The sequence below is a fragment of the Isoptericola croceus genome (assembly GCF_029382255.1).
Lineage (GTDB): Bacteria > Actinomycetota > Actinomycetes > Actinomycetales > Cellulomonadaceae > Isoptericola > Isoptericola croceus.
Window position 1 is genome coordinate 229,329 of record NZ_JARLLG010000006.1, and the last position, 47,674, is coordinate 277,002.

A 47,674-nucleotide genomic window follows, 5' to 3' on the forward strand; every position below is an offset into this window, starting at 1 on the left:
ACCCCCGCCCGCACCCCGACCTCGACCGCGTCCTCGGCGACTTCACCGCCACCGAGCTGCTCGCCGTCGACACCAGCACCCCGGCCACGCCCGTCGAACGCGGCCGCCAGCTGCAGTCCCGGCTCCTGGAGGACCTGGCGCACCGCACCTTCAGCGGCTCGGCGGTGCAGACCGAGCACAGCCGCGACGACGGCAACCCCGAGCTGTTCCCGGTCGTCTTCACCTCCACCGTCGACCAGCACCTCGCGCCCACGGCAGGTCAGGTCACCTACGCCCGGACCCAGTCGCCCCAGGTCTGGCTCGACTGCCAGGTCATGCGCGACGGCGACGGCCTGCTGCTGTCCTGGGACGTGCGGGACGGCGTCCTGCCCGACGGCGTCACCCACGACATGTTCGACGCCTGGGTCGACCTGGTCGAACGGCTCGTCGACGACGAGTCCACGTGGTCCGACGCTGACCCCGTCCGGCTGCCCGCCACGCACCGCGCACAGCGGGAGGCCGCCAACGCCACCGACGCCCCGGTGCCCGGCGGCCTGCTGCACGACGACGTCCTGGCCGCGGCGCGCACGGCCCCGGACCGGACCGCGGTCGTGGCGGCCGACGGCACGCTGACGTACGGCGAGCTCGTGGGGCGTGCCTGCGGTGTGGCGCACGCCCTGGTCGAGCTCGGCGTCGGCCACCAGGACCGGGTCGCGATCGTCATGGACAAGGGCGCGGACCAGGTCGTCGCCGCCCTGGGCGTGCTGCTGCACGGGGCGGTCTACGTACCGGTCGAGACCACCTCGCCGGCGCCGCGACGGTCCGCGATCATCGCCGACGCCGGGGCCACCGCCGTCCTCACCGTCTCCATGCTGCGCGCCGCCGCCTCCCGCGGTGTGGACGTGCCCGTGGTCGCGGTCGACGAGGTGCCCGCCCGCGACCAGGTCCCGGAGCCGACCGCGACGCCCGAGGACCTCGCCTACGTCATCTACACCTCCGGCTCCACCGGCACGCCGAAGGGCGTGATGATCGCCCACCGCGCCGCCCGCAACACCTGCGTCGACATCGACGAACGGTTCGCCGTCGGCCCCGACGACGCCGTCCTCGGCCTCGCCGGGCTCGGTTTCGACCTGTCGGTGTGGGACCTGTTCGGGGTGCTCGGAGCCGGTGCGCGCCTCGTGCTGCCGGCGCCGGACCGGCGCGGCGACGCCGCGCACTGGGCCGAGCTGGTCGAGCAGCACCGGGTCACGCTGTGGAACACCGTGCCCGGGCAGCTCCAGATGCTGTCCGACTACGCCCGCTCGGCCGGTGCCCACCAGCTCCGCACGCTCCGGCTCGCCCTGCTCTCCGGGGACTGGATCCCGGTGACCCTGCCCGACCAGGTCCGTGACCAGGTCCCCGGGCTCGAGGTCGTCAGCCTGGGTGGTGCCACGGAGGGCGCCATCTGGTCGATCTGGCACCCGGTCGGGACCGTGGACCGGGAGCGCCCGAGCATCCCCTACGGCACCCCGCTGCGCAACCAGCGGTTCGCGGTCCGTGACCGCCGGGGGCGCGAGGCACCGACCTGGGTCCCCGGCGAGCTGGAGATCATCGGCACCGGGGTCGCCGAGGGGTACCTCGGCGACCCCGAGCGCACCGCCGAACGGTTCGGCGTCGACCCCGACGGGCGCCGCACCTACCGCACCGGCGACATCGGCCGGTGGGTCGGCGACGGGACCCTGGAGTTCCTCGGCCGCGAGGACTCGCAGGTCAAGATCCGTGGCTACCGGATCGAGCTCGCCGAGGTCGAGGCGGCGGTGCTGGACCACCCCGGCGTCGGGCAGGCCGCCGTCGTCGTCGACGACGAGCGACGCCACCTTCTCGCCGCCGTCGAACCGGCCACCTGCCCCCCACCGGACCCCTCCGGCGAACCCGTGGTCGCGTCGCTCCGGGCACGCCTGGCCGCACCACGGCTCGACGAGGCGGCGGTCGTCGCCTCGGTGGCGGCCGCCGACGAGGTGGGGCTCGACATCATGGTCGCCACGCTCGCGAGCGCCGGGCTCTCCGACGTCGAGCGGCTGACCACCGACGAGATCTGCTCCGCGCTGCACGTCGCCCCCGCGATGCGGCCCGTCGTGCGCCGGTGGCTGCGCACCCTGGTGCGGCACGGCCTGGTGGAGAGCGAGGGGCAGCGGTACCGGCTCGCGGCCACGGCGGCCGCCCGCCCCGCGGCACAGCACGCCGAGGAGCTCGAGGCCCGGGCCGCAGCCGCCGGGTGGGGCACCGCCCTGCCGGGGCTCCTGGCCCGCTGCGCCCAGGAGATGCCCGCGCTGCTGAGCGGCGAGAGGGACATCCGCACGCTCCTCGTCAAGGCCGACGGCGCATCCGGTCCGGGCGAGGCGGTGATGGCCGCGGCCTACCGCCGCAACATCGCCGTCGCCGAGCTCACCGACGCCGTCGCCGACGCGTTGCGGGAGCAGTCCTCGGCCGCCGACGGCACGACCGTCCTCGAGATCGGTGCCGGCGCCGGCGACACGACCGACGCCGTCGTCGCCGCGACCGCGGACCACGACGTGACCTACGTGGCCACCGACGCCTCGCCGCTGGCGGTGGCCCGGCTCACCGAGCAGTTCGACGGGACACCGGGCGTGCGCTGCGAACGGTTCGACCCCGACGTCGACCTGCTCGCGCAGGGCCGCGAGCCCTGCTCCGTCGACGTCGTGATCGCCGCCAACAGCCTGCACACCTGCCGTGACGTCCCGGCGGCGCTCGCCCGGCTCACCGAGCTGCTCCGCCCCGGGGGATGGCTGGTCGTCCTGGACAACGTCCGCGACGACAACCCGGCGCTCGCCGTGTCCATGGAGCTGCTGGAGCTGACGCACGGTCCGTTCGACGACGTGCGCTCCGGGTCCGACCAGCTCTTCCTGTCCGCCGCGCAGCTCCACGACGCGCTGACCGCGGCGGGTGCTGTCCCCGTCGTCTCCGGTCCCGCGCCGGAGCAGCCGCTGGCGGCGGCCGGCCAGCACCTGGTCCTCGCCCGTGCCAAGCCCGACCGCGTGCCGGTGCGCGCCGAGGACCTGGAGCGGTCGGCGCGGCAGCGGCTGCCCGAGTACATGGTGCCGACGCGGTGGCGCGTCCTCGACCGGCTGCCCACCACGTCCAACGGGAAGGTCGACCGCAACGCCCTGCTCGCCCTGGCGAGCCCGCGACCGGAGACCGTGGCCGGCGCCGACGAGCCGATGTCCGTCATGGAGCGGCAGATCGCCGGGCTGTGGGGCGAGCTCCTCGGGCTGGACCGGGTGGGTCGCGACGACGACTTCTTCGCCCTCGGTGGCGACTCGCTGCTGGTGGCGCGGTTCGTCGGCATGCTGCGCGAACGGGTCCCGGACGTGATCGCGGTGCAGTGGGAGGTCGTGCTGCGGCACATGCTCCGCCAGCCGACGGTCGCGCACCTGGCCCGGTACCTCGCCGAGGTGTCGCGTGCGCAGGACCCCGACGTCGCGAGCCCGACGGCGGTCCGGACCAGTCCGCTGGTGCCGCTGCACGGCTCCGGCGACGGCCCGACGACGGTGCTGGTCCACGCCGGCACGGGCACGGCGATGCCGTACCGCGCGCTGGTCACCGACATCCGCCGCCGCTCGGCGGGGGCGGCCTCCGTCGCGGCCCTGGAGATCTGCGACCTCGCGGCGTTCCAGGACGACGACCCGGACGGCCTCATCGAACGTATCGCCGCGGAATACGCCGACGCCCTGCTCGCCTCCGAGCCGGGTGAGATCCACCTGGTCGGGTACTGCCTCGGCGGCCTGATCGCCACCGAGGTCGCCCGGCACCTCGCCGACCGCGGGCACGACGTGCTCTCCTTGACGGTGGTGTCGAGCCACAGCCCGGCGTTCCGGCTCGACGACGAGGTCCTCGCCGAGTACTCGTTCTCCGTGATGATGGGGATCGACCCGGCCGACCTCGGCTACCCCGGCGACGAGCTCCGGGTGGCGCAGGCCACCGACGAGGTGCTGCGCCGTTCCCCGGGGGTCATCCCCGACGGCGGGCTCGCCGCGCTCGACGGCGACTTCGCCGACGTCGGTGCCGCCTTCAGCGCGCTCGCGGAGCTGACCGCGGAGCAGCGTGTCGAGCGCATGTGCGAGTCCGTGCCGGCCGACGCCGGCATGTACTCGCCCGAGCACATGATGCGGTTGCTGCGCACGTTCCGGCAGTCCGTCTTCGCCATCTCGCGCTACCGGCCCGACCCGTACCTCGGCGACGTCACCTTCTGCCGGCACAGCGGCACCTACCCGTTCCCGGGCAGCAAGGAGGCCGTGACCGCCCAGTGGGAGCAGGTGGTCCTGGGCGACCTCGACATCCTGGACGTCGCCGGCGACCACTTCACGTGCCTGACGTCGGAGAACTCCGCCGGGATCGTCGACATCCTGCAGCGCACGACCGACGGTGCGGTGCTGCGATGAGCGCCGGACCACGCGGGGGAGCGACCCCGACCGTCGCCGTCGTCGGGGCGAGCGGGTCCATCGGCGGTGAGCTCGTGCGGCTGCTCGCCACCCTGAGCGGCTCGGTGCCGCTGCGGCTCCGGCTCGGTGGACGCCGGGCGCACGCCCTGCTCGCCACGGCCGAGGCGCTGCGCGGCACGACGGCGGGGCGGGCGCTCGACGTCGAGACGCAGGTGTGCGACGTCTGGGACGACACCTCGCTCGCCACCTTCTGCGCCGGAGCCGACGTCGTGGTGTCCGTCGCCGGGCCGACCTACCGGATCGGCGGGAGGATCGCGCTGGCCGCCGTCGCCGCCGGTGCCGGGTACGTCGACGTCGGGGGCGACGACCCGCTGCTCGAGGCGCTGGCCCGGCACGCGTCGGGTCACGGGTCGCCGGTCGTGGCGTCGGCCGGCGCCCTGCCCGGCGCGTCCGCGCTGCTCCCGCGGTACCTGGCCGCGCTGCTGCCGCAGGGCGACGCCCTCACCGCGCACGTCGGCGGGATGGAGGCCTGCTCCACGACGGTCGCGGAGGACATGCTGCTCTCGCTGAGCCGCGGCGGGCCGGACGGCACCCCGTTCGGCACCCCCCTGGCGGCGTGGGTGGCGGGGGAGGTCCGGCAGCGTGCGCTCGAGGTCGCCCCGGCGCACCACCTGCCGGGTGCCCGCGGACCGGTGGTCGGCCAACCGTTCCTCAGCGCCGAGACCGCCCGCCTCGCCGCCGCCCTGGGACTCCGCTCGGCGTCCTGGTGGAACCTGTGGACCGACGGGCACGCCTGGTCGGTGCTGTCGACCCTGCCGGTCCTCCTGCAGGACCCGACGACGTCGACCCGCGACATCGTCGGGCACCTCTGCCGGGCGGCCGAGCTCGACGTCCTGGGCCGCCGCCCCTGGTACCTGATGAGGTTCCGCCTCGCGCACACCGGCTCCGGGCAGGAGGTCGTCGCCGAGCTGCGCACCGACTCCTCGTCGCTGGTCACCGCGCTCGTCGCCACCACGGCGGTGCGCACCGTGCTGACCACGCCGGGGCTCGGCACCGGGTTCGCCGCGGACCTGCTCGACCCCGCCGAGGTCGTCGTCGACCTCGAGAGCCACCCCCGGATCGACCTGCAGGTCACCGGCACCGCCGACGCCCTCACCCGCGACCCGGTCACCACCTCCGGCGTGCCGCACGCGGCGGTCGAGGAGGGGGCGCTGTGAGCGCGACGCCGCAACCACGGTCGGTGGTCGTGTGCGGCAGCCGGTTCGGCCGCTTCTACGCCGCGGCGGTCGACCGCCACCCCGCGCTGCGCCTGGTCGCGATCCTCGGCCGCGGGTCCGTCGCGTCCCGGGAGCTCGCCGCCCGGTACGACGTGCCGCTGGTCGGCTCCGTGGCCGACTGCCCACCCACGGACCTGGCCTGCGTCGCCGTCGGGTCGACCATCCAGGGCGGCGCGGGCAGCGAGATCGCCACCGCGTGGATGGAACGGGGCGTGTCCGTGGTGCAGGAGCACCCGGTGCACCCCCGCGAGCTCGCGGACCTGCTGCGCACGGCGCGCCGGACCGGGACGTCCTACCGGATGAACCTGCACTACCGGTGGGTGGACCCCGCGCCGGAGTTCCTGGCCGCCACCGCGAGGCTGCGCGCACGCCAGGAACCCGTCTTCGCCGACGTCGTCACCCCCGTGCACCTGCTGCTGCCCGTCCTCGACCTGCTCGCCGGGGCGATCGGCGCCGCCCGGCCCGCCACGGCCGGTGACGTGCTGCCGGAGCGCGGCGGCTCCCCGTTCACCGTCATGACGCTCACGCTCGGTGGCGTCCCGGTGACGCTGCGGGTCCAGAACCAGCTGTGCCCCACCGACCGGGACAACCACACGGTGTGCTGGCCGCGGATCGCCGTCGGGTTCCCGGCCGGCGTCCTGACCCTGGCGGACCTGCACGGCCCGGTCGAGTGGGCGCCGCGCTGGCAGCTCGGCGGCGGCACCGGCCCGCAGACGGCGACGGACGAGCCGACGGTCTCGACGACCGGCGCACCGGGCACGTTCGACGAGGTCTTCGCCGACCGGTGGCCCACGGCGCTGTCGCGGGTGCTCGACGAGTTCTGCGACGACGTCGACGCCGGGCGCGACCCGCTGCGGGCGGCGTCCTGGACGATGTCCGTGGTCCAGCTGTGGCACCAGGTGGCCGAGTCGATGGGGCCGCCGCAGGTCGTCGAGGCCCGGCCGGCGGAGCTGCTGGGCACGGCCGCCGTCCTCGGCACCGAACCGCCGTCCACCGGTCCGTCGGCGCAGGAACCCGCACCCGACGGTGGCGCCGGGGCGGGGTGGGAGCCGTACGTCGACGAGGCCGAGTTCTTCGACCTCGCGGCGTCCGGCCACGTCGACCCGGTCAGCGCTCCGCTCGTCGTCGAGGCACTGGCCGGCGCGCCCGTCGGGCCTGATCGCCCGGTGGTCGAGATCGGCGCGGGGACAGGCCTGCTGACCGTCCCCGCGGCGTCGGCCCTGCCCGACGACGTGCCGTGGTGGGCCGCCGAGCCGGCGGCCCCGATGCGTGCCGTGCTCATGGCGCGGGTCCTCGACCACGGACTGCAGCGGCGCGTCACCGTGCTGCCCGACGACGCCGCCTCGGTGGCGCTGCCCGCCCACGCCGGAGCGGTCCTGCTCTGCGGCGTCCTCGGGCACCTCGACGACGCCGGGCACGACCGGTTGTGGGCCCGCCTGCGCGACCACCTCGCCCCCGGGGCGCCCGTGGTGGTCGAGCTGATGAACCTCACCTCGCCGCAGCAGATCGACGAGGCCGAGCTGGCCACGCAGCGCGTCGGGACGAACACCTACCGGTGGCGGTGGTCCGCCCGGCCGGACGGCGCCCACCACGTGCAGATGTCGAGCCGCTGGCAGGTGCACACCGCGGACGGTCTCGACCGCGAGAGCACGGTCACCCACCGGTGGCGCACCTGCTCCGTGCCCGACGTCGCCGCCGTCGCCGAGCGCCACGGCTTCCGTCTCGACGCCGACCTGTCGCACCCCGCGTCCACACCGATGGCCGTGTTCCGGCTCACGCCCCAGGAGAACCATGTCTGAGTCCCTCACCCGTCCCGTCGCCGAGGAGCCGCGCACGACGAGCGGCCCCGACGAGCGGCTGCCGTTCCCGATGCCGCGCACGTGCCCCTTCGCGCCGCCGGACGACTACGCGCGCCTGCGCGAGCAGGACCCCGCGCCGCACGTCGAGATCCCCGGTGGACGCCCCGCCCGGCTACTGACCCGGTACGACGACGTCCGCCGGTTCCTCGCCGACCGGACCACCAGCGCCGACGCGCGCGACGAGGCGCTGCCCGCCCTCGGGGTCGGTGAGCGGGAGGCGGCCGCCAAGTCGCGGCCGTTCATCCGCACCGACCCGCCGGACCACACCCGGCAGCGCCGGATCCTCCAGGCGCAGTTCACCGTGCGGCGCGTGGCACGCATGGCCGACGGGATCCGGGGACGCGCCGACCGGCTGGTCGCCGAGATGCGTCCGCGCGGCCGCGCCGACGTCGTGACCGACTACGCCAACATCGTGTCCACCTCGACCGTCCTGGGCCTGATGGGGCTCCCCGACGACGACCCCGACTTCTTCCGGGAGATCACCCGCATCTCCGGCGGGCGGCACAGCACCGAGGCCGAGGTGACGGCCGCGCTGGGCACCCTGTTCGCCACACTCGACGAGCACATCACCCTGCGCTCGCAGGAGCCGGGGGACGACCTGCTGTCCGCGCTCGTGCAGAACCACCTGCTCACCGGCGAGGTGACCCGCCACGAGCTGCTCTCCACGCTCGGGATCACGATCATCGCGGGCCGGGAGACGACGACGTCGATGATCGCGCTGAGCACGTGGAAGCTCCTGCAGGACCCCGCCGCCCGGGCCGTCGCCGAGGCCGGTGACGACCGGATGAAGGGCCTGGTCGAGGAGCTCCTGCGGCTCCTGAGCGTCGCCGACTCCATCCCGATCCGGGTCGCCGGCGCCGACCACGACGTCGACGGCGCCACCGCGCCGATCCGCGAGGGTGACGGCGTCATCGCGCTGCTGGCGGCGGCGAACCACGACCCGGCCACGTTCAGCGACCCCGACCGCCTGATCCCGGACCGCACGCCGAACCACCACCTGGCGTTCGGGTTCGGCATCCACCAGTGCATCGGCCAGCACCTGGCCCGCCTCGAGCTGCAGATCGCCCTGCACTCGCTGTTCTCCGGGCTGCCCGGCCTGACGCTCGCGAGCGACGACGTCGCGCTCAACAACGACGCCGCGACGTTCGGCATCGAGGAGCTGCCGGTCCGATGGTGAACACCGCCCCCCGCCCCTCCGTGCGCCGCTGGGTGCCTCGGCCCTCCGCCCCCGTGCGGCTGGTCTGCTTCCCCCACGCCGGCGGGGGCGCCACCGCCTACCGCGACTGGGCCGCCACGCTCCCGGACACGATCGAGGTGCTGTCGGTCCAGTACCCGGGCCGCGAGGACCGCGCCGCCGACCCCCTACCCGACTCGATGCCCGAGCTGGTCGCCGCCCTGGCGGCCGACCTGCGCCCGTTCTGGAACCGGACCACCCTCGTGTTCGGCCACAGCATGGGCGCCGCGGTGGCCTACGAGACGGTCCGTGCGCTGCGCGCGCAGGGCCTGCCCGAGCCCGACCACCTGCTCGTCTCCGGGCGGCGCGCACCCGACCGCTTCCTCGGCGGCGACGTCCACCGGTCCGGGGAGGCCGGCCTGCGTGCCGAGCTCGAACGGCTCGGAGGAACCCCGCCGGAGGTCCTCGCGGACCCGGACCTCTCCGCGTTCGTCCTGCGGTACGTCCACCACGACTACCGCCTGATCGAGAACCACCGGCCGGAACCCGCACCACCGCTCGGGTGCCCGCTGACGGTCGTCCTGGCCGACGACGACCCGTTGCTCCGGGCCGAGCACGTCGCGGACTGGCACCGCCTCACCACCGGGGCCACCGACGTCGTCGAGCTGCCCGGCGACCACTTCTACCTCGTCCCCCACCGCGCCGCGCTGCTGCAGGTCGTCCTGGACCGCCTGGACCCGGCGCTGACCACCACCGGAGGCGGCCCGTGAGCTACGACCAGATCGCCGAGTTCTACGATCTCGTCGCCGCCCGCCAGTCGCGCAGCACCGGCCCCGCGCTGGCCGACGTGCTGCGCGGCCTGCCGGTCTCGCAGGCTCCGCTGGTCGAGATCGGGGCGGGCACCGGGCGCGTCACCCGGACGATCGCCGCGGCGCTCGCCGACGTCGACATCATCGCCGTCGAACCGTCGCCCTCGATGCGTGCCGTGCTCACCTCCCGCGTGTGGGCCGACCCGACGCTCCGGGCACGCGTCACCGTCAGCTCGGGGTGGGCACCGGACCTCGACCTGCCGGACTCGATCCTCGGCGCCGTCGTCTTCGGCGTCGCCGGGCACCTGGAAGAACCTCAGCGCACCGAGCTGTGGCGGCGACTGGCGGAGCGTCTTGTGCCCGGCGGGTGCCTCGTCGTCGAGCTCATGGGGTCGGACCGGCCCATGCCCCCGACCCGCACGGTGCACGAGACGGTCGGACGCCTGACCTACGAGTGGTGGGTCTCGGCCGAACCTGTGCGCGACGGCGTCGTCCGGCACGTCAACTGGTGGCGCGTCCTCGACGGGGACAGGGTGTGCCGCGAGGTCGGTGACGAGCACGTGTGGCACGTCATCAGCCCGGAGCAGCTCGCGGCGGAGAGCGGCCTGCGGGCCCGCCCGGCCGGGAGCGACCTGGTGGTGCTGGAGGCCTGAGGGCCCGGCGCCCCCTCAGGGCCGGCTCAGGGCCGGTTCAGGGCTCGGCGATCTCGGTGGTGCGGTGGGCCCAGCGGTCCACCTCGTGGCGGTCGTGCGTGATCACCATGACGGCGGTGCCGTCCGCGCGCAGCGCGTCGACCGCCTCGAGGACGGACGTCGCCGTGGCCTCGTCCAGCGCGGACGTGATCTCGTCGCAGATCAGGACGGCCGGCCGGCAGGCCAGCGCGCGCGCCACGGCGACGCGCTGACGCTCACCGCCGGAGAGCTCCGCGGCTCGCCGCGGCAGCATGCTCGGGTCCAGGCGGACCGCCCCGAGCAGCTCCGCGGTCTCGTCGGCCGCGCCGGCCCGCCCGCCGGCGACGAGGGCGCGGCGCAGCGTCCGTCGCACGGTCTCGGCAGGGTTGAGCGAACCGGTCGCGTCCTGGGGGACGAGCTGGACCGCACGGCGCTGGGCACCGCTGCGAGCGCCGAGCGCCGCGGGCAGCGGGCGGCCGTCCAGCTCGAGCGAGCCGCCCCGCCGGGGGTGCAGGCCGACCAGCACGCGGGCCAGCGTGCTCTTGCCGGACCCGGACGGTCCGACGACGGCCGCCGTCGCGCCGGCGGTCAGGCGCAGGTCGACCGGGGCCAGCGCCGGACGCCCGCGGTGGGTGGCCGTCAGTCCCCGGGCCACCAGCACGTCACGTGCCTGCCCGGCGTCGGCCCGCGGCGCGGACCTCGCGCGGTCGACGATCCCGGTCTCGCGGACGGTTCCTGCCTCGACGTGCAGGACGCGGTCCGCGAGTCGCGCGAGGGCGGAGTGGTCGTGGGTGATCAGGAGCACCGAGCAGTCGCGGCCGCGGTCGGCGACGAGCTCACCGAGGAGCTCGGCGCTGGCGGCGTCGAGCCCTGACGTCGGTTCGTCGAGCACGAGGAGGCGGGGGCGGTGGACGACGGCGAGGGCGAACGCCGCCCGGCGCACCTGCCCCCCGGAGAGCTGGTGGGGGTGGCGCCGCGCAGCACCGGCCGAGAGCCCCAGCCGGTGCAGGAGCTCGTCGACGTCCGCGCGCGCCAGCCGCTGCCCACGCTGGCGCGCGCGCTCGCGGAGCTGCGCCCCGATGCGCCACGCCGGGTCGAGCTCGACGGACGGGTCCTGCCCCAGGTAGGACACGACGTCGGTACGCAGCACGCGCTGCTCGCTGAGGTCGAACGGGTCACGGCCGGCGACCCGCACCGTCCCCGCCACCCGCTGCACGCCGGGCCGCAGGTGGCCGAGCAGCGTGGACGCCAGCGTGGTCTTGCCCGCGCCGCTGGCACCGACGAGGCCGACCACCTCACCGTCGGCGACCCGCATCGACGCGCCGTCGAGGATCCGCCGACCGCCGGCGGTCACCGTCAGTCCGTCGACGGTCACCAGCCCGGCAGGGTCGTGTCCGGTGGTGGTCATGAGCGCTCCCTTCCCAGCCGGGTGGCGACCTGGTCCGCGACGACCGTCACGCCGACGATGAGCAGGACGAGCAGCAGCGAGGGGACGACGACGGCCCACGGGTTCAGGGCGATCCCCGGGAGGTTCTCCTGGACCATCAGGCCCCAGTCGGGCCAGGGCGCACCGCGGCCCAGGCCGAGGAACCCGGCGGTGGCGCTCAGGTGCAGCGCCGTGGTGAACCGCAGCCCGGTCTCGGCGGCGACCGGGCGCGCCAGGTTGGGAAGGATGTCGTGCAGCAGGACGGTCCACCACCGGTCGCCGCGGGCCCGGGCGACCTCGACGTAGCCCGCGCCCGCGATCTCGCGGGCGGCGGCCCGCAGCACCCTGGCGGAGTACGGGACGCTGACGACGGCGACCCCCACCATCAGCATGAGGTCGTCCCCGGGGAAGGCCGCGGCCAGCAGGAGCAGCACGAGCAGGCCGGGCATCACGCCGAACGCGTCGACGACCCGCATGACGGCACCGCTCGCCCGGGGGAAGAGCAGCGCCGGCACGACCCCGAGCAGGATCGCGGCCACGATGCCGAACACCGTGGCTCCCGCCGCCACCAGCACCAGACGGGCACCGCCGTGCAGCACCCGCAGGGCGACGTCACGGCCGATGCCGTCGGTGCCGAGGAGGCCCACGCCGTCCGTGCCGGGGGCGGTGTAGGGCAGGCCGGCCTGCGCGGTCGCCGACCCCGGCCACAGCGGGCCGAGGACGGCGATCACCATCACCCCGACGAGCACGCCCAGGCCCAGGGCCCGCAGCGCGGCCCATGCCCGGTGCTCGCGGGGGGTCCGCGCCGGGATGCGCACGGGGGCCACCCACCGCCGACCGCGCATCATCCTCGTTCCCGGGGGTCGACGAGGCCGGCCACGAGGTCGCCGACCACCAGGCTCACCAGGGCCAGCCCGGCGAGGACCAGCGCGATGCCCTGCACCATCACCAGGTCCTGCCTCCCGACCGCCTGCTGCAGCTCCAGGCCGATCCCGGGATAGTTGAAGACCAGCTCGACCACGACGGACCCGCCGATCAGCCCGCCGAACAGCACGGCGATCACCTGGATCGCGGGCTGCACCGCGTTGGGCAGCACGTGGCGTACGGCCAGCGCACGGCCGGTTACCCCGCGGAGGCGCGCGGCCTCGACGTAGCGGCTCGAGGCGATGCCGGCCGCCGTCGAGCGCATCATGCGCGCCGTCAGGGCGAAGCCCAGCGGCACCAGGCTCAGCACCGGGAGCACCATCGCGGCAGGGGCGTCCCACGGCCGCCCCCCGAGCGGCGCCGTCGTGACCTGCGGGAACCACCCGAGCAGCGTCGAGAGCACGACGACGAGCAGCACGGTCATGACGAACTCGGGGATCGCGGCGACCACGACGCTGGTGCCGGTCACGGCCCGGTCCGTGGGCCGCCCCGACCGCATGCCGGCCGCGAGCCCCGCCGCGACGCCGAGCGGGGCCGCGAGGACGAGCGCGACCCCGGCGAGCACGACGGAGTTCGGCAGGCGTTCGGCGACGACCTCGGCCACGGGACGTCCGGAGATGGCGCTGACCCCCAGGTCGCCTCGCACGGCACCGCCCAGCCACTCCAGGTATCGCTGGGTGGCGGAGCGGTCCAGTCCGAGGTCCGCCCGCAGCCGGGCGACGTCGGCGGGGGCGGCGTCAGGGCCCGCCAGCCGGGCCGCGGCGTCACCCGGCAGCACGTCCGTCACGGTGAAGATCACCGCGGAGAGCAGCAGCAGGGTCGCCGCGGCCAGCAGCAGGCGGCCGAGCACCCAGCGGACCCGGCCGGACAGGACGTCAGGAGTCATGCGAGGAGGTGGACGGTCAGGACAGGGACGCCTCGGAGAAGTTCGGCCAGGACTGCAGCTCCACTCCCGAGACCGAGGCGGCACGAGCGCTGACCGACGGCAGGAAGACCGGCGTGATGCCGTTGCCCTCGTCCCAGATCAGCTGCTGCGCCTCGCGGGCCTTGGCGGCACGCTCCTCGCCGTCGGCGGTGCTGCGCGCAGCGAAGACCAGCTCGTCGATGTCCGGCCGGTCGAAGCCGAAGGTGCTCGGCGCTCCGGCGACCCGGGTCGAGGTGTACCCCGACAGCAGCGGGGTGGCCGGGGTGTAGCCCACGACGAAGTCCGAGGAGAAGTACGCCTCCATGTCGGAGTACAGCTGGCCCTGCGGGAGGGAGTCCAGCTCGACCTCGACGCCGATCTCGGCGAGGTGCTGGGCCACCACGGTGGACACCTCGTTCATGCCCTCGATCTCCGAGCCCGTGGTGAGCGTGACCTTCATGCCCTCGGCGCCGGCCTGGCGCAGCAGGTCCCGGGCGGCCTCGGGGTCGTACTCGCGCTGGGGGAGGTCCGCCGCGTAGTCGGGGAAGCCCTTGGCCGGCAGGTCGTTGCCGACCTCGCCGCGGCCGTACAGGACGGTGTCGACGATGGCCTGCCGGTCGATCGCCAGCTTGAAGGCGCGGCGCACGTCGGCGTCGTCGAACGGTTCGTGGTTCACGTTCATCGAGAAGTTCAGGGCCGTCAGGTACGGCGCCTCGGTCGACTCGACGACCACGTCGTCGTTGCCGTCGAGGGTCTGGGCCCGCACGGGCCCGATGTCGCCGGCGAAGTCGATGTCGCCGGCCTGCAGCGCCGCGACCCGGGCGTCGGTCCCCGGGATCGCACGGAGCTCGAGCCCGTCCAGCAGCGTGCCCCCGCCGTAGTAGTCGTCGAACCGGGTCAGCGCCGTTCCCTCCCCGGGGACGAACTCCGCGATCTGGAACGGGCCGCAGCTCGGGGACGCGGGGGTGAACTCCTCGGTGCCCTCGGGGACGATGAAGCTGTTCTGGCAGAGCAGCAGCGCACCGTCGGCGATCGGCTGGAGCGTGGGGAGCTCGATCGTCAGGTCGTCGAGGACGCGCGCGGAGTCGAGGTCGAAGTTCTGCCCGACGGTCTGCAGGTAGGGCAGCGCCGGCAGCACCATCGGCAGCTGGAGGGAGTGCAGGACGTCGGCTGCCGTCAGCACGCTCCCGTCGGTGAACCTCACCCCGGAGCGCAGCGTGATCGTGTAGCTCGACAGGTCGTCGGCGGCGGTGATCTGCTCCGCGACACCGAGCCGCACGCCGTCCTGGCCGCTCGGGTCGATGGCACCGAGCTGACCGTGCACCGCCCGCATCCGCACGGAGTCGAGCGCGGTCGGGCCGAGGAGGATGTTCAGGCTCTCCTGGGCGCCTGCGCCGACGAACGCCGCGCGCAGCGTCCCGCCGGCGCTTCCCCCGCCCGCCGCCGTCGGGGAGGGCGCGGGGGAGGACGGGGAGCCGGGCGAGGCGCAGGCGGTCAGGCCCGCCGCCAGTCCGAGCCCACCGGCGAGCAGCAGCCCGCGTCGAGACAGCATCGCGTCGTTCATGGTGGATCGTGGTCCCATCTAGGTCGCTTGAGCAGAGCTCGCAGGCGTGGTGACGAGACGAAGCGCTCCGGCAGGGCACCGCCCGACCGCCTCGGCGGCGGCGGCAGCGTCCTGTCTGGTCAGCTCACGGTGTGCGGCCGGCAGCAGAGACACCATGCCCAGCGTGTCGTCCTGGTCGAACAGTGCTGCCGCGACCAGCACGCAGTTCCCCGAACCGATGCACCTGGTCCGGTCGACCGCGACTCTCGCTCCCACGGATGCTAATGATAATCATCCTCATCATTAAATACCAGGTTCTTCGGGAAAGTCCCGCACTCCGAGACGACCTCCGGCGACCGGCGCTGCCAGCACGGTGACGACGTGCCGGCCCACCACCGCCCAGCGACCGGACAACCGGGTGCGGCCGTCCGGGAGCGGGCGGGCCAGGTCGGCCACGACCGCGCCGTCGGCCGACACCGCGACGTCGACCTGGTCGGGATCGAGCCAGCCGTCCGTCGACGGGCTGAAGATCTTGAACGCCGACTCCTTGGCGCTGAAGACGATCGTCTCGGCGGGTCCTCGTGATCGCCGCCAGGTGGCGAGCCGGCGCCGCTCCGCCGAGGACAGGACCAGCTCGACGACGTCGTCGGGCAGCGGGACCGCCGGTTCGGCGTCGACCCCCACACCCAGGCAGGCGTCCGACGGCGCCACCACCGCCGCGGCGAGGCCCGCGCAGTGCGTCAGCGATCCGACGACGCCGGCCGGCCAGCGAGGACGCCGCCGCCCGTCGTGGAGGATCGGCACCGCGGGACGGCCGAGGTCCTCCAGCGCAGCGCGGGCGCACCGCCGGGCGGAGGCGAACTGTGCGCGGCGGCCGGGCACGGCCCCCGCGACGAGGGCGGGCTCCGGTGGCAGCAGGCCGTCCTCGACGATCCGGTCCGTCAACCACCCGTGGACGGCGCCGGCGTCCCCGTGGGGGAGCAGCGCGCGGTCGAGCGGCCTCATCCCCCGACGACGGCGTCGGCGAACCTGTCGGGCCGGAAGGCGTCGACCGGCATCGTGGTGTACCCGTCGACGAGCCACTCGGCGACGGCGTCGCCGATCCCCGCGGAGTGCTTGAACCCGTGCGCGTTGCAGCCGCCCGCCACCCAGACGAGCCGCTCATGGTCGACGGGCCCGATCACGAACTGCCCGTCACGGGTGCGGTCGTAGCGGCACATCGTGCCGGACACCGGCTCGGCGCGGACGCCGGGGAAGGTCAGCGGCCCCTGCTCGAGCACGGGCGCCCAGTCGTGCGACGTCAGGTCAGGCACGCCGCTGCCCGGCGGCACCGGCGTCGCTGCCTCGACGCCCAGCTTGACGACCGACGGGTCCGCGCCGGGGAGCACGCCGTGGCCCCACACCACACGACCGTCCTCCAGCTCGCGCATGAAGACCGGCAGGTCGCCGATGCTCAGGCCGTCCGGGTCGCCGACCCGCAGGAACGTCATCGGCATGGCCACGGTGCGCCAGCCCGCGGCCTCCACGAGCTCGGGCGCCAGCGGCGCCAGGAGGCCGGCGTTCCCCACCCCGGCGGCGAGCACCAGCACGTCGGCCTCCAGCACCCCCGTCGCGCTGGATTCCTGCCCGACCCACTCGACCCGTACCCCGCCGCCGGCCCGGCGTTCCACCGCCTGCACGCCCGCACCGGTGAGGAGCCGGGCCCCGGCGGCTCGCGCCTGCTCCAGGGCACCGCTGATCACCTGGTCGACGTCGAGCAGGGCGGCCTCGGGCTCGAAGACCGCCAGGTGGTCCTCGGGGAGGGTGGCGTGGCCCCGGAACCGGCGTCGCGTCGCGGCGGCGTCGAGCACCTCGACGGGCAGGCCGTGCCGCTGGGCGGCCTGCCGCGCCCCGGTCACGACCGGGCCGTCCGCCGGTCCCAGCAGCATCCCCCCGCTGGACACCCGCAGCCGGCGACCCGACCGGTCGGCCAGCTCGCGCCACAGCTCGTCGGAGCGCCGCGCCACCTGGACGAGGTCGGGGTGCTCCAGGCACGCCGTCCGGAACATCCTGGTCGCCCCTCCGGAGGACCCGAAGCCGTGCGGAGGGGCGTGGCGATCGAGCCCGACGACGTCGGCCCCGCGCCGCGCGAGCCGCCACGCGATGTGGGCGCCCCAGGCCCCGAGCCCGACGACGATCACCCGCACCGAGCCGCTCCTCGTCACGCCGGGCCGGTGAGGGCCGGGTCGGCCTCGGCGGCCGTCGGCATGGCGACGTCCAGGCGCGGGGCGACCTCCTCGACGAGCAGGTCGAGCGCTCGCTGGGCCTTGGTCGCCCCGATCAGGCCGGGGTTGAGGTGCAGGCTGACCGTGAGGTCCTCGCCGTACCACTCCCGGACGTGCGCGAGCTGGTCGGCGACGTCCTGCGCGGTCCCGGCCAGCACGGTGTCGTTGCCGAGGGCGCGGTCGAAGTCGTACCCGCGGATCTTGTCCACGAGCTGCTCGTACCCGGCGTAGTCCGCGCTGCGGCGCGTCGCCCAGGACGAGACCGCGGTGGCCATGTGCTCGATGTAGTTGGCCTCCCACCGCCGGCCGTCGGCGTGGGCGACGGCGCGATCGTCGGCCAGGTAGCAGGTGTACTTGATCTGGATCCGCCCGGGGCCGTGACCGGCCGTCGCGCGCGCCTCGCGGTAGGCGGCGAGCATCTCCTGCAGCTGCGGACGCGGCGTGACCGTCGGCACGACCTGGAGGTGGTGGCCCGCCCGCCCGGCGGCCATGCAGGAGTCGAGGCTCGTCGTCGAGGCGACGAAGACCGGGGGGTGCGGCGCCTGGAACGGTCGCGGGTAGACCGTCACCGGGTCAAAGGGTGCCCACGGCAGGTCGGACGCCACCTGTTCCTCCGTCCAGAGCCGCACGATCGTCTCGACGTTCTGGGCGAAGCGCACGCGGCTCTCGTCCATCGGCACGCCGAACGCGTCGAACTCCGCGGGCAGGAACGCCCGGCCGAAGCCCACGTCGAGGCGTCCGCGGGAGAGCTGGTCGAGGAGGGCCAGGGACGCGGCCAGCTTGATCGGGTGCCCGAAGGCGGCGACGACGGCGCCGGTGGTCAGGCGGATGCGCTCGGTCCGCGCGGCGATCGCGGTGAGCAGCGTGACCGGGTCGGGGCTGTACCCGCCGTACCCGCTGAGCTGGTGCTCGACGACCTGGACGTGCTCCAGGCCGAGGCGGTCCGCACGGACCGCGAGCTGCACCACCTCGTCGTAGTAGTCGGCCGGTGCGCGGAGCGCCGGGTCGAACACCGGGAAGAACGTCAGACCGAACTGCATCTCCACCTCGCCTTAATGCGAATGAGTCTCATTCTAGAGTAGCGTACGGTCGTCCGTCGTCAGGAGAGGACCATGACCGTCTCGCAGACCCACGCCACCGACAGGCACTACCGCGTCGCGGCGCCGGCGCGCGGAAGCGTCGTCGGGCGGGCGGAGATCGCTGCCCTCACCTCGGTGCTCGAGGGTGCGTCCAGCCTGAGCGCGGCGAGCCGGCGGGAGGCGTTCGAGGCCGAGCTCACCGCCCTCATCGGGTGCCGGCACGCCCTGACCGTCACCAGCGGCACGGTCGCGCTGGAGATCGCCATCCGCCTCCTCGACCTCGAGGCCGGGGACGAGGTCGTGGTGACCCCGCAGACCTTCCAGGCGACGGCCCAGCCGCTGCTGGAGTCCCCGGCGACCGTCCGCTTCTGCGACATCGACCCCGTGACGCTCAACCTCGACCCCGACGCACTCGCCGACGTCATCACCCACCGCACCCGCGCGGTGATCCTCGTGCACTACGGCGGCCGCCCGGCAGAGATGCCGGCGATCACCGCCCTGGCTCACGCCCACGGCGCGCTGGTGATCGAGGACTGCGCCCACGCCCTCGGCGCCTCGACCCCCGCCGGCGCACCCGGGTCGCTGGGGGACATCGGCTGCTTCAGCTTCCACTCGTCGAAGAACATCACCACCCTCGGCGAGGGCGGCCTGATCACGCTCGCCGACGACACCCTCGCCCACCGGGTCCGCCGCATCCGCGACAACCGCATCGACATCCGTCTCAGCGACGCCGCCCGGTCCGCGGCCTTCACCGAGCTGCGCCCGTGGCTCATCTACGCCGACGAGCTGGACACCGGCGTCAGCGAGATCCGGCGCTCCGGGACCAACGCAACGCTCTCCGAGGCGGCCTGCGCCGTCGGGCTGGCACAGCTGGAGCGACTGGGGCAGATGATCGCCCGCCGGGAGGCCATCGTGGACCGGCTCGACGCCGTCGTCTCAGCGGTCCCCGGGTTCACGACGCAGACGACCACCCCGGGCGACCGGAGCGCCCACCACCTCTACACGGCGTTCTGCGAGCTCGGTGCCGACGCGCGCCACCAGGTGCTCGCCGACCTCGACCGCGCCGGGATCCAGGTCCAGCTCCGGTACGCCCCGCTGCACCTCACGCCTGAGTGGCAGCTGCGCGGGCACCGCCGGGGCGAGTGCCCCGTCGCCGAACGGGACTGGTTCGAGCGGCACCTCAACCTCCCGTGCCAGCCCACGCTCTCCGACGACCAGGTCGACATCCTCGCCACCGAGCTCGACCGAGCGCTCCGCTCGGCGTCGTCCCGCCACGCCTGACCCCCCACCCACGCGATCGCAGAAGGAGCCGCACCGTGCCATTCATCGAGGTCAAGATCTTCGAGGAGCGCCTCACCCCCGAGACGGAGGCGGCGCTGCTGACCGAGCTCTCCGGCGCCGTCGGACGCACGCTCGGACCGGACGCCGAGGCCAGCACCTGGGTGGTGCTGCACGGCGCGCCGGCACGCCGGTGGGCGGTCTCCGGCGAGGTTCAGGGTCGGGTGTCCTCCTAGCGGTGAGCCGAGACCCGCGCCGGTGCTCGCCCGGCGACCTGCTCGACCACGTACCGGGCGTCCCGGCTCACTTGTCGGGCAGCAGTTTCGTGATCGGGCGCATCCGCGGTCCGTCCGGGGTCGGCACAGCGACCACGACGTCGGGATGCAGATCAAGCATGGCCTGGCGGCACCGTCCGCACGGCGGGATGAGGCCGCGTGATCGGTCCCCAGCCGCGGCCATCGCGACCAACGGGCCAGCATGAGCGGCCGCAGCCGCACCTATCGCCACGAGCTCTGCGCACGGACCGCCGGTGAAGTGGTAGACGTTCACCGCCGTGTGGATGCGCCCCTGGGTGTCGAGGGCTGCGGCAGCGACGGTGTGGTTCGGGTCATCACCGAGCTGGGTAGCGAGCGACTCAGCCTCAGCGATGAGGCGAAGCTCAGAGCGCAGCGGTTCCATGGCGGTCATCTTCGCAGGCAGCCACCGCCGCCGGGCGTCCGGACAACCCGGGGCGACGACGAAGTTCCCGAGCGGACCAATGCCGTCATCACTACAGGTCAGTGATGATCACTGTCGACCAGCCAGTCGACCTGTCACCTGTCATGCATCGGCCCCGGTCTCGGACAGCGGCTCGTCGGGTCTCACGCCGACGCCAGGCGGTCAGAGACGTACCTGTGCAGGGAGACGTGCTCCTCGGCCGCCTTCTCGGCGATCCTCCGATGGGTGGCCGGCGGGATCCGCACCTGGAACTTTCCCGAATACTCGCTGAGGGACCTTCTGGCCAGAGGCTTCGAGGTCGGCGACGACATCGCGAGCGAGTTGCTGGATGCCGGCGAACGCCTGGCCAGACTCACCCGCCAGCCCATCCAGCAGCGTCGACTTGCCCAGGCCACGGGGCCCTTCGAGAAGAATCACCGGGTAGTCGACTCGCCGTCACGGACGACTCGGGTCAGACGGCGCGCGACAGCCTGGTCCCGCACCCCAACGCATCCGCAGGTCGGAATCTGCCGCTACCCCAACTCGGAATCTGCCGGCCTCGGTTCTCGGATCCTGCCGCCCGACCACGGAGTCGACGTCACCGCAGCGGCGCGCAATCGGGCGACTGTACTGACGGCGGAGCGTGGAGCGACTGGCACGAGTCTCTCCCGGGATGGGTGGAGCGTCAGGGTCTGCGGTTCGGGTGGATGTCAGCTGGCGAGCTGGTTCATCTTGCGGATCTGGCTGTCGAAGATCCCGGAGGGAGCGAAGCGGCGCAGGACACTGGCGCGGCCGGCCAGCGTGCCGGCGGTGTAGCGCAGCTTCGGCCTCGGGTCCGTCGCCGCTGCGACGATCACCTTGGCGACGACGGCCGGGTCGTCGCCTTCCTCGACCGCCGCCGTCATGATGCGGCCGAAGGTCTGCCGCTGCTGCGCGTACACCTCCAGCGGCAGGTCGGGCTGCGTGCTGTTGGCCTCGAACCCGGTCCTGGTGTAGGCGGGTTCGACGAGCAGCGCCCGGATGCCGTACTCCCGGACCTCGTGGTCCAGGGACTGGGTGTAGCCCTCGATCGCGTGCTTGGAGGCGCCATAGACGGCCATGTAGGGCGCGGGGATGAACCCCTGCACGGACGAGAGGTTGATGATGCGACCGCGTTCCTGGGCGCGCATGTGCGGCAGGACCTCCCGCACCATGCGCAGGACCCCGAAGACATTGATGTCGAAGACCGTCTGGGCCTGCGCGACGGAGCTCTCCTCGGCCGCGCCGATCGAGCCGACTCCGGCGTTGTTGACCAGGACGTCGATCCGTCCGAACCGCTCGATCACCTGCTTGACCGCTGCGGCGGCCGAGTCGTCACGGGCCACGTCGAGGTCGAGGAACGTCACTCCTTCCAGCGGGGTGACGCGCGAGGTGTCGCGGCTGGTGCCGACGACATCGAAACCCGCTTTGACCAGGCCGAGCGCTGCGTCCTTCCCGATACCGGAGGACGCACCGGTCACGAGGGCTACCTGGCGAGCTGTCGTCATCATGAACTCCTGAACTCAAGAGGAAGCCACTGTGTTGTGATTTCCTACCGACTGGCCACAACCGTAGCTCGGGTGAGTTGGAAAAGACAACACACGCGTCTAGGGTGAAGCGATGACCGATCTCGACCCGCGCACCGGCGTCCGCATGTCCGAGCTGCCCCTGGAGGTCCGCCCCTGCTCGCTCGCCGCAGCACTGGACGTCCTCGGCGAGCGGTGGTCGCTCCTGGTGCTGCGCGAGATCGGTTACGGGGTGCACCGCTTCGCGCGTATCGCCGGCTACACCGGGGTGTCCCGCGACATCCTCGCGGACCGGCTGCGCAAGCTCGAGGCCGCCAGCATCATCGAACGCCGGCTGTACAGCGAGCACCCGCCACGCCACGAGTACCACTTCACCGAGGCCGGCCAGGAGCTGTTCCCGGCCATGCTCGCCCTCTCCCAGTGGGGCGACAGATGGGCGACGGATGCCTCGGCCGTCACCCGCCGGCACGCCTGTGGCGAGCCGGTCCAGGTCGACCTGCTCTGCCACCACTGCGGCCGGCCGGTCACCCACGACACCGTCTCTACCGAACCCGTCGGTGGGCGGGAGATCGGCGAATGACAGCGACGCTGCGACCGGCGGGCCACACTCCGAGCGCGACCGTGCCCGCCCGGCGGACCTAGCCGCTGGGCGTCTTCGGGCTCGCGCTGGTCTGGCCGGTCTCGGCGGCTGGACGGCCGCGGCAGAGGTCCTCGACGCGCCCCGTTGGCCCGCGGAGCTGTCCTATCTGACGAGCGGCGGGCTCTGGCTCGTCTTCACCACCATCGGCGACCCAGCGAGAACCTTCAGAGACAGCCGGGAACGACGAAAGTCCCGACCGAATCCCGACGCCACCACCGCCGTCGGACCGGCGGCGGTGGTTCAGGCACATCTACAAGATGCCGCCAGGCACACCCTGGGCCCGACCGGTGTGTTCGCCAATCGCGCGCAGTGAGTGCCCAGCGAGGTACGGCATGGGATGCCATCGCTCAGTCGGTGCGGGTGATGCACCAAGCAGCGTCGAAGTCGCGGGTGTCGAGATCAGATTGGCGCATCCAGATCTCGAGGGGGGCAGCGTCGCCGAACCATCCGGCGAGGTGCGTCCAGCTCTCGAGGTCGAGCACGAGCCGGTATGTGTCCTTGTCTTCGCGAAGTGGCAGAGCCTGCTGGAGGACCTCCAGTGCCGGGCCGACTCCGTTCTGGCTGTGACCGTAGACATGGGTTACGGGGACGGGGACATCGGTGGCCGAGCCGGTCTGCTGGAGAAGCCAGGCACGTTGGATCTGCTCGGTCACCTTCTCGGTGGTCTCGAAGCTGTCGTCGCCGTGAGGTACGACGTCCAGGGAGGAGATCACGGAGAACCCGGGCAGGAAGAGACCTGGCTGGCACACGTGCGTCGGGGTATCGAGTTCGTCAGGCGCCTCGATCAGCGCACTGCGGTCTGGCTCGGGAATCCAGTGCACGAGCCAACCACCTGACGCGTCATCGCCGGCTTCCCAGCCATAGACCTGCAGATCGTGGAAGACGTCGAGCACGCCGCTGACGGGCAGGCCCTGCCTGCGGTCGGGCCATCCGGCCTTGTCGGGGGTCTGGGAAGCACCGTCGACGTCTGCCAGGGAGATCGTCGCGACATGGGCGAGCGGCGCACCGTCGGCGTTGCGCGGCCACGTCTGGAGAGGGCCAACGGCTGGGCCGCCGAGCCAGGAGAGGTTCGCGCCCGTTGTCCACAGCTCGTCGAGCTCCTCGCGCCCCGAGGCGAACGACTGCCCCGAGAACACCGGCGACCATGCCGTGGAGGCGGCCAGGACATCGGCAGACGGGCCAAAGCCCGCAAGCCATTCCTGGACCTCCGCCCAGGTGCCATGGATGGGCGCCGCCTCCTCTGTTCGTGCTGACTTCCTCGCCACGCCCCTGCCCCTCAGTTGTCCTGTTCGCGCGCGCTGACCGAACCCCCACCGCCGTCACGCAGCAGGCTCCTCAGGATCTCGGCGTGCCGGAGCAGGAAGGCACTCTCGTCGAGTCGCTTGCGGCGCAGCCATCCTGAGACCTCGCTGTTGTGCTTGCTCGCGTTGCACGACGCACAGGCCGGGACGACGTTCGTCAGCGTGTAGCGGCCACCACGTGAGATCGGAAGGAGGCAGTCCTTCTGCAGAGCAGCGGTAGTCACGCCACAGTAGGCGCAGCCACCCCATTTCAAGACAAGGTCGTTCCACTGCGCTGTGCTGAGGTCGTTGTCGACTCGGTCAAGCCGTCGTTTCCGACGCTTGGCGTAGCGCGCACGCGTCGCAGCCGAGGTGCTGGGAAACCTACGGCGGCGGGTCACGGAACGACGCTACCTCGACGGCTGAGGTCGCGGTCGAGCGACGTGGGTCAGTCGTATGCCGTCCGCGGGTCTCTGCGGATACGTTCATCGACGGCGTTGGCGTCATCGCCAATGACGACGTGCCAGCCTTCCGTTGTAGTCGACCACCTGGTCGCGCCCGGTCCGCGCGGCGACATCGGCGCGGTCCGCCCGGCCAGCACACGACCCCCGGCAACAACTAGGACGACCGCCACCGCGCACCCGGCCCGCCTCGCGATCCACTGCGCCCTCGCACGAAGGGAGCCCCAGGCGCGCGGCCGAAGGACCCGCGGGTTAGCGGTCAGAATGTGTGTCCGCTGACGGGGTGTCTCGGCAGGCCAGGACGGATGAATCGGGTTCCGGTATGCCCCTGGAGGCATGGGAGCCACGGGTGCTGGACATCGACGCCGTTGCCGCGTATGCGGTGGCCACCTCAAACGCAACGGGCGTACCAGCGCCGGACGCACCCGCTGGAGATGCACCTCGTGCGGGTCCTCGACGACCCGTGACCGCGCGGACGTGACCCGTCGCGCCGAGATCACCCGGTTCGTCGGCTGGCTGACCGGGTCACGCACCCAGGCCGGCGCCGGCGCCGGCTCCGCCCGCTCGTTCCGCCGCCAGCATGCCTGGTGCTGGAACGTCGAGCCCGTCATCGCGATCACCGGGGAGATCTACGACGAGGTTCAGCTCGACGGCACCTACCTGGCGCACGGGTGGTGCCTGCTGCTCGCGATCGACGGGACCACGGGCACCGTCATCGCCCTGCAGTGGTGCGACGCCGAGAAGACCGCCGCGTGGACGGCCCTGCTGGAACACATCCCGCCACCGAGGGCCGTGGTCATCGACGGCGGCTCCGGCCTCGCCTCCGCGCTCACCACCTGCTGGCCCGACACCCGAGTCCAACGCTGCCTGGTGCACGTGCAACGCAACGTGCGCCGCTACCTGACCACGAGGCCGCGCACCGAAGCCGGCAAGACGCTACGCGCCCTGAGCCTGGCCCTGACGAAGATCACCACCCTCGAGCAGGCCACCGACTGGCAGTTGCGCCTGCACGCCTGGCACCAGGTCTACGGCGAGGTGATCAACGCCAAGACCTACCTCAAGGACGCCGGGATGCGCCCCGCCTGGGCGGGCAGGAACGCGACCTGGTGGTGGACCCACGACCGGCTCCGCAAGGCCTACCGTCTCCTGGCCCGACTCAACAAACAGGACGTGCTGTTCACCTACCTTGACCCCGACCTCGCCGAGCTGAACCTGAGCTCCACAACGAACCGGATCGAGGGCGGAGCGAACCACCCGATCAAGGACCTACTGCGCCGCCACCGAGGCATGACCAGCCCCCACCACTGGCAGCCAACACAGCCCACCACCGTCCTCGACGACGACCAGCAGGAACCCGACGGCTACGACACCGCCACGACCGCTGAGGAAGGCCTCTGGACACGCTCCGGCTGGGCCGGACGATCACACCGCTAACCCGCGACACGCCGCAGCCGGACACACATTTTGGCCGCTAACCCGGACCCGCCAGAACGCAGAAAGTCCCGGCCAGGAGAACCTGACCGGGACTTTCCGAAGGTGCTCCGACCCTGAAGCCGAAACCCTCCTCACGTGCGCGAGGGGGGAGTTGAACCCCCACGCCCTTTCGGGCACACGGACCTGAACCGTGCGCGTCTGCCTATTCCGCCACTCGCGCGTGCCGTAGGAGATTAGCACGCACGGACACCGTGATCCCAACCCGATGCGCCCCGGTGGCAGGGACCTGCGTCACACCGATCACCGGACCCACCAGGCCCCCGCGCGCCCTCGCCCGCACGCCGTGACAGGGTCGTGACCTCGGCGCAAGGGTCTACCCGAGGGATTCGCACGAAATCCACAGGTTTACGGGCGCGGGTGGTGCGCCCCTGCCTACGATCTGGATAGTCTGCCCGCGACAGGCACGGGCGGACGGGAGGAGGTGGCATGGGAGCGCTGGACCGTTTCGAGAAGAGCGTCGAGCGACTGATGAACAACGCGTTCGCCAAGGTCGGGCGCGGCGAGGTCAAGGCGGTGGAGCTGGCGAGCCGGCTGCGGCGCGAGATCGACGACCGTGCCGCCGTCGTCGGCCGCGACCGTACCGTCGCGCCGAACGAGTTCACGATCGAGCTGTCCCCCAACGACTTCGCGCAGGTGCAGTCGTGGGGTGCGGAGACCCTCGCCGACGAGCTCGCCACGAACCTCACGGAGTACGCGGCGTCCCAGCACTATGCCTTCGTGGGCCCGGTCAGCGTTTCCTTCGAGAACCACGAGGAGCTGTCAGGCGGTCGGTTCCAGCTGCGTTCGGCCACGGTGCGCGGGAACGTCGCGCCCGCCACGAACCCCGCGCCGAGCACCCGGCACCCCCTCATCGACATCGACGGTCAGCGCTACCTGCTCACCGGCCCCGTCACGGTCATCGGCCGTGACGCGGAGGCCGACATCGTCGTCGACGACCCGGGCGTCTCGCGCCGCCACCTCGAGATCCGGGTCGCGCCCGAGGGTGTGGTCGCCACCGACCTCGGTTCCACCAACGGCCTCTTCGTCGAGGGCCACCAGGTCCCCGCCGCGACGCTGCTGGACGGCAACACCATGACCATCGGCCGTACCCGGATCATGTTTTGGACCGGCACGTCGGCCGGCCGCTCGAACGAGGACTGGTGATCGACCGAGGATGAGCGAGCTGACGTTCACCCTGCTGCGGCTGGGATACCTGGTGCTGCTCTGGGTGTTCGTGCTCTCGGCGGTCGCAGTGCTGCGCCGTGACCTCTCCCTGCGCTCCGCGCGCTCGCGCAAGCGCTCCGACGACGGCGGCGCCGCGGCGCCCGCCCCGGCTGCGGCGGCGGCCAGCCCGCCCCCGCCGCGCAGCTCCGGCCCGTCCAAGCTGGTGGTCACGGCGGGCCCGCTGGGTGGGACGACCCTGCCGCTGTCCACGTCGTCGATCCTCATCGGCCGCGCACCCAGCTGCACGCTCGTTCTGGACGACGACTACTCGTCGTCGCGGCACGCGCGCATCTTCCCCCAGGGGGACCAGTGGTACGTCGAGGACCTGGGCTCCACGAACGGCACCTTCATCGGCGACCAGCAGGTGACGTCGCCGATCCCCCTCGCACCGGGGGTCGGCGTGCAGATCGGCCGCTCCGTCGTCGAGCTGCAGAGGTGACACGGCCGTGACCCTCGCCCTGAGGTACGCCGCGCGCTCCGACGTCGGGCTGGTGCGCCAGAACAACCAGGACTCGGCCTACGCGGGCCCGAACCTGCTGGTGGTCGCCGACGGCATGGGCGGCCACGCGGGTGGCGACATCGCCTCCAGCCTCGCGATCGCCGCCCTGGCGCCTCTCGACGAGTCGGAGCACGGGCCGCAGGAGGCACTGGCAGACCTGGAGCGGACGGTCGAGCAAGCGCGCCAGGACCTCGTGCACGCGTCCGAGGTCGACCCGGACCTCGCGGGCATGGGCACCACCGTCACCGCGTTGCTCCGCTCCGGCAACACCCTCGCGATGGCTCACCTGGGCGACTCGCGCGCCTACCTGCTGCGGGACGGCGTCCTCAACCAGGTGACGGTGGACCACACGTTCGTCCAGCACCTCGTCGACACCGGGCGGATCTCGCCGGACGAGGCGGAGACCCACCCTCAGCGCAACGTCGTCATGCGCGTCCTGGGGGACTTCGACGTCGACCTCACGCCGGACATGTCGGTGCGGGAGGCTCGTCCGGGTGACCGTTGGTTGCTCTGCTCTGACGGGCTGTCGGGGTTCGTCCCGGTCGAGCAGATCACGCAGGTGCTCGCGGAGTGCGAGTCGCCCGAGGAGGCCGCGGACCTGCTGATCACGCTCGCGATGACCGCGGGCAGCACCGACAACATCACCGTGGTCGTCGCGGACGTCGTGGACCCCGACGCGGACGAGGCACTGCCCGCGACGACCTCCACGCAGGTGGTCGGCGCCGCGGCCGGTGACATGGCACCGGAGCTCGCCCGGCCCACGCACGACGCCCCCCCGACCGCCTCGGGCCGTGACTCCGACGAGGACGAGGACGACGAGGACGACGACGACGCCCAGCCGACGCCGAAGCGGCGTCCCTGGATCGGCGTGCTGGTGGTCCTCGTCGTGCTGGGCGGCCTCGGCTACGGCGCCTGGTGGGCCTACGGCTGGACCCAGGAGCAGTACTACGTGGGCGTCGCGGACGGTCAGGTCGCCGTCTACCAGGGCATCCCGCAGGACGCCGGCCCCCTGACCCTCTCCCGGCCTGTCGAGCTGACGGGCACGTCCGTCGACGAGCTCCCCGCCTTCTGGAGCGAACGCCTCGACGGTACGATCCGCGCCTCCTCGCAGGCCGAGGCCCGGGAGCGCGCCGACAGCCTCATCGACGAGGCCATCCCCGCACCGGCTGCCACCCCCCGGCCGAGCGCGACTCCCTCGCCGTCGCCGAGCCCGGCGTCCGAGCCCGACCCGGAGTCCGACGCCGAGGACGAGGAGGCGGAGGCGTGACCTCGCAGAGCTCCGCGGTGGAGCCCCGGCAGCGCCGGCCCCTGCGCCTCGCCGAGATCTTCCTGCTGATCCTGGCCCTGGCCGGCGGTGTCGGCGGCTTCGCGATGGTCGGGCTCTCGATCCGCGGCGAGCTGCCGGACCAGTTCTGGTTCCGCAGCGGGCTGCTCGGGGCGACGGCCCTGGTGGCCCACATCGTGCTGCGCCTGCGCGCCCCCTGGGCCGACCAGGTGATCCTGCCCGTCGTGGTGCTGCTCAGCGGCATCGGCATGTCGATGATCTGGCGGCTCGAGATCTCGGGCAGCGTCGGCATGGCACCGGCCAACGTGGCCGGCAGCATGCAGGCGTCGCTGGTGGGCGTCGTCATCGCCTTCGCGCTGCTGTGGATCCTCAAGGACCACCGGTGGCTGCGCCGGTACACCTACACCGCGATGGTCGTCGGTCTCGTCGCCATCGTGCTCCCGCTGATCCCCGGTCTCGGCCGAGAGATCAACGGCGCCCGCATCTGGGTGTTCATCGGCAACTACTCCCTGCAGCCGGCCGAGTTCGCCAAGATCGCGCTGGCGGTGTTCTTCGCCGGCTACCTGGTGACGAACCGGGACACCCTCGCCCTGGCCGGCCCGAAGATCCTCGGCCTGCAGCTCCCGCGACTGCGTGACCTGGGCCCGATCATCCTGGTGTGGATCGTGTCGCTGGCCGTCCTCGTCCTGCAGCAAGACCTGGGTACCTCGCTGCTCTTCTTCGGCCTCTTCGTCGCGATGCTCTACCAGGCGACATCCCGCTCGAGCTGGATCGTGCTCGGTATGACGCTCTTCGGCGCCGGGGCGATCACCGCGGCGCGAGCGTTCCCGCACTTCCAGGCGCGCATCGACGTCTGGCTGCACCCGTTCGAACCGCAGTACTACGACCGCGAGTTCGGCAGTTCGTACCAGATCGTCCAAGGCTTGTTCTCGATGGCGAACGGCGGGATGTTCGGCACCGGCTGGGGTGAGGGGCGGCCCTTCCAGATCCCTTTCGCCTTCTCGGACTACATCTACGCGGCGCTCGGCGAAGAGCTCGGCCTCACCGGCCTCACCGTCATCGTCCTGAGCTACCTGCTCCTCGTGCAGCGCGGCCTGAAGGCGGCGCTCAGCGTGCGCGACGGCTTCGGCAAGCTGCTCGCCGGCGGCCTCGCCTTCGCGATGGCCCTGCAGGTCTTCGTGGTGATCGGCGGCATCACCCGCATCATCCCGCTGACCGGCCTGACGCTGCCGTTCATGGCGCAGGGCGGCTCCTCCCTCCTCGCGAACTGGATCGTCGTCGCACTGATGCTCCGCATCTCGGACAGCGCGCGGCGACCCTCCGACCTACCGGTGCGTGGCCAGGTGGCTGCGGGCGCGCCAGCGCCCGAGCCGGAACCGATCCTCGTCGGCTCACCCGGGTCCGACGGCGGCACCCCGGTGGACGGGACCCCTGCGGCGGGCACCAACCTGCCGCGCCGACGCATCGCGGACCGTGCCCCCGACGACACCGGCGGCAGCTCGGCCCCCACCGAGCACATCGGCACCGAAGGCCCCCCTGAGCACCGACCCGAGCACCGAGGAGGTGAGCGTTCGTGAACACGACCACGCGCCGTCTGGCCAGCATCGTCATGGTCATGTTCCTCGCGCTCCTCGTCTCGACGACATGGATCCAGTTCTTCCAGGCGGACAAGCTCAACAGCGACCCGCGCAACGCCCGCGCGCTGTACGCCCAGTTCGGCACCGACCGGGGCCCGATCGTCGTCGACGGTGAGGCGATCGCCTCGTCCGTGCCCTCGGACGACGAGTGGAACTACCAGCGCGAGTACGCCCAGGGCCGGCTCTACGCGCCGCTGACGGGCTACTACTCGCTGGTCAGCGGCACCTCCGGGATCGAGCGGGCCGAGAACGACTTCCTCGCCGGGTCCGCCGACGCCCTGTGGGTGGAGCGGGTGCGGAACCTGCTGACCGGCTCGGACTCCCAGGGATCCTCCGTCGAGCTCACGATCGACGCCGCGGCCCAGCGGGCCGCGTGGGACGCCCTGGGCGACCAGCGAGGCTCGGTGGTCGCGCTGGAGCCGTCGACCGGCAGGATCCTCGCGATGGTCTCGAAGCCGACCTTCAACCCCAACGACCTGGCCACGCACAACACCAAGGAAGCCCGAGACGCCTACCTGAAGCTGCTCAACGACGAGAACTCTCCGCTGGTCAGCCGGGCCACCAACACCCACTACCCGCCCGGGTCGACGTTCAAGCTGATCACCGCTGCGGCAGCGATCGAGGGCGGTGACTACGACGAGAGCACGGTCATCGACGCGCCGACCACGTACACCCTGCCGGGGACGCGGACCGACCTGCCCAACTACGGCGGTACGGCCTGCTCGCCCAGCGGCGAGCAGAGCCTCGCCGACGCCATGCGCATCTCCTGCAACACCGCGTTCGCGAAGCTCGGCGTCGACCTCGGTGCCGACGCGCTGGCCGACCAGGCCGCCGAGTTCGGGTTCGGGGAGGGCGTCAACGTGCCGTTCTCCGCCGTCGCCAGCACGTTCCCCGACCCGGAGTCCCTGTCGCCGGACAACCTCGCCCAGTCCGCGATCGGCCAGTGGGAGGTCAGGGTCACTCCGCTGCAGGTGGCGATGGTCTCGGCCGCGATCGCGAACGGTGGCGAGCTCATGAAGCCGTACTCCGTCGACACCGTGCGCGACGCCGAGCTCCAGATCGTCTCCGAGACCCGTGAGTCGAGCATGGGCTCCGCCGTCTCGGAGTCCACGGCCTCCCAGCTCGCCGACATGATGGTCGAGGTCGTCGAGAGCGGTTCCGGCACGTCGGCCCAGATCTCCGGCACCACGGTGGCGGGCAAGACGGGCACCGCGCAGACCACGCGCGAGGTGCCCCCGCACGCCTGGTTCACCGGGTTCGCCCCGGCCGACGACCCCCAGGTGGCGGTCGCGGTGGTCGTGGAGCAGGGCGGTTCCATGGGCTCCGAGGCGACGGGTGGCCGTGTCGCCGCCCCCATCGCCAAGGCCGTCATCGAGGCGGTGCTGAACGGATGAGACCCTCGATCGGGCTCTCGCTGGGCGAGCGCTACCGCCTCACCCGGCAGGTCGCCGTCGGCGGCATGGGCGAGGTCTGGGTGGCCGACGACGGCTACCTCGGGCGCGACGTCGCGGTCAAGGTGCTGCGGGAGGAGTTCACGGGCAACGAGGACTTCCTCAAGCGGCTGCGGACCGAGGCCCGCAACAGCGCGGCGCTGTCGCACCCGAACATCGCGCAGATGTACGACTACGGCGAGCAGGACGGCGCGGGGTACCTGGTCATGGAGCTCGTGCTCGGCGAGCCGCTGGCCGACCTCCTCGAGCGTGAGCCCGTCGTCGCGCCCCGCAAGCTGCTGCCCATCCTCTCGGCGACCGCCCGCGGGCTCCATCACGCCCACCGCGCCAAGGTGATCCACCGGGACGTCAAGCCCGGCAACATCCTGCTCGAGCACGACGGCCGGGGCGTGAAGATCACGGACTTCGGCGTCTCGCTGGCCGCCAACCAGGCGACGATGACCGCGACGGGCATGGTCATGGGCACCGCCCAGTACCTCTCGCCCGAGCAGGCCGTCGGGCAGGCGGCCACCGCGGCCTCGGACCTGTACGCGCTGGGGATCGTGGCGTACGAGGCGACCGCGGGCAAGCGCCCCTTCACCGGGTCGACGCCGGTGGACATCGCCGTCGCGCACGTGAACAGCGCGGTGCCCCCGCTGCCGCCGACGGTCCACCCCGGTCTGACCGACGTCATCATGCGGATGCTCGCCAAGGACCCGAACAAGCGTCCCGCCTCCGGGGCAGCCCTGGCCGACGAGCTCGACGCGCTCGCACGGGAGATCGCCGAGGACCCCCTCGGCGCACGCTCGCGCGCCGCCCGTCGCGCCGCCCGCACCGGGCGCCCGGCACCCGTGCGGCACGCGCGGCCCGACGACGTCCCGCCGGCACGCTCGTTCGAACCGGCGACGCGTACCGAACGCCCGGACTCCGCACCGTCGTCGGCCACGCCCGACCAGCCCGAGACCGTCGTTCCCCGCACCTACCCGGCCCGCCGCGACCTGCGGTCGGGCAGTGTCTCTCGCCCGACCCCGCCGCAGGGCGATCCCCGCGGCCGGGCGGCGAACCGCAGCGAGCCGGCCCGCGACCCCGCCTCCCGGGCGTCGTCGCGTCCGGTGCGCAGCTCGACCACCACGGGGCAGCGCCTCGGCCCGCTCGGCAAGCTCTCGTGGCCCCTGCTCGCCCTGCTCGGGCTGCTCGGCGTGCTGCTCCTGGCGACGCTGATGAGCGGTCTCTTCGGCAGGGACGACGACGGCGCCTCGGCCTTGCCGTTCCTCGCCGGCGGCGTGCTCGTGGCACAGCCCGCGCGTCTGCGGGCGATGACCGAACCCGACTCTGGGATGATGCTCCCGGACCCGTCGCGCCCCGTCGGTGCGACAACGACCCAGAAGGACGTCTGAGTGGTGGACAACACACCCCGAGTACTCGCGGGCCGGTACGAAGTCGGTGAGCTCATCGGCCGTGGCGGCATGGCCGAGGTGCACATCGGCCACGACTCGCGCCTCGGCCGGACCGTCGCGATCAAGGTGCTGCGCTCCGACCTCGCTCGCGACCCCTCGTTCCTCGCCAGGTTCCGTCGCGAGGCCCAGTCGGCCGCCGCGCTCAACCACCCGGCGATCGTCGCGGTGTACGACACCGGCGAGGACATCTCCACCGACGCCGCGGGGCAGCAGGTCCACATCCCGTTCATCGTCATGGAGTACGTCGAGGGCCACACCGTCCGGGACATCCTGGCCGACGGCGCCGCCGTGCCGATCGAGGAGGCCGTCGAGATCACGGTCGGCATCCTCAGCGCGCTCGAGTACTCCCACCACGCGGGCATCGTGCACCGCGACATCAAGCCTGCCAACGTGATGATCACGCCCACGGGTGCCGTGAAGGTGATGGACTTCGGCATCGCCCGTGCCATGGCGGACTCCGCCGCGACGATGACGCAGGGCCAGGCCGTCATCGGCACGGCGCAGTACCTGTCGCCGGAGCAGGCTCGCGGCGAGCAGGTGGACGCCCGCAGCGACCTGTACTCCACCGGTTGTGTGCTCTTCGAGCTGCTCACGGGCCGTCCGCCGTTCGTCGGCGACTCGCCGGTGGCCCTGGCCTACCAGCACGTGGGTCAGCAGCCCCAGCGGCCCAGCGAGATCGCCAACGACGTGCCCGAGGTGCTCGACCGCATCACCCTCACCGCGCTCACGAAGGACCGTGACGACCGCTACTCGTCGGCCGGGGAGTTCCGGTCCGACCTCGACGCGGCCATGCGCGGTGGCAACCTCATCGCTCCTGCCCTCGGCGCGGCGGCGGCCGGAGCGGCCGCGGGCTACGCCGCCACCCAGGTGCTCGGCGACGCCAACGGCACCCAGGTGATGTCGCCGGCCGGCGAAGCCTCCCCGTGGGGCCAGACCGGGCTGCCCACCGACCAGACGGCCGTCGGCTCACCCACCGGGCCGGACGAGGAGGAAGAGGAGAAGCGCAGCCGCAAGGGGCTGATGTGGACCCTCATCGCTGTCGGGGTCCTGGCGCTGGCGGCGATCCTGTTCTTCTGGCTCAGCGGCCGGGATGCCGAACCCGACCTCGTCACGGTGCCGGAGCTGACGGCCAACATGAGCCGGACGGATGCCCAGCGGGCCATCGAGGGCGTGGGGCTGGAGTACTCCGAACGCGTGGACGACGAGTCCGACGAGCCCGAGAACACCCTCACTCGTTCCGAGCCGGCCAGCGGCGAGGAGGCGGAGGTCGGTTCGACGGTGCTCGTGTACTTCTCGGGCGGACCCGAGACGTTCGCCATGCCGGACGTCATCGGCCAGAGCCTGGAGCAGGCGAGGGAGACGATCGACGACGCCGGCCTGGTGGTCGGCGATGTCGAGGAGGAGGCCAGTGCGAGCGTGGACGAGGGCGACGTCATCTCGTCCGACCCCACGTCGGGTGCCGCCGTCAACCCGGGCGACACCGTCGACCTGGTGGTGTCCAACGGCCAGGTACAGCTGCCCGACCTCATCGGCAAGACCCGGGACGAGGCCGAGTCGACCCTCGACGGCCTGGGGCTCAGATCCTCGATCAGCACGCAACCGGTCCAGGACCCGAACGACGTCGGCAGGGTGGTGAACCAGTCCCCGAACGCGGGTTGGGTCGGTCAGAGCACCCGCGTCGAGCTGACCGTCGGCGTCGAGCCCGAGGTCGAGACCGTCAGCGTCCCCGACGTCGTCGGGAGGACGGCCGACGACGCCGAGTCGATCCTGAACGGACAGGCCAACCTCAACCCGGTCCAGCGCACGCAGTCCTCGGCCGACTACTGCCCCGGCTTCGTGGCCGCGCAGGACCCGCCGGCCGGCACCGAGCTGGAGGTGGGCTCGGACGTCACGATCACCGTCTCGACAGGTGCCGAGGGGCAGGACTGCAGCGCCGGCGAGGCGACACCGGCACCGCCGGAGGATGACGACAACGGCGGCGGTCTCGGTCTCGGCCGCGGGGACGACGACGAGAACGACGACTGACAGGTCCCGGACAGCGCGCCCGGGACGGCGCCGCTCAGCCCTGGTGGACGAGCGGCGCCATCCCGGCGGACCGGTCCACGGCCTCCGGGTCGCCGCACACCGCGAGCCAGTTGGCGAGCAGGCGGTGACCGCCCTCGGTCAGCACCGACTCGGGGTGGAACTGCACGCCGTGCAGGGGCAGCTCGCGGTGCTGGACACCCATGACGACCCCGCCCGCCGTGGTGCAGGTGACCTCGAGGACGGCGGGCACGGTGTGCGGCTCCACCGCGAGGGAGTGGTAGCGCGTCGCCGTGAACGGTGACCCGAGGCCGTCGAGCACACCCACCCCGTGATGCTCCACCTCGCTGGTCTTGCCGTGCATGAGCTCGGCAGCGTGCGACACCGTCGCCCCGTAGACCTCGGCCAGCGCCTGGTGTCCCAGGCAGACACCCAGCATCGGGGTCTCCGAGCGGGCACAGGCACGGATGACGTCCTCCGACGAGCCCGCGTGCTTCGGCGTGCCCGGACCGGGGGAGACGAGGACACCGTCGTACGGGGTGCCGTCGTCGTGCCAGAAGCGGCCGTCCGCGTCGGGCTCGGGCACGGCGTCGTTGCGCACCACGGTGGTGCGTGCCCCGAGCTGGTCGAGGTAGCCGACGATCGTGTAGACGAAGGAGTCGTAGTTGTCGACGACGAGGATGGAGGTCATGGGTGCGCCTCGACGGTGTTGTCGTTGATGGGGACGTACTCGGAGAGCCAGGGGAAGGCCCACTCGAAGCAGACCCAGACCAGAGCCAAGGCCAGCACGAGGAGGAACAACGCCCGGAACCATGCGGGTCCAGGGAGGATACGCCATAACCCGCCGTACATCACGCCTGCCCTCCTGCGCCGCGCACCTTGACGCCGGCCTCGATGAGCTCGATGGGGGTGCCCTCCTCGACCGGAGCCCAGTAGTCCAGCTCGCCGTAGACGATGAAGCGCTGGGCCGCGGAGTACATGGGATGGCACGCCGTCAGGGTCAGGAGCCTGTCGGTGAGGTCGGGTATCGGCTCGCCCGGCATCAGGCCCGGCACCGGCGAGATGACCTCGACCTGGTGCGGCCAGACGATCTCGTCCGTCGTCTTGCGGTAGACGTACCAGGTCGTCTCCGTACGGAAGACGAGCGGGTCGCCCTCCCGGAGCTCGGCCACCTGCTGGTAGGGACTGCCGTACGTGGTGCGGTGGCCGGCGGTGGCGAAGTTGCCGAGGTCGCCGGGCATGGCGGTACCGGGATAGTGGCCCACGCCGAGGCGGTCCAGCACCCTCGCCTTGTCGATACCCTGGGCCACCGGCGTCACGTAGTCGGCGCCCCAGCGCGGCACGTACAGCTCGGCGAAGACCGTCTCGTCAGCCGGCTCGTCCATGACGGGCGGTTCCCCGCGGTGCTCACCCGCGATCGCCGGGCCGTCGTCGTCGGCGTCCTCGGCGTTCTCGGTCGCCGCGGGAGGCTGGGGCCAGTCCAGCTCTGCGAGCACCTGGGTGTGGACACGATCGGCCTGGACGTCCGTCCACCACAGCTGCCAGACGACGAACAGACCGAGGAACACCCCTGCGGTGATGAGCAGCTCACCGACGACTCCGATGAAGGAGCTGACCGCGCCACCCCTGCGGCCCGCCCGCACGTGCCTCATGAGAACACGTCCGTGCCGTCGGGCACCGAGGCGTACCGCAGCTCCTGCCCGCCGTTGTAGGCGGGCATCTCGATGCCGTCGAGCCTGCGCACCTCGTACCCCAGGCCGACCCAGTCCACGTACTGCTGGTAGATCGCCACGCCCGGCGAGGCGTCGAGCGCGGCCTGCAGCTCGTCGGGGTCGCCGATCGCCTCGACGACGTACGGGGGCGAGAACACCTTGCCGTGCAGCAGCATGATGTTGCCCGAGCACCGGAAGGCACTCGTCGATGTCACGCGTTCCCCCTGGAGCGTCATGGCCTCGGCTCCACCCGCCCACAGGGCGTTGATGACATGCTGCACGTCCTGCTGGTGCACCACCAGGTCGTCCGGCCGGACGTCGGGGATGTCGAGCGAGGACGACGGCCCGTCCTCGAGCGCGACGCTGAGGCCCTGGCCCGTCACGGGCCAGGCGCCGGACACGACCGACTCCCGCGCCCGCAGGTCAGGAGCGCGTCGGGGGACGTCGACGTCGACCTGCTCACCGAGCCGGTCGACCTCCTCGTCCAGGGCGCTCGCCTGCTCGGCGAGCTCCTCCACCCGGTTCGACTCCGCGGCGACCACCGAGGCCAGGTCGTCGGCGTGGCGGCTCTGATGACCGTCGGCGAGCTGGGCGCTGGCCGTGAACAGCACGCCGGACAGAGCGAGCACTCCCGCGACAGAGATGCTGGAGCGGATCCGTGGGGACATCGCAGCGCTCCTCCCTCGTCGTCGTGCTGGTCCTGGGTTGTCTGGCCACTACGCTAGACGAAAAACCCGTCGTCGGCGGTCGGGAATCGCGCCCGATCGCCGCAGAACACCCTGACAGGAGTCAGCCCAGTGTCCGAGTCGAAGCCTGGCAAGAAGAAGTCCGCCCGCGGGGTCGATCCCGTGACCCAGAAGCCGTCGGTCAACCCGCGCTGGCTCGTGCCCACCATGCTCGGACTGATGCTCGCCGGGCTGGCCTGGATCGTCACCTACTACCTGACGAGCCAGGACCTCGGCCTGCCGGTGCCGCCGCTCGGCAACTGGAACCTCCTGGTCGGGTTCGTCCTGATCATCGCCGGGTTCTCCCTGACCACACGCTGGAAGTGACCTGGGCTGTACAAGTTCCACAGGTGTGATTCCACACCTGTGCATATCTCTGGGGATAACTCGTACGCCAGCGTCCACCGGCGTCGTGGTCGTCAGAACAGGGCCAGGTAGTCCACAGACGAGTACTTCCACACCGTCAGGGCGACGAGGACGACGCCGACGGCGGCCGGGAGGGCCCAGCCGACGAGCTTCTGCTTGTCGCGCGGTGCGGCGGCGAAGCCTGCGCCGATCACGAGGCCGACGACCAGCCCACCGATGTGCGCCTGCCAGGCGATGTTCGGCACGAGGAACGGCAGCGCCATGTTGATCGCGATGAGGACGACGATCTGCCCGGCGTTGCGCCCCATCCGGCGCAGCACCGGGATGATCGCACCGAACAGGCCGAAGACGGCTCCCGAGGCACCGACGACCCCGGTGTTCCAGCTCGGGCCCAGGGGATCGGCGAGCAGCAGCACACCGACCGACCCACCGAACGCCGCGAGCAGGTAGAGAGCGAGGAAACGGCCCCGCCCGAACGCCTGCTCGAGGAACGGCCCCACGAGCCACAGGGCGTACATGTTGAACATGATGTGCAGCGGGGTCGTCGAGTGCAGGAACGCCGCCGTGAGGAAGCGCCAGGGCTCCACCTCACCGATCGCGGGCGAGAACGCCCACTGCTGGGTCCAGGCGCCGCCGGTCGAGAGCTGGAGGACCCAGCTCACCACGCACATCCCGACGATCGTCAGCGTGACGACCGGCCGGCCGCCCCGGACCGCACCGCCGAAGACCGTCCGAGCGCCTCGCGTCTCCTTCGCCGCCTGCGCGACGCAGTCGACGCACTGCACGCCGACGGCGGCAGGGCGCTGGCACTCGGGGCACGTCGGCCGGCCGCAGCGCTGGCACCGCACGTAAGCCACCCGGTCGGGATGGCGCGGGCAGACCGGCGGTGCATCGCCCGGCCGGCCGACGGGCGGCTGCTGCGGCGTGCTGATGGTGGTGCCCCTCAGTCCTCGATGGTGACGCGCTCGATGACGATGTCCTCGACCGGACGGTCACCGGGACGCACCTTCGTGGCACCGATGGCGTCGACGACGGCACGAGACTCGTCGTCCGCGACCTTGCCGAAGATGGTGTGCTTGCCGTTCAGCCACGAGGTGGCCGCCGTGGTGATGAAGAACTGCGAGCCGTTGGTCCCCTCGGCCTCACCGGTCACGGGGTTGCGTCGCTTGCCGGCGTTCGCCATCGCCAGGAGGTACTTCTGGTCGAAGGCGAGCTCGGGGTGGATCTCGTCGTCGAACGTGTAGCCCGGGCCACCCGTCCCGGTGCCCAGCGGGTCCCCGCCCTGGATCATGAAGTTGTCGATGACCCGGTGGAAGATCACGCCGTCGTAGAGGGGATCGTTGCGCTCGGCTCCCGTGCGCGGGTCCGTCCAGGCCTTGGTTCCCTGGGCGAGCCCGACGAAGTTCGCGACCGTCTTGGGCGCGTGGTTCGGCAGGAGCTCGAGGCGGATGTCACCAGCAGAGGTGTGAAGGGTTGCAAACATGCGCCCATCCTCTCACCGCGCACCCGGATGCCCGCCACCGGGCGTGTAGCGGTGCAGCGTGCCGCGACGAGTGGCACAGTGGGTGGCATGGTGCAGACCCCGAAGATCGACTCCGCCAAGGTCAAGGACTCCGCCGCGGAGGTCACGGCCGCGCTCGTCGGCGCGGGATCCCGTGCCGCGGACGGTGCCAAGGACGCCGCAGGCCAGGCCAAGGAATGGGCCTCGCCACGTGTCGACGCGTTCGTCGAGTGGCTCAGACCACGCGTCGAGCAGGCGTGGAACGACAGCGTGCAGGCTGCAGCGCCCCGTGTCGAGCAGGTCGCCGGCAGGACCGGCCCGCTCGTCGACAGTGCCCACGACAAGATCGTGGACGAGTACCTGCCGAAGCTCGTCGACGTGTTCAACGAGGCGGCCAGCCGAGCAGCGTTGACGACAGAGGAAGCTGCCAAGGCCGCCAAGAAGGCCGCCAAGGCGGCTGAGAAGTCGGCCCGCAAGGCGCAGCGGAAGTCACGCCGCCGCAAGGCGTTCGTGTGGACCGTCGTCGCCGGTGGCGCGGCCGCGGTCGGCTACGCGTTCTACCGCCGTGCCCAGCCGCAGAACGACCCGTGGGCCGAGCCCTGGGAGCAGTCCACCGCCCCCGACTTCGACGGCGTGGCCCGCGACGCGCGGCACGTCGTCGGTGACGCGGCCGAGGCCGTCGGCGAGGCCGCCGGAGCGGCGGTCGCCAAGGGCAGGGAGGCCACGGAGAAGCTCTCGAGCCGGGCCGCCGAGGTCAAGGAGGACGTGACCGAGGCTGTGCAGGACGCGAAGGAGAAGACGACCTCGCGGGCGACCCGCACCCGGAAGTCGGCCTCCAGCGCGGCCAAGGACGCGGTGGAGGACACCGCCGAGAGCGCCAAGAAGGCCACCGGCGCCGCCGCGAAGAAGGCTGAGGCGGCCGTGGACGCGGCCGACGACGCCGCCAAGAAGGCCGGTGACGACAAGAAGTAGTCCGCCGACGCACGTCCCGAACGACGAGAGCCTCCGTCCCGGTCGGGACGGAGGCTCTCGTGCTGTCGGCGTCCGCAGTCGATCAGCGCGTCGCGGCCGACCGGTCCATGGGAGCTCTCCCGAAGGTCAGCACGTGCCACCAGATGACGAGGGGCACGACGGTCAGCTCGAGCACCATCACCGCGACGAACACCGGGTGCGGCCACCCGGTGACCGCCACGGAGAGAAGACGGGCGACGCCCCCGACCGCCGCGATCGCGAGGATCGCGCGCGTCACCTCGCTGCGCTGCTCGGGGCGGCGCAGGCTCCACCAGACGAGCAGGCCCGCGGTGAGCCAGAACACGTTGGCGAACCGGTACTGGCTGTCGACGGTGGCGTTCACGGGCTCACCACCGGGCAGAGCATCGGGCCCGCCCGTGATCCCCAGGATCCCGCTCAGCACTGCCACACCGCCCAGCACAGCGACGACCACGACCAACGTCCGACGACCCATGCCGAGCAGCCTGCCAGGGACATGACCTCGTCGACTACCCCATTCTCTGGCCCGAGGAACGCCGAAGGCCGTCGACCTGCAGGTCGACGGCCTTCATTAGGTGGAGCCAGGGGGACTCGAACCCCCAACCCCCTGCTTGCAAACCCGTGGTGGCCTGCACCGACGCCCCGCGAACCGCGGAAAGTCAACGCTCCGCGTCGCTCGGAGTCGGCCCGAGTCGGGTGCGATAAGCCACCAGATAAGCCAACACCACTCAGGTGGGTCACTGCGTCGCGCCTCACGTCCCGATCCGTCGCACCAGACCGTTCTGCTCAGACGTGGCGAGTCCCGACACGGGGGCCTGCGCGAGTGGTCGGGCCGCCCGCCCGTATGCGCGTCAGTGCGACTCCTGCACGTACCCGCACTTACTGAGCCTTTCCCAGTAGGGTTCGGGCTGCGGCCGAGGAGCTGCCCGACGCGGGACACCTTCGGCTTGACCGTACCCAAAGGCCCCCGGAGCGCTCCGGGGCCTTTCGTGTGGGTCGGGCCAGACGTGACTCGGAGACAATGGGTGTCGTGTCCGACTTCGACTTCCTCAGTGCAGCGTTCGCCGCCGCTCCGAAGACACCGCCGAAGGTGTCGTCGCGGGCGTTCCGGAGCGCCATCGAGGAAGCGCTCATCGGTAGCTTCACGCGGCAAGACCTGGAGACAGTGCTCAGCGAGGAGCTCAAGCTGCCATGGCCGTTGGAGGACAGCGAGCCGTCCGAGAGCGAGTTCACCAAGCGCGACGTCATCAAGGGCTACACCAAGGACTGGGACCTCTCGAGACTCGTCGCTCTCGCCCGGAGGATGGTCACCGAGCTCGACCTCAACGAGATGCTCATCCCTGATCTGAACGCGCTCCTGGCGGCGAACGACCGGGGCGGCGGCGTGGGCACGCCGCCGAAGAACCTCATCTTCGCGGCGAAAGGGCCGAAGCCCGAGCTGGTGCTCCGCGACGCCGTCAACAACGACATCCAGATCACGCGCAACGGCGAGTACTGCCTCGTCTTCGATCAGCCGATCCCGGCCGACGGCCTGACCTACCGGAACCTGATCGAGTGGTGGCGGCAGCGTCAGGGGTTCGCTGACACCGTGCAGGACAGAGATGTCGGGGTGGAACTGCACAACAGGCTGCGCGAGTCGCTCGGCGACAACCCGGTCGAGACCATTGTCTTCGACACATACGCCAGGCGGTACAGGAACAACCAGTTCGACGTGCCGGCGCTGATCCCGCAGGTGTACCTCCACTTCGACCCCGCCACGCAGCTGGCACGTCGGACGGCCGGGCAGAGCGGAAGCCCGCTCGCGCGACAGCGGATGGACTTCCTGATCCTGTTCTCGAGCAGGCACCGGGTCGTGCTCGAGGTCGACGGAAAGCAGCACTACGCAGAAGGCGATGCGGCGAGTCCGAGGCTCTACAGCGAGATGGTCGCCGAGGACCGCCGCCTGAGGCTCGCCGGCTACGAGGTGTACCGGTTCGGCGGGGCCGAGCTCATGGCCGACAAAGCCGCAGAGATGCTCGCTGACTTCTTCGAGCAGCTCGCCGAGCGCATGCGCTGAGCGACTCTGACGCATTCAGAACGGCGTCGCTTGCCAGGAGCGGGGACCTCGCTCCTGAGGAGGCGTTCGACGAAAACAACGAGCCCGGTCAGCCCTCTATGCATCCTCGCCGAGGAGCCGATGCGATTCGCTCACAGTCTCGCGAGCGTTTTGCGGATACATATTATCACGTACGGGCCAGATAGAGAAGCGGCTCTGCATCGGGTCCACTCTCGACAGCAGCGGATGCGACTTCCCGATCAATAGGTCCTCGGCGACCACACGTCCGAGGCCAGCCAGGAGATCTGCGACCTGGATCCGGGGATCCACCTTGGAGTCCGCAAGACGGATATCGGCGACCTCGACACCCGCCCCGGCCATGAACGCCGCAATTCGCTCTGGGTGCTGTAGGGAATATTTCAACCACTCGATACGAGCCGTAGTGAGCTCCTTTGCGTCATCGTGGATCATTGCGATTGGACGGCCGGACCGGGTCTTCCACTCATTAATGGTCGCCCCGACGGCCGCGAGCAGCGGATCAGCCGTTCGGAGCCTCTCCTTGAGTCCCTCGCCAAGCTGGAGCATGGACAGCTGCTCGAGATGCTGGATCCCAGTGAACGCCATCCCAAGGAAGTCTCGAATCGGCGACTCGCTGGTCGTCAGAATTTTCAGGAATCTGGCGACCAGCTCGTCAAGACGATGCCGTGCCACGTCGACGGTCGCTGACCGAAGAAATGCTTCGAAGGTGTCGAGGAGTTCCGACCACTGCCTCCCAAACGCGCCAGGTCCGGCGAAGAAGAGAATGGAGGCAGCGGATAGTGCCGCGCCGTTCTCGTACATGTCCTCACCGAGCGAGTGGGCTACTTCTTCCGCCGTCGAGTCGAACAGTTTCGAGACAGTGAAAAACTGCTTGTGGACAAAGACGAGCGAGCACCGGTCCGCGAGGTCAGGGTGTGCCAGGAGCCAATGAGCGACGACGTGATTCTTGGGCTGCAGAAGAGTCCTTGACTTCAGCTCATTGGCCCTACTGCGGGTCTTCGTGCGGACCTCGTCCATCAGTTTGTGCGCAACGTCCGTCGAGATCGCGACACTCGCATGCACGAACACCGAGGAGTTTCCGTTTAGGTTGTTCTCGCCGTCGTTGCCGGACTCATCGCAGGCGATGGTCAGAGGTTCCCACGTGTCTCTCGGGAGCATGTCGTCCTCGCAATTCGATGGCAGATTCAGCCTCAGGCTGAAGGATACGACGTGCGTCCGGAAGTCTGGGCACACTCAGAGGTGTTCTCACCAGACTCGGTGATTTGATCGGCGCAACGGCGCGCTGACCTGCGGGTTTCGTCCGGCGGACGGTTTGGCAGCAGCAGGGTCCCAGGACCAGGATGCAAGTCGCCAAACACACAAACCGGACGACTGGGACCCTGCTTGATCACCTATCGTGCCACCCTCGACGTGCCCGCTCACACCCTGCGCACCGTGACCCGGTGGATCACTGAGCGTCGGCGCCGCGACATCCGCCCCTGGCAGCGGACAGCCACCGCGCGCACGCAGGCGCTGCTGGCGCTGCGCTGGTTCAAGGACGCCACCCGCATGCCCCTGCTGGCCCGCGACGCGAAGATCTCGACCGCGACGGCCTACCGGTACCTGCACGAGGCGATCGACGTGATCGCCGCCCACGCCCCCGACCTGCACCACGTGCTGGCCACTGCCCGACAGGAGGACTGGCCGTTCGTCTGCCTGGACGGCACCCTCGTGCCGACGATGCAGTTGCACGGCCCGAAGAACCCATCGGGCGCAGAATCCTGGTACTCCGGCAAGCACCACCGTCACGGCGGGAACGTCCAGGTGCTGTGCGACCCCACCGGCTACCCGGTCTGAGTCTCGCCGGTCGCGCCCGGATCGACGCACGACATCACCGCCGCGCGAGCGTTCGTCCTGCCAGCGCTCTACCCCGCAGCGGCCGCCGGGATGCCCACGCTCACTGACTCCGGCTACCAGGGCGCCGGGATCGGAATCTGTCACCCCAGACGCCTGCCCGCCAACCCCCACCCCGACGACATCACCCGCAACAAGCTCCTGGTCGGGCTGCGATCCGTCGCCGAACGCGGCAACGCCCTGCTGAAGAAGACCTGGCCCACACCGCAGATGATCACCCTCGACCCCGCACGCATCACCGAGATCACCGCCGCGGCACTCGTCCTGCTCAATCTTCAACGCGGGACCCGACGATCACGCTGGTGAGAACACCTCTCAGACTCATGATGCAGGGGTGGATGAAGGATGCACCGTTCAGAAAACGGTCGTCTACGCGAACGACTGAACAACTCCTCCGAGTAGCCCGCTCAGTCCGCCAGATCGTTCATAAACCCGTTCAACAACCGATAGGCTGGAGACAGGTAGATGAACGGGTTTGATGAACGGAGGCGGCATAGTGGCACTGATCGGGCTGGTGCGAGTGAGCGCGGCGACGCAGGAGACGGCGAGGCAGCACGACGCGCTCGACCCGATCTGCGCGAAGGTGTTCGAGGAGAAGGACAGCGGCAAGCTCGCGGTCACCGAGCGCTCCGGGCTGACCAAGGCGATCGAGCACCTCCGGGACGGGGACATGCTCGCCGTCCAGGAGGTCAACCGACTAGGCAGGAACCTTCTCGAGGGCCTCATCGTCCTCACCGACCTGTTCGAGCGCGGCGTCGCTGTGAAGGTGCTCGAGGGCATCGCCGCTGGAGAGCACGCCGAGCGATCGCTGATCCTGGATCTGGCGCTCGCGCTGGCCGAGGACCGCCGGCGGGACATCTCCCGGAAGACCAAGAACGGGCTCGTAGCGGCCAAGAAGCGGGGCTCGGTCGGAGGCCGCCCCCGCGTGATCGACGACGACAAGCGAGCGGGCATCCTCGCCCGGCGCGAGAAGGGCGAGTCGATCCGAGTCATCGCCCGCGTGCTGGACGTGTCCGTGGGAAGCGTCCACAAGGTGCTCGCCGAGGAGATGTCCGGAGCGAGCGCGTGACCGCCCCGGAGGCCAGCGGACATGACCATTGACGTCCTCCTCGGCCACGACGCCGTCCGGATCGACGACGAGGTGTTCACGACCCTCCTCGACAACTCGCTGGCAGGGACCTACCGGGGCTACGAGCGCGCACTGGAATCGGGTCGCATCAAGTACGCCGAGCTGATCGACCTCTCCCGGAAGGGCGACATCCCGTACTCCCTGTTCTTCGCGCCGCTGTCACTGGTGCAGAAGCAGGTGGAGACGAAGACCGAGAAGCTGCTCGCGGGCGTCAGCAGGGACACCTTCTCGATCGGGTCCCGCTCGAAGGTGGAGCTCCGGGACGTCGAACTGATCGTCAAGGACCTGATCCGCAAGCAGCAACTGGTACGGAAACACGACTCGTCGCTGCAGCGGAACACGATCGTCGGCCTGCTTCGGAACGACACGCCTCCTGTCGACGCCGACGCGGCTCGACTCATGTCGGCGATCGGCCTCTCGCACGACGACCTCCGCGCGTGCAGGACCAAGACGAAGGCGCTCGATCTCATCATCGATCGCCTCGAGGCCAACCAGGTCCTGGTGTCGCGAAGCGTCCAGCACTACATGCCGCAGCGCCTCAGCCACGTCAAGTTCAGCGGGATGACCGTCCGAGACAACAAGGTCCCTTACATCTTCCTGGCCGGAGGCGATCACGGCGACGACCAGGAACCGGTCGGGCGGACGATCTTCACCCTCACGCTGATGGCGGTGCTCGTGGCCCGCCGGATCTTCGCCCCGATGACCTGGGACGGCGGCAGCGCCGAGATCGACCTGGGGCGCGAGTACAACATCGCCGGCGCGATGCTGATGCCCACGGCTCGGGTGAAGGCGCTGAACCCGACGTCCCTCGATGACATGAAAGCCGCATCGGATGAGTTCAAGGTCACCGCAAGCGCGGTGACGGTGCGGGCAATGAGGCTGGGGACGATCACCCACGAGACCGCTGGCCACTACCTCGACCAGCTGCGAGGCGAGTTCCGGACCCTCCCGAAGGGCGGGCCTCGGAGCCCGATCCACCCCGAGAACGCCGTGCGGAAGTACAACGGACGCGAGCTCACCGTTCGAATGCTCCACGCGCTCGACAGCGGGAGCATCTCCCCCGGCGAGTTCTGCCGCTCCATCTGCTTGAACAACCTCAAACCCTCGCGTCTCGACGATCTGAGGCGGGCCGTGGGATGAGCGACTTCGGACAGCGCTACGTGATCGACACGAACGCCCTCGGCCAGATCGGCAGACAACGCCGGGCGAGCGCGTACTTCCTGGAGAACGCGGTGCTACCCGAGGAGGTGATGCACGAGGCATCCGGGTTCCCGGACATCACCTCTCTCCAGGGGAACGCCCACCCGACGACCCCGCGGGTGCTCCACCTGCTCTCCGAGATCCTGTCCACTGTTCCCGATGGCGACACCCGTCTCATCGACCTGTACGCGAACCAAGGGAACGCGGACCCTCTTGTGGTCGCGTGCGCCCTCGAGGGGCAGGAGCATGACAGTCAGTTCCTCCTCGCTCCCGAGTGGATCGTCGTGACCGGCGACGAGGCCGTGCGCGCCAAGGCGGTGGAGTTCGGACTGAAGGTGCTCGGCAACGACGAGTTCGCCGCACTCATCGACGAGAACGACAAGACCTGACTTGGGAGCGGGACGGTGGGCGACAGCCGCCGTGCTCAGAGCCCGCGGACGGAGCGCCGCTCAGCCCTCGATGAATCGCCCCACGTCGTGGACGTAGAAGACCGGTCCGTGCGGTTCGGAGCAGGGATCGCTGCCGGAGCACGTGGGGTGCGCCTTCAGCTCGATGTACTGCTCGAATGCAGGCATGCGGCTCTCGCCGAGCAGAGCCACGAGCTGGCATTCCGGGTAGCCCATCGCGCAGGCAGGGTCTGGAAGTGTCGTCACTATGGTGTCCTCCAGTCGAGACGTTTGAGTCAGTGAGATAGATCGAGCCCCGGGGATGGCGGGTTAGCGGTCAGAATGTGTGTCCGCTGACGGGGTGTCTCGGCAGGCCAGGACGGATGAATCGGGTTCCGGTATGCCCCTGGAGGCATGGGAGCCA

44 protein-coding genes, 1 tRNA gene and 1 pseudogene (1 of these 46 running past the window's edge) are annotated in these 47,674 nt (G+C 71.4%); 24 read left to right on the plus strand and 22 right to left on the minus strand.

Translation table 11 applies throughout. The features are described from left to right. The 6 genes in view from PZC42_RS14445 to PZC42_RS14470 are tightly spaced (each overlapping or abutting the next) and all read left to right on the plus strand, a layout consistent with a single transcriptional unit that may run on beyond the window. A protein-coding gene (locus tag PZC42_RS14445) for a non-ribosomal peptide synthetase (protein WP_277212238.1) crosses the window boundary here: on the plus strand, positions 1–4,418 show its 3' portion. It extends 1,159 nt beyond the left edge of the window; only the last 4,418 of its 5,577 coding nucleotides appear in the window; its start codon lies off the left edge, out of view; it ends in the stop codon at positions 4,416–4,418. Then, entirely contained in the window at positions 4,415–5,635 is a 1,221-nt protein-coding gene (locus PZC42_RS14450) for a saccharopine dehydrogenase NADP-binding domain-containing protein (RefSeq protein WP_277212239.1), read from the plus strand. Before PZC42_RS14445 ends, PZC42_RS14450 begins: the two co-directional genes overlap by 4 nt. Next, positions 5,632–7,494, plus strand: coding sequence for a Gfo/Idh/MocA family oxidoreductase (locus PZC42_RS14455; protein ID WP_277212240.1), 1,863 nt, complete (start codon positions 5,632–5,634; stop codon positions 7,492–7,494). The genes PZC42_RS14450 and PZC42_RS14455 overlap by 4 nt, the downstream gene beginning before the upstream one ends. Further along, on the plus strand, positions 7,487–8,731 hold the full coding sequence (locus PZC42_RS14460) for a cytochrome P450 (protein ID WP_277212241.1): 1,245 nt from the start codon (positions 7,487–7,489) through the stop codon (positions 8,729–8,731). The genes PZC42_RS14455 and PZC42_RS14460 overlap by 8 nt, the downstream gene beginning before the upstream one ends. Next, a complete protein-coding gene (locus tag PZC42_RS14465; RefSeq protein WP_277212242.1) occupies positions 8,725–9,498 on the plus strand; it encodes a thioesterase II family protein in 774 nt (257 codons plus the stop codon). The genes PZC42_RS14460 and PZC42_RS14465 overlap by 7 nt, the downstream gene beginning before the upstream one ends. Continuing rightward, positions 9,495–10,190: a class I SAM-dependent methyltransferase gene (locus tag PZC42_RS14470; RefSeq protein WP_277212243.1), complete on the plus strand. Its 696-nt coding sequence runs from the start codon at positions 9,495–9,497 to the stop codon at positions 10,188–10,190. Before PZC42_RS14465 ends, PZC42_RS14470 begins: the two co-directional genes overlap by 4 nt. Before the next feature lie 37 nt (positions 10,191–10,227). On the opposite strand, the gene PZC42_RS14475 is transcribed toward PZC42_RS14470, so the two are convergent. Genes PZC42_RS14475 through PZC42_RS14510 form a run of 8 tightly spaced genes read right to left on the minus strand, consistent with a single transcriptional unit; the run spans position 10,228 to position 18,309 of the window. Continuing rightward, positions 10,228–11,616, minus strand: a complete 1,389-nt coding sequence (locus PZC42_RS14475) for an ABC transporter ATP-binding protein (protein WP_277212244.1) — start codon at positions 11,614–11,616, stop codon at positions 10,228–10,230. Next, complete coding sequence (locus tag PZC42_RS14480; RefSeq protein WP_277212245.1) at positions 11,613–12,479, minus strand: ABC transporter permease; 867 nt, start codon at positions 12,477–12,479, stop codon at positions 11,613–11,615. The genes PZC42_RS14475 and PZC42_RS14480 overlap by 4 nt, the downstream gene beginning before the upstream one ends. Then, positions 12,479–13,444: an ABC transporter permease gene (locus PZC42_RS14485; RefSeq protein ID WP_277212246.1), complete on the minus strand. Its 966-nt coding sequence runs from the start codon at positions 13,442–13,444 to the stop codon at positions 12,479–12,481. The genes PZC42_RS14480 and PZC42_RS14485 overlap by 1 nt, the downstream gene beginning before the upstream one ends. A gap of 16 nt (positions 13,445–13,460) precedes the next feature. After that, complete coding sequence (locus PZC42_RS14490) at positions 13,461–15,026, minus strand: ABC transporter substrate-binding protein (protein ID WP_277212247.1); 1,566 nt, start codon at positions 15,024–15,026, stop codon at positions 13,461–13,463. Positions 15,027–15,044: 18 nt separating this feature from the next. Then, the gene (locus PZC42_RS14495; RefSeq protein WP_277212248.1) at positions 15,045–15,281 is read right to left on the minus strand and encodes a ferredoxin; all 237 of its coding nucleotides are present in this window, start codon (positions 15,279–15,281) and stop codon (positions 15,045–15,047) included. Between the two features lie 27 nt (positions 15,282–15,308). Beyond that, positions 15,309–16,010: a 4'-phosphopantetheinyl transferase family protein gene (locus PZC42_RS14500; protein WP_277212249.1), complete on the minus strand. Its 702-nt coding sequence runs from the start codon at positions 16,008–16,010 to the stop codon at positions 15,309–15,311. Continuing rightward, entirely contained in the window at positions 16,007–17,191 is a 1,185-nt protein-coding gene (locus tag PZC42_RS14505; protein WP_277212250.1) for an FAD-dependent oxidoreductase, read from the minus strand. The genes PZC42_RS14500 and PZC42_RS14505 overlap by 4 nt, the downstream gene beginning before the upstream one ends. A gap of 14 nt (positions 17,192–17,205) precedes the next feature. Further along, positions 17,206–18,309 (minus strand): LLM class flavin-dependent oxidoreductase, encoded by a 1,104-nt coding sequence (locus PZC42_RS14510; RefSeq protein WP_277212286.1) that lies wholly within the window; start codon positions 18,307–18,309, stop codon positions 17,206–17,208. Positions 18,310–18,381: 72 nt separating this feature from the next. Between PZC42_RS14510 and PZC42_RS14515 the strand changes: the two genes are divergently transcribed. Next, positions 18,382–19,629: a DegT/DnrJ/EryC1/StrS family aminotransferase gene (locus PZC42_RS14515; RefSeq protein ID WP_277212251.1), complete on the plus strand. Its 1,248-nt coding sequence runs from the start codon at positions 18,382–18,384 to the stop codon at positions 19,627–19,629. Positions 19,630–19,664: 35 nt separating this feature from the next. Further along, the gene (locus tag PZC42_RS14520; protein WP_277212252.1) at positions 19,665–19,862 is read left to right on the plus strand and encodes a tautomerase family protein; all 198 of its coding nucleotides are present in this window, start codon (positions 19,665–19,667) and stop codon (positions 19,860–19,862) included. A 67-nt stretch (positions 19,863–19,929) separates the two neighbouring features. Here the strand turns inward: PZC42_RS14520 and PZC42_RS14525 are convergent, their stop codons facing one another. From PZC42_RS14525 to PZC42_RS14530, 3 genes are all read right to left on the minus strand, one after another. Next, entirely contained in the window at positions 19,930–20,313 is a 384-nt protein-coding gene (locus PZC42_RS14525) for a cytidine deaminase (RefSeq protein ID WP_277212253.1), read from the minus strand. Positions 20,314–20,486: 173 nt separating this feature from the next. After that, positions 20,487–20,711, minus strand: coding sequence for a toxin-antitoxin system HicB family antitoxin (locus PZC42_RS22670; RefSeq protein ID WP_368860274.1), 225 nt, complete (start codon positions 20,709–20,711; stop codon positions 20,487–20,489). A 321-nt stretch (positions 20,712–21,032) separates the two neighbouring features. Further along, the gene (locus tag PZC42_RS14530) at positions 21,033–21,848 is read right to left on the minus strand and encodes an oxidoreductase (RefSeq protein WP_277212254.1); all 816 of its coding nucleotides are present in this window, start codon (positions 21,846–21,848) and stop codon (positions 21,033–21,035) included. A 112-nt stretch (positions 21,849–21,960) separates the two neighbouring features. Here PZC42_RS14530 and PZC42_RS14535 point away from each other — a divergent pair, with 112 nt between their 5' ends. Further along, positions 21,961–22,446 (plus strand): winged helix-turn-helix transcriptional regulator, encoded by a 486-nt coding sequence (locus tag PZC42_RS14535; protein WP_277212255.1) that lies wholly within the window; start codon positions 21,961–21,963, stop codon positions 22,444–22,446. Positions 22,447–22,853: 407 nt separating this feature from the next. Here PZC42_RS14535 and PZC42_RS14540 read toward each other — a convergent pair whose 3' ends face one another. After that, a complete protein-coding gene (locus PZC42_RS14540; RefSeq protein WP_277212256.1) occupies positions 22,854–23,771 on the minus strand; it encodes a DUF1963 domain-containing protein in 918 nt (305 codons plus the stop codon). An 11-nt stretch (positions 23,772–23,782) separates the two neighbouring features. Further along, complete coding sequence (locus PZC42_RS14545) at positions 23,783–24,187, minus strand: HNH endonuclease (protein ID WP_277212257.1); 405 nt, start codon at positions 24,185–24,187, stop codon at positions 23,783–23,785. Positions 24,188–24,583: 396 nt separating this feature from the next. Between PZC42_RS14545 and PZC42_RS14550 the strand changes: the two genes are divergently transcribed. After that, positions 24,584–25,681, plus strand: a complete 1,098-nt coding sequence (locus tag PZC42_RS14550) for an IS1249 family transposase (protein WP_277212258.1) — start codon at positions 24,584–24,586, stop codon at positions 25,679–25,681. 136 nt (positions 25,682–25,817) lie between these two features. Here the strand turns inward: PZC42_RS14550 and PZC42_RS14555 are convergent. Beyond that, positions 25,818–25,901: transfer RNA gene (locus PZC42_RS14555), tRNA-Leu, on the minus strand. Between the two features lie 266 nt (positions 25,902–26,167). On the opposite strand from PZC42_RS14555, the gene PZC42_RS14560 reads away from it, so the two are divergent. Genes PZC42_RS14560 through pknB form a run of 7 tightly spaced genes read left to right on the plus strand, consistent with a single transcriptional unit; the run spans position 26,168 to position 35,277 of the window. After that, entirely contained in the window at positions 26,168–26,884 is a 717-nt protein-coding gene (locus tag PZC42_RS14560) for an FHA domain-containing protein (RefSeq protein ID WP_277212259.1), read from the plus strand. A gap of 10 nt (positions 26,885–26,894) precedes the next feature. Beyond that, on the plus strand, positions 26,895–27,383 hold the full coding sequence (locus tag PZC42_RS14565) for an FHA domain-containing protein FhaB/FipA (RefSeq protein ID WP_277212260.1): 489 nt from the start codon (positions 26,895–26,897) through the stop codon (positions 27,381–27,383). 7 nt (positions 27,384–27,390) lie between these two features. Continuing rightward, the gene (locus tag PZC42_RS14570; RefSeq protein ID WP_277212261.1) at positions 27,391–28,710 is read left to right on the plus strand and encodes a Stp1/IreP family PP2C-type Ser/Thr phosphatase; all 1,320 of its coding nucleotides are present in this window, start codon (positions 27,391–27,393) and stop codon (positions 28,708–28,710) included. Continuing rightward, positions 28,707–30,305 (plus strand): FtsW/RodA/SpoVE family cell cycle protein, encoded by a 1,599-nt coding sequence (locus tag PZC42_RS14575; protein WP_277212262.1) that lies wholly within the window; start codon positions 28,707–28,709, stop codon positions 30,303–30,305. Before PZC42_RS14570 ends, PZC42_RS14575 begins: the two co-directional genes overlap by 4 nt. Next, positions 30,302–31,759, plus strand: coding sequence for a peptidoglycan D,D-transpeptidase FtsI family protein (locus tag PZC42_RS14580; protein ID WP_277212263.1), 1,458 nt, complete (start codon positions 30,302–30,304; stop codon positions 31,757–31,759). The genes PZC42_RS14575 and PZC42_RS14580 overlap by 4 nt, the downstream gene beginning before the upstream one ends. Beyond that, on the plus strand, positions 31,756–33,192 hold the full coding sequence (locus tag PZC42_RS14585) for a serine/threonine-protein kinase (protein WP_277212264.1): 1,437 nt from the start codon (positions 31,756–31,758) through the stop codon (positions 33,190–33,192). Before PZC42_RS14580 ends, PZC42_RS14585 begins: the two co-directional genes overlap by 4 nt. Beyond that, positions 33,193–35,277 (plus strand): Stk1 family PASTA domain-containing Ser/Thr kinase, encoded by a 2,085-nt coding sequence (gene pknB, locus PZC42_RS14590; RefSeq protein WP_277212265.1) that lies wholly within the window; start codon positions 33,193–33,195, stop codon positions 35,275–35,277. A gap of 34 nt (positions 35,278–35,311) precedes the next feature. On the opposite strand, the gene PZC42_RS14595 is transcribed toward pknB, so the two are convergent. From PZC42_RS14595 to PZC42_RS14605, 3 genes are all read right to left on the minus strand, one after another. Then, positions 35,312–35,965 carry an aminodeoxychorismate/anthranilate synthase component II gene (locus PZC42_RS14595; protein WP_277212266.1) on the minus strand — a complete coding sequence of 218 codons (654 nt, stop codon included), beginning with the start codon at positions 35,963–35,965 and terminating at the stop codon, positions 35,312–35,314. A 160-nt stretch (positions 35,966–36,125) separates the two neighbouring features. Continuing rightward, the gene (locus tag PZC42_RS14600; RefSeq protein WP_277212267.1) at positions 36,126–36,926 is read right to left on the minus strand and encodes a class E sortase; all 801 of its coding nucleotides are present in this window, start codon (positions 36,924–36,926) and stop codon (positions 36,126–36,128) included. Further along, on the minus strand, positions 36,923–37,654 hold the full coding sequence (locus PZC42_RS14605) for a DUF881 domain-containing protein (protein ID WP_277212268.1): 732 nt from the start codon (positions 37,652–37,654) through the stop codon (positions 36,923–36,925). Before PZC42_RS14605 ends, PZC42_RS14600 begins: the two co-directional genes overlap by 4 nt. 129 nt (positions 37,655–37,783) lie before the next feature. On the opposite strand from PZC42_RS14605, the gene PZC42_RS14610 reads away from it, so the two are divergent. Continuing rightward, positions 37,784–38,038, plus strand: a complete 255-nt coding sequence (locus PZC42_RS14610; protein ID WP_277212269.1) for a cell division protein CrgA — start codon at positions 37,784–37,786, stop codon at positions 38,036–38,038. 92 nt (positions 38,039–38,130) lie between these two features. Here PZC42_RS14610 and PZC42_RS14615 read toward each other — a convergent pair whose 3' ends face one another. Next, entirely contained in the window at positions 38,131–38,934 is an 804-nt protein-coding gene (locus PZC42_RS14615; RefSeq protein ID WP_308199841.1) for a rhomboid family intramembrane serine protease, read from the minus strand. 86 nt (positions 38,935–39,020) lie between these two features. Next, positions 39,021–39,560 carry a peptidylprolyl isomerase gene (locus tag PZC42_RS14620; RefSeq protein ID WP_277212270.1) on the minus strand — a complete coding sequence of 180 codons (540 nt, stop codon included), beginning with the start codon at positions 39,558–39,560 and terminating at the stop codon, positions 39,021–39,023. A gap of 87 nt (positions 39,561–39,647) precedes the next feature. On the opposite strand from PZC42_RS14620, the gene PZC42_RS14625 reads away from it, so the two are divergent. After that, positions 39,648–40,550: a hypothetical protein gene (locus PZC42_RS14625; RefSeq protein ID WP_277212271.1), complete on the plus strand. Its 903-nt coding sequence runs from the start codon at positions 39,648–39,650 to the stop codon at positions 40,548–40,550. An 82-nt stretch (positions 40,551–40,632) separates the two neighbouring features. Here PZC42_RS14625 and PZC42_RS14630 read toward each other — a convergent pair whose 3' ends face one another. Then, positions 40,633–41,043, minus strand: coding sequence for a DUF4345 domain-containing protein (locus PZC42_RS14630; protein ID WP_277212272.1), 411 nt, complete (start codon positions 41,041–41,043; stop codon positions 40,633–40,635). A 555-nt stretch (positions 41,044–41,598) separates the two neighbouring features. Here PZC42_RS14630 and PZC42_RS14635 point away from each other — a divergent pair. Beyond that, positions 41,599–42,624 carry a putative endonuclease domain-containing protein gene (locus PZC42_RS14635; RefSeq protein ID WP_438802958.1) on the plus strand — a complete coding sequence of 342 codons (1,026 nt, stop codon included), beginning with the start codon at positions 41,599–41,601 and terminating at the stop codon, positions 42,622–42,624. Between the two features lie 96 nt (positions 42,625–42,720). Here the strand turns inward: PZC42_RS14635 and PZC42_RS14640 are convergent, their stop codons facing one another. Then, on the minus strand, positions 42,721–43,800 hold the full coding sequence (locus PZC42_RS14640; protein ID WP_277212274.1) for a DUF3800 domain-containing protein: 1,080 nt from the start codon (positions 43,798–43,800) through the stop codon (positions 42,721–42,723). 225 nt (positions 43,801–44,025) lie between these two features. Here PZC42_RS14640 and PZC42_RS14645 point away from each other — a divergent pair. The 4 genes and pseudogenes from PZC42_RS14645 (at position 44,026) to PZC42_RS14660 (ending at position 47,253) form a co-directional block, all read left to right on the plus strand. After that, positions 44,026–44,841 (plus strand): annotated as a pseudogene (locus tag PZC42_RS14645) (transposase family protein). 190 nt (positions 44,842–45,031) lie between these two features. Then, positions 45,032–45,604, plus strand: a complete 573-nt coding sequence (locus PZC42_RS14650; RefSeq protein WP_277212275.1) for a recombinase family protein — start codon at positions 45,032–45,034, stop codon at positions 45,602–45,604. A gap of 21 nt (positions 45,605–45,625) precedes the next feature. Then, on the plus strand, positions 45,626–46,804 hold the full coding sequence (locus tag PZC42_RS14655) for a hypothetical protein (RefSeq protein ID WP_277212276.1): 1,179 nt from the start codon (positions 45,626–45,628) through the stop codon (positions 46,802–46,804). Beyond that, the gene (locus PZC42_RS14660) at positions 46,801–47,253 is read left to right on the plus strand and encodes a hypothetical protein (protein ID WP_277212277.1); all 453 of its coding nucleotides are present in this window, start codon (positions 46,801–46,803) and stop codon (positions 47,251–47,253) included. The genes PZC42_RS14655 and PZC42_RS14660 overlap by 4 nt, the downstream gene beginning before the upstream one ends. A gap of 60 nt (positions 47,254–47,313) precedes the next feature. Here the strand turns inward: PZC42_RS14660 and PZC42_RS14665 are convergent, their stop codons facing one another. Next, positions 47,314–47,517 (minus strand): hypothetical protein, encoded by a 204-nt coding sequence (locus tag PZC42_RS14665; RefSeq protein ID WP_277212278.1) that lies wholly within the window; start codon positions 47,515–47,517, stop codon positions 47,314–47,316. Between the last annotated feature and the right edge of the window lie 157 nt (positions 47,518–47,674).

Excerpts from the sequence above, each read along its gene's own strand:
- PZC42_RS14655 (WP_277212276.1), top strand. The coding sequence starts at position 45,626 with ATGACCATTGACGTCCTCCTCGGCCACGACGCCGTCCGGATCGACGAC.
- PZC42_RS14515 (WP_277212251.1), top strand. The coding sequence starts at position 18,382 with ATGACCGTCTCGCAGACCCACGCCACCGACAGGCACTACCGCGTCGCG.
- PZC42_RS14460 (WP_277212241.1), top strand. The coding sequence starts at position 7,487 with ATGTCTGAGTCCCTCACCCGTCCCGTCGCCGAGGAGCCGCGCACGACG.
- PZC42_RS14510 (WP_277212286.1), bottom strand. The coding sequence starts at position 18,309 with ATGCAGTTCGGTCTGACGTTCTTCCCGGTGTTCGACCCGGCGCTCCGC.
- PZC42_RS14485 (WP_277212246.1), bottom strand. The coding sequence starts at position 13,444 with ATGACTCCTGACGTCCTGTCCGGCCGGGTCCGCTGGGTGCTCGGCCGC.
- PZC42_RS14560 (WP_277212259.1), top strand. The coding sequence starts at position 26,168 with ATGGGAGCGCTGGACCGTTTCGAGAAGAGCGTCGAGCGACTGATGAAC.
- PZC42_RS22670 (WP_368860274.1), bottom strand. The coding sequence starts at position 20,711 with ATGGGCTGGCGGGTGAGTCTGGCCAGGCGTTCGCCGGCATCCAGCAAC.
- PZC42_RS14465 (WP_277212242.1), top strand. The coding sequence starts at position 8,725 with ATGGTGAACACCGCCCCCCGCCCCTCCGTGCGCCGCTGGGTGCCTCGG.
- PZC42_RS14625 (WP_277212271.1), top strand. The coding sequence starts at position 39,648 with ATGGTGCAGACCCCGAAGATCGACTCCGCCAAGGTCAAGGACTCCGCC.
- PZC42_RS14475 (WP_277212244.1), bottom strand. The coding sequence starts at position 11,616 with ATGACCACCACCGGACACGACCCTGCCGGGCTGGTGACCGTCGACGGA.
- PZC42_RS14595 (WP_277212266.1), bottom strand. The coding sequence starts at position 35,965 with ATGACCTCCATCCTCGTCGTCGACAACTACGACTCCTTCGTCTACACG.
- PZC42_RS14480 (WP_277212245.1), bottom strand. The coding sequence starts at position 12,479 with ATGCGCGGTCGGCGGTGGGTGGCCCCCGTGCGCATCCCGGCGCGGACC.
- PZC42_RS14490 (WP_277212247.1), bottom strand. The coding sequence starts at position 15,026 with ATGAACGACGCGATGCTGTCTCGACGCGGGCTGCTGCTCGCCGGTGGG.
- PZC42_RS14525 (WP_277212253.1), bottom strand. The coding sequence starts at position 20,313 with ATGACCGCCATGGAACCGCTGCGCTCTGAGCTTCGCCTCATCGCTGAG.
- PZC42_RS14620 (WP_277212270.1), bottom strand. The coding sequence starts at position 39,560 with ATGTTTGCAACCCTTCACACCTCTGCTGGTGACATCCGCCTCGAGCTC.
- PZC42_RS14565 (WP_277212260.1), top strand. The coding sequence starts at position 26,895 with ATGAGCGAGCTGACGTTCACCCTGCTGCGGCTGGGATACCTGGTGCTG.
- PZC42_RS14600 (WP_277212267.1), bottom strand. The coding sequence starts at position 36,926 with ATGAGGCACGTGCGGGCGGGCCGCAGGGGTGGCGCGGTCAGCTCCTTC.
- PZC42_RS14530 (WP_277212254.1), bottom strand. The coding sequence starts at position 21,848 with ATGACGACAGCTCGCCAGGTAGCCCTCGTGACCGGTGCGTCCTCCGGT.
- PZC42_RS14550 (WP_277212258.1), top strand. The coding sequence starts at position 24,584 with ATGGGAGCCACGGGTGCTGGACATCGACGCCGTTGCCGCGTATGCGGT.
- PZC42_RS14605 (WP_277212268.1), bottom strand. The coding sequence starts at position 37,654 with ATGTCCCCACGGATCCGCTCCAGCATCTCTGTCGCGGGAGTGCTCGCT.
- PZC42_RS14450 (WP_277212239.1), top strand. The coding sequence starts at position 4,415 with ATGAGCGCCGGACCACGCGGGGGAGCGACCCCGACCGTCGCCGTCGTC.
- PZC42_RS14660 (WP_277212277.1), top strand. The coding sequence starts at position 46,801 with ATGAGCGACTTCGGACAGCGCTACGTGATCGACACGAACGCCCTCGGC.
- PZC42_RS14640 (WP_277212274.1), bottom strand. The coding sequence starts at position 43,800 with ATGCTCCCGAGAGACACGTGGGAACCTCTGACCATCGCCTGCGATGAG.
- PZC42_RS14585 (WP_277212264.1), top strand. The coding sequence starts at position 31,756 with ATGAGACCCTCGATCGGGCTCTCGCTGGGCGAGCGCTACCGCCTCACC.
- PZC42_RS14630 (WP_277212272.1), bottom strand. The coding sequence starts at position 41,043 with ATGGGTCGTCGGACGTTGGTCGTGGTCGTCGCTGTGCTGGGCGGTGTG.
- PZC42_RS14500 (WP_277212249.1), bottom strand. The coding sequence starts at position 16,010 with ATGAGGCCGCTCGACCGCGCGCTGCTCCCCCACGGGGACGCCGGCGCC.
- PZC42_RS14535 (WP_277212255.1), top strand. The coding sequence starts at position 21,961 with ATGACCGATCTCGACCCGCGCACCGGCGTCCGCATGTCCGAGCTGCCC.